This is a genomic window from Halobacillus sp. Nhm2S1, from assembly GCF_019599545.1.
GTDB lineage: Bacteria > Bacillota > Bacilli > Bacillales > Halobacillaceae > Halobacillus.
This window is the reverse complement of sequence record NZ_JAIEZV010000004.1, coordinates 56682-114352: the sequence shown is the minus strand read 5'-3', so window position 1 is coordinate 114352 and position 57671 is coordinate 56682. Positions and strand designations below refer to the sequence as shown.

Below are 57671 nucleotides of genomic sequence, written 5' to 3'. Positions count from 1 at the left end.
ATGAAGAGTTAATGAAAAATGCGAACAAAATTGGAAACGCTTTCCTTGAACAAGGATTGAAGCAAGGGGATAAAGTCCTCGTTATGATCCCTCGCTTGATTGAAGCATATCAAGTGTATATCGCGGCGCTTAAAGTAGGACTTGTCGTTATTCCAAGTTCGGAAATGCTGAGAACAAAGGATTTACAGTATAGAATTTCACACGGAGAAGTGAGTGGTGTCATCAGCTATTTCCCCTATACAGACCAATTCCATGGTGTTAATGAATTTGATGATTTGATTACTTTTTCTGTAGGCGGGGCGAAGGAAAAATGGCGGGACCTTGATTCTCTTATGGATGACCATAGTGAGGAGTTGTCGCTTGCGGACACTTCTAGAGACGATATGGCATTCCTTTCTTATACCTCTGGAACGACGGGGAATCCGAAAGGTGTGGTCCATACACATGGATGGGGATATGCCCATTTGAAGACGGCGGCTGATAAATGGCTGGCGATTCAAGATGGAGATACGGTTTGGGCGACAGCAGGGCCGGGATGGCAGAAGTGGATATGGAGTCCTTTCCTTTCTGTGCTCGGAACAGGTGCACAAGGTCTGATCTATCAAGGGAAATTCGATCCTAAAAAATATTTAAGCTTGATGGATGAGCATGACGTGAATGTTCTTTGTTGTACCCCGACTGAATATCGTTTGATGGCTAAGGTAGACAATCTATCTGAATATAAATTAGAGGGTCTGCACAGTGCCGTATCTGCAGGAGAGCCATTAAATCGCGAAGTCATCGACACGTTCCAAAAACATTATGATGTAACGGTGCGAGATGGTTACGGCCAGACAGAAAATACGCTCCTTGTTGGTATTATGAAAGATATGGAAGTGCGCCCTGGTTCTATGGGACGGCCGACGCCAGGAAATCAGGTCGAAATCATTGATGAAATGGGAACGCCTGTAGAAGCTGGTGAAGTAGGAGACATTGCCGTCCATCTGGATACCCCCGCCTTGTTTAAAGAGTATTATAAAGATCCTGAGCGTACAAAGATGTCCCGCCGAGGCAATTATTACGTGACAGGTGATCAGGCTAAAAAGGATGAAGAAGGTTATTTTTGGTTCGAAGGCAGGAGTGATGATATCATCATTAGTTCAGGTTATACAATCGGACCGTTTGAAGTAGAAGATGCTCTTGTCAAACATGAGGCTGTCCAAGAATGTGCCGTCGTTGCAAGCCCGGATGAAGTTCGCGGAAACGTTGTAAAGGCCTACATTGTCTTACAAAAAGGGTTTGAAGGAAACGAGGAGTTGGTTTCCGATCTTCAAAATCACGTGAAAGAGTTGACGGCACCGTACAAATACCCTAGAAAAGTTGAATTCATACAGGAGTTGCCGAAGACCACATCTGGAAAGATACGAAGAGTAGAGCTTCGTCAAAAAGAGAACGTTATGAAATAAGTGAAAGATGACAAACCTGAAGGTCGAGGATGGCCTTCAGGTTTGTTATGCTGAAAAGGAAATTTCAGTAAGGAAAGAAGGAGGGGCATATGATTCGGAGTGTTAAGCTTGAAGATGCGCAAGGGATGGTTCCACTAATGGAAGCCCTCGGTTATCCATCAAGTAAAAACCAGATAAAAAATAGACTGCAAAGCATAGTATCACAAAAACATTACCAAACTTATGTCTATGAGGTGAATAACGAACTGCTTGGCATGATTGGGATGATTTTCAGTGAAGCGTATCATACAGATGAACCACACGTGCGGGTCATCGCTTTTGTTGTGCTTGAAAAGGAACAGGGAAAAGGGATAGGGAAGATGCTCATGGAAAAAGCCGGGGAGTGGGCGGTCACCAATGGTGCTAAAACCATTATGTTGAATAGTGGAAACAGATCGGAACGAAAGAAGGCTCATGAAATCTATCACTCCTTTGGATTTGAGGGAAGAGCGACAGGTTTTTACAAACGACTGTAAAAAATAATCTCGTATGATTAGACCATAATAAATACATGAAAAACTTTTAGGGAGGGTGGAGTTTGGGTGAAAATCAGACTGGAAGTTACATATAAAACTCCGAAGAAAACGGAAGCATTCTTTAGGTCAGAAGAGATGACGATTGGACAGGCTTTATTAATAACAGAGGATCTGGAAAAGACAGGACGAGCCAAATCGATTACCTTCATCGACGATTATGATACAACATGGAAGCGGAAGGATTTACAAAAATATTTGGATGATCTTGAAACGGAACCTCATGATATTACTGTCTATTTTGATGGTGGATACGAAATAAAGGAGCGTAAGGCAGGTTTGGGTTGTGTCATCTATTATACTCAAAGTGGGAAAGCCAAGCGTTTTCGAATGAATGCCCTTGTTGATGAGTTGGATACAAATAATGAGGCGGAGTACGCAGCCTTACATTTAGCGATTCAAGAATTGGATTTTATGGGGGTACATCATATACCTGTCCGGTTCTTAGGAGACTCTCAAGTTGTAATCAAACAACTGAATGATGAGTGGCCGACGATGGAAGAGGTTTTGAATGATTGGGCGGACCGTATTGATGAAAAACTAAAGCAGATGGGAATTGTGCCTTCTTTCGAGGTGATTTCAAGGAAAGACAATGGAGAAGCGGACAGACTTGCTACACAAGCCTTGAAGGGAGTAGAGGTGACAAGTCGTTCGGAGTTGGAATAAAGGTGAAAAGTCGATGGATGTCCATCGACTTTTTGCTCTCATTAAGGTGTGATGGTAACAGGAGTTCCCAGAGGGATGGTTCTTGCTAACTCTTCTACATCTTTATTAAACATCCGGATACATCCTTTAGATACGGCTTTTCCGATAGAGGAAGGATTATTAGTCCCATGAATACCATAATGCTGTTTGGATAAACTCATCCACATCGTTCCATAAGGTCCTCCTGGATTTGGAGCTTTGTTGATGATGAAGAAGTTTCCTACGGGAGTTGCTGAAAGCATGCGTCCTACAGCGATCGGGTATTCTTTCTGCAATCTACCATCTTTGTATAACCGCAATCGACGTTTGGCTGTAGATACTTCAATTCGATATGGGATTGTATCTGGGTTTGGAAAACCTGGGATATTGATTCTTTGACCGGGGAAAATCATATTCGGGTTTGCTATTTGGTTTGCTGCCAGGATATCTCTCAAGGGCGTACGATAATCTTTTGAAATTTGAGCTAAGGTTTCACCTGTTTTTACGATGTGATTCATTTTATCCCCCCACATAAAATGCTTATACCCATTTTATGTGGGAAAAGAGATGATTTGCCTATCTAATATTTCCTCAGAAGAAAGGACCTGACGTAACCAGTCAGGTCCTTGTTGCTAGGCAAGCCTTTATAAGACAATGGTTTTATTTTTATGAACGATCACACGATCTTCAAGTGCCCATTTAACGGCTTTGTTCAGTACACTGCGTTCAATTAAGCGTCCTTTTTTCTTTAGATCATTCACACTGTTCCTGTGATCGACTCTAATAACATCTTGCTCAATGATCGGTCCTTCATCGAGATCGTCTGTAACATAATGGGAAGTGGCACCAATTAACTTCACCCCACGTTTGTAGGCGCGTTTGTGAGGGTTAGCACCGATGAATGCGGGCAAGAAAGAGTGGTGAATGTTAATAATCTTAGATGGATGACTGTCTACAAACTTAGGGGTGAGGATTTGCATGTATCTGGCTAAGATAATTAAATCAATATTGTACTCTTCTAACAACTCCAACTGTTTCTCTTCTACCTCTTCACGGATCTCTTTATTTGCCGGAATGTAATAAAAAGGGATACCAAACGACTCGACAATTTCTCTCGCTGATTCATGGTTACTGATCACGAGCGGAATGTCCGTCACGAGGTCACCGCTTTCCCATTCATATAAAAGTTCACGCAAGCAATGAAGTTCCTTGGATACAAAGATAGCCGTGCGTTTCAGTTCATGCAGGAAGGTCATTCGCCAGGTCATCTCAAATTGGTCTGCAAGGGCATGGAAGTCTGCTTTTATTGTTTCTTCCTTGGACTTCATATTTTCTGAAGCGAATACGATCCGCAGGAAAAAGGTCCCTTCTTCATGATCTGTCGTAAATTGATTCGATTCCACGATGTTTGCCCCGTGTTCGTAGAGGAATGTTGAGATACTGGAAACGATTCCTGGCTTATCTGGACAACTGACGAGCAAACGGGCTTTATCCTCATTCTTGGTTAAGTAATGTTGAATTTGTTGGTTGGTCGAAGTCATCAACACTCATCCTTCCTTTTTGTTCTCCCCATTATAGTCGAGTGAAAGCCGTTTGGAAAGCAGGGTCATGTTTGGAAATGGGGAAATTCGGATACATTCTCCATGTAGCAAGTAAAATAAAATTTTCTTTCTATAAAGGAGAAATGAAAATGCGTAACTATTTAAAGCATTATATAAACGGTGAGTGGGTAGAATCTACAGGTAATGAAACAGAGGATGTCATCAACCCTGCAACAGAAGAAGTCATCGGTACCATTAGTCTTGGAACGAAGGAGGATTTGGATAAGGCAGTGCAGGCGGCACGAGATGCTTTTCCATCCTTCTCTCAAACCTCTAAAGAAGAAAGAATCAAAATGCTCGAAAACATAGCTGCTGAATATGAGAACCGTAAAGAAGAAATTATTGAGACGATCACGGAAGAATTGGGTTCACCAAAATCCATTTCTGAAAACGTTCATTATATGATGGGGTATAATCATTTTTCCCAAGCGGCGGAATCGTTAAGAGATTTTTCATTTATTGAAGATCGTGGAGGCCATACGGTCATGAAGGATTCGGTAGGCGTCAGTGGCTTAATCACCCCATGGAATTTCCCGACAAACCAAATTTCAACTAAAATCGCCAGTGCATTTGCTGCAGGAAGTCCCGTGGTTGCAAAACCGGCAGAGTTGACCCCTTTTGCGGCCATCATATTAACTGAAATCTTTGACAAGGTCGGTGTTCCTAAAGGAGCTTTCAACTTAGTAAATGGCTCGGGTTCGGTTATTGGTGATGGCATCAGCTCACATCCAGATATCGATTTTGTATCATTTACGGGCTCTGGTGCTGTAGGTCAAAAAATCATGCAGAACGCGTCTGAACGCATCGCTAACGTTGCACTTGAACTGGGAGGGAAATCTCCATTAGTCGTGCTTGAAGATGCTGATGTTGAAAAAGCGGCTCGTGCTGCAGTCAGTCACATCGCTACAAATAGTGGCCAGGTTTGTTCAGCTGCCACAAGAGTGCTCGTGCCTTCCTCTATGAAAGACTCATTTGAGGAAGCTGTTAAAAAAGTGCTTCCAGAATTCCCTGTCGGCGATCCTCAAGGAGATAACCATATCGGTCCATTGGTTTCCAAAAAACAGTGGGACACCGTTCAATCATATATTGAAAAAGGACAAGAAGAAGGGGCTACACTTCTTGTAGGCGGAACAGGGAAGCCTGAAGGATTAGACAAAGGCTATTATGCCAAACCTACAGTGTTCACAGATGTGAATAATGATATGGTCATTGCCCAAGAAGAAATATTCGGTCCGGTCACATGCTTGATTACTTATGACACGATAGAAGAAGCCATCGAAATTTCCAATGATGTTAAATATGGCCTCGCAGGTTATGTGTTCGGTGAAGATGAACAGACACTAGCCAAGGTTGCATCCAGCATCCGAGCAGGTCGAGTGAAGATCAATGATGCAGAAGCAGATTTCGCTGCACCATTTGGTGGATATAAGCAATCTGGTATAGGAAGAGAATGGGGCGATTATGGTATTGAAGAATATTTAGAGGTGAAAACAGTTTTGGGCTATCCAAAATTATAAGATGAAAAAAGGCGGAGACTATATTCCGCCTTTTCTCTTTTTAAAAAGAAGGAAGTATTTTGAAAAGAATGAAACCTTCCCCTCATATTGTTCGTATAAAAGGTAGATTCATTTGTATGGAACTTGTGAAGAGGTGGAAGAATGAGAAAAAAACTAAGCATTATTGGTGGGCTTCTGATCCTTGTTTTATGTGCCTGCATATACGTCGATCAAAGGTATTTTTTTAACCCTATAGCGTTTACCCAAGATAATGTTACTCCTTATCACTGGAGTGAATATGAAAGACCTGTAACGATTACATATTACGATTTAGGAACAGAAAGAAAAGCATACATACTAGAGCAGGAAAATGCTGTCCGCAAGTTCTTGGAAGAAATGAAGAGTAGCCCGCCAATAAAGGGATCATCTACAACTTCAGAAGTGGAAGGGGCACTTAAGCTTTCATGTGAAGGAGATACCTTATTGGAAGTTTACTTCTACGAAGGTTACTGGGAAATTCTTCGTGAGAGCGACACAATGTATAAAATGACCCAGGATCTCCAAGGATTAATCGAAACACTCTAGCCGGCTGGAACTTCATTCCAACCGGTTTTTTAATTTCTCCATCCTTCCCAACAGCTTCCTATACTTGAAGACTCAGTTTCGAGGAGTTTATGTGAATTTAAGGACTCCGGGAAAAGGTTCGCTTTCCATCCGCCCTGACTCTCCACACAGCAAACGAACACCGAAACATCTCGAAAATGATTTTTCTGCAATTGTGTCATATTGTTGAAAAAAGTTAGTCAGAAGGGAGTGAAGGTGCCCTTGTACATGGATGGTTTTGTTCTTTTCCTTATGGATGAGGTTGTAATATACTTGGAAAGGATATAGATAATTGAGGATTTAAGGAGGTCTGTGATCCATGAATAAATGGTTTACGCATATTTTTAATATCATCGTCGGAATCCTGATTGTCGCCGAAGGTGCTGTATATATTTTCATGAACAATAAAGATGGAGAATTCCATTTACGAAGCATTATGATGACAGCTCTGTTATTTTTAGCTTGGGGAATGTCTTATCGTAAACAACTAACTAGTGAAAATTCAAGTGCTTGGCTAATTGTTACCATTATTATTTTGATACCTATGATCCTTCCCTGGTTGTTTTTTATCTAGAAGTTATGTGAGCCATTTGAACAGCCCAATACTTCCGAATGTTAATGCTGACAATAAATAAATGTAACCAATGGCTCTGTGTTTTCCTTCCTCACTGTTTGTTTCAATGGCTCCTGCAAAAATTAAAAAAAGCACACCAAGGATATATAAGGTTACTTCAACACCTGAAAAGGGAGAAGACTTAAGTGTAAGCCAACTTTCCACAGGAATGGCTGTAAAGAGTGGGAAATGTAAAGGATTCAGGCGATCATCCCACTTTTTCTTCTGTTCAGACATGATTTCCCAACCTCATCTCCACGATTTATTTCTTTTTACTTTCCACTTTTATTTTCTTTTTGTCAATCCACGACAAGATTTGCGTTACTTTTCTACTAGATAGGGTATTAAACATACATGCTCATTTGCCTTCTGTCTTTACACTTGTTAGAATGAAGCTCGTGTTTTTCTCCGTACATACCCCCGCTAAGTTGAATGATTTACCTCGTGCAGAACAAACTAATGAAGGAAGAAGTAGAAAGGATGTATGTCATTTGAAAACAAAATTAATTGATTGGCCGACGTTTATCGGCGCTCTCGTGTTGTTGCTCGGTGTTACGTTACCACTGATCATTTTCCCGGAAGCCGGTAAAGAGGTTGTATCACAAGCAAATACGTTCATGACGGAAAACTTTGGTGTCCTTTATATGATTATGGGCTTTGTTATTTTTGCTTTTCTTGTTTATGTTGCTTTTAGTAAAAATGGATCGATTAAACTAGGGGACGAAGGAGAAAAGCCTGAGTTCAATACATTCTCTTGGGCGGCGATGCTATTTGCTGCCGGAATCGGTTCCAGTATTTTATACTGGGCAGTTATTGAATGGGCGTATTATTACCAGGGACCCCCGTTTGGTATAGAACCGGGATCCAAAGAGGCGATTCAATGGGCATCGGCCTATGGAATGTTCCACTGGGGACCAATCGCATGGGCGATTTATACATTGCCGGCTCTGCCGATTGCTTATTTTTACTATGTTCGAAAAAAACCAGTACTTAAAGTTAGTGAGGCTGTCCGCCCAGTGTTAGGTGATTCTGTTGACGGCCCACTTGGGAACGTTATTGATGTGTTATTCATGTTCGGACTATTGGGAGGAGCAGGAACGACGCTTGCCCTCGGTACACCAATGATTGCACAAGGAATCAATAGTTTGACTGGTATACCGGCAAACTTAGGTATGAAAACAGTCATTATGTTATTGTGTACTTTGATCTTTGCGATCAGTTCATATTCAGGCCTTAAACGAGGGATTAAAGTCCTGAGTGATGTGAACTTATGGCTGTCCATCTTCCTGCTGGCCTTTATCTTCATCTTTGGACCGACGCGATTCATCAGTGAGACAACGTTCAACGCGTTGGGGATATTAGCGGATAATTTCTTTAAGATGGCCACTTGGATGGAACCGTTCGGTAATTTAGGTCAGTTTGAAAAAACAAGCTTTCCTGAGTATTGGACCATTTTCTACTGGGCTTGGTGGCTTGTATACGCTCCGTTTGTCGGGTTGTTTGTTGCACGTATTTCCAGAGGACGTACAATTCGTCAGATGGTACTTGGAACAATGGTATACGGAACACTCGGTTGTGTCCTTTTCTTCGGAATCATGGGGAACTTCGGTTTGTATATGCAGTTGACAGGACAGTTCGATGCGATCGCATTTATGGATGCGAATGGTGCACCTGCGACCATTGTTGAAATCATCAACCAACTTCCGTTAGCGAAATTCATGGTATTGATCTTTACCATCCTAGCGATTATTTTCCTTGCAACGACTTTCGATTCATCATCTTACATTCTTGCTTCCGTTGTACAGAAAAATGTGGAAGGGGAACCTTTACGTTGGAACCGTCTCTTCTGGGCATTCGCGTTGTGCTTGATGCCACTTGCGCTTATGTTCCTCGGTGGACTGGATACATTGCAGACAGCTAGTATCGTCGGTGGATTCCCACTGATCGTGATTATGTTCTTACTCGCGTGGTCATTCATGAAAGCATCCAATACAGATATTCGTGAATCTGATGATTATGAACCGAGTACGATTCATATTAGACGTTGGAAAAACCGCAAGAAGAAGAAAAAGCGTTCGGCTCTTGAAGCCCTGGAAGATAAACCGGATCAGGATTAATACAAAAAGAGGTTTTCCTAAGTTTAGGAAAACCTCTTTTTTATTTGGAATTTAATTTAGTGCGCTGAACATTATCGGGGAAGGTAAGGTTTGGCAGAGAGAACCTTAAAGTCACCATTGTCGATTAAGAATTGTTGCAGTAGGTGAAGGTGGTCCCCACCGATGAGAACGAGGATGCGGTCACCCTTCTCCGCGAGTCTTGAGATATTTGCGGCTATCGCCAGATCACGGTGATGCCACTGCTTCAGCCATTGAACCCCAACTTGATGCTGCCTGTCCCCGACACGTGCCAACTTCATATAGATCCTTTGGAGTTCTTTGCTATAGTCGGGATCATTGACATAGTGTAAGATGTTTTTGATTGTTTCATTGTTTTCCATCGACTTGAGTCTATTTTGAACGTCCATGATTTCTTTGAACAAGGAAGGTTGATGTTCTTTTGCCCATTCAAAGACTTGGTTGAGTGACGGTCTCGACATATCCACCATTTCGTCTACCGGATAAACGGATGGCAAGTCCATTTCATTGGCAAGCCGGAAAGCAAATTGTTCAACTTCATCGTAAGTGGGCGTAAGGGTGTTATTTTTAAAAGCTCTATATTTACGCTCCATTTCTTCCTCGATTAAGAAAGGTTTTTCAACAGTGATTTTCGTCGGCTTGAAATTTTTCAGTGAATGGACGATTTCCCCAATTTCCTCTTGTTGATCATTGACCATTTCAGGGTTCATAGACATGTGAAAGGTTCCTACGAGCAAAATTACCGGTTTGGTCAAATCAATCTCTCCTTCCTTTTATTATCCCTTTATTTTGAATGGAGGGAGGACTTCTTCCCCAAGTTCCTGCACCACTTCCTTTACTGGTCTTTTGTTTTTGGAAAGACCAAACATTAAATGATTAACGCCGATGGAACGATACTGCTCAATCAGATCCATCAGTCCTTTTCTCCCAACTTTATATCCAGCAGGTATTTTTTCAGTAGGAGCATCTGGGTTTTCTTCGAGTTGCAGAGGAAGTGGCATAAAGAAAGGACGGAATGCGGATTCGTCATGGAAATGCTTCACTTTCTCTCTGTACTGAGAGATGGTTTCTTTCTGCTGAGCTGGACGTTGTGGGTAAAACATCCATCCGTCTCCATGCTCCGCAACCCAATCCAGTGTCTGTTGGCAATAGCCTGTCATAAAGGTGGGGATGCGTTTTTCTGGCTTTGGAACGATGTTTGACCGATTCATCGTTCCAAAAGAAGATCGAACATCAGGAAATTCATTGTAGATGGCTTCATTGAAGAAATAGAATGCTTCCCTGAACCATTCACTCCGTTCCATAATGGGAATATTTAATCCTTCAAAGTCCTTTCTTCGATCTCCGGATGAAATCCCAAACATTAGCCGCTCAGGGAAAAGTCTTTCAATACTCGCCACTTCTTTGGCTGTCCTCAACGGGTGTCGAAGCGTCATAACAAGGGCCGCTGTACCTAAGTTGATTTGTTGTGTATGGGCCGCTACGTAGGTTAAATAAATCAAACTATCAAAAATCTGCCCTGTCGCTGGGTCTTCAAAAGTAGGGTCTTCTAATAGAACGTCCTGGAACCAAAGAGAATGAAAGTTTAATTCTTCCGCTAGTTGTGCCATTTGGATTTGGTCTTTCATTTTGGGAGCGGACTGGTCATAGTTTTCGATAGGAATGGTCAAGCCGAATGTGATTTGGTCTGGCTGCAGCATTCGCTGGTACCCGCGATGGTCTTGAAACAAAAGGAATCCTCCTCCATTTAATCGACTATTTTCTATTATAATGAGAATTTCGGAAGAAAACTAACCATAAAGGTTAATCATGAAAAGCAGGTGTTCATTTGTTGGACAGGTAATACACAAAAAATAAAAAAGCTCCCATAGGAATGGGAGCCTCATGAGTCATTATAATATATAGATGGTTAGATAGAGAAGGGTGGTGAGAAGAGCCGATCCTCCTGCGACACTTGCGATTTCAGTGGCATCGTATTGAATTCTTTTTTTCATATTTAATATCCCCTTTCGAATGACTGGTATTAAAATCGGAGCAGACTAGCTTAAAACATTCTACTTAGTAATACGATTGAATAGTCAGAAAGGTTTCATTTATATTACAATAACATATCAAAAACATTTCAACCAAATGTGACAAAATACGAGATAAGTGGAAAAGGACGATCTGAGAGATCGTTAGAAGGTTCTGATATAATGGAAAGAGATTTTATTGATGGAAGAATCTACATAAAGAGAGGGGAAATCATAATGGGAACCTATGAGTTGACTTGGGATTTAGATTCCATTTTTCATGGAGGTAGTGATTCCAATGAGTTGAAAGAGTATGTGAGGAAAACCGAACGGCTGATGGATGATCTGGAAGGATCCATTCGTACATTTACACCTCCAAAAAATACAGATCAAACAGAGGAACTCGACCAAATTGTAGAGATTATGCAAGTAGTGTCAAAACGATTGAGTGAATTTGGCGCTTTTGTAAGTTGTCTAAGTGCACAAAATGTACAGGATAGAAAAGCGAGTATGTGGCAATCGAAAAGAAGTGAATTGGGTGCACGTTTAGGGAATACATTAACTGAAATGGACCAGGTATTTGTTCAGGTCGATGATGATGTATGGAAATCCTTATTGAATCAGCCCCCTTTTCAAGCCATATCCTTTGTTTTGAATGAGAGACGTTCTCTTGCTAAGGACAAATTAGAAGTAGGGAAAGAGTCTCTCATCAATGATTTGGGTGTTGATGGATATCATGCGTGGGGGCAAATGTACGATGCTCTTGTTGCAAAGTTATCCATTGAGGTGAATGGGGAAAAGTTATCTGTAGGTCAAGCATCTAATCAATTGGATGACCCCGACCGTTCGGTTAGAAAAGAAGCCTTTGATAAACTTCAGGAAACATGGGGAGAGGCTTCCGACCTATTCACAGAAACGCTGAATCATTTATCAGGCTTCAGGCTCCAGACCTATAAACACCGCCGTTGGGATCATGTCCTGAAAGAGCCCCTCGATTATAATCGGATGAGCCAAAGAACGTTAGATACCATGTGGGAGACGATTACGAAATATAAAAAGCATTATGTTCCCTATATGAAAAAGAAAGCTGAAAAATTAGGGATTGAAAGGTTGAGCTTTTATGATGTAGAAGCACCGATCGGAGAAGCCAATCAGAAAATGAGTTTTCAAGAAGGGGCAACGTTCATTATCCAGCATTTTAGGAAGTTCAGTCCCAAAATGGCGGATTTTGCTGAAATGGCTTTTGAAAAAAGGTGGATTGAAGCAGAGGACCGGCCTGGAAAACAACCTGGTGGATTTTGTACGAGCTTCCCTGACAGCGGGGAAACGAGGATTTTTATGACTTATTCAGGTAGTCCGTCCAGTGTAGCGACCCTTGCTCATGAACTTGGTCATGCTTATCATCAGCATGTAATGGATGAATTGCCTGAGTTGAATCAAGGTTATGCGATGAACGTTGCTGAAACGGCATCGACATTTGCAGAGATGATTGTTGCGGATGCGGCCGTTAAAGAGGCAGCTACGGAGGCTGAAAAACTTGTGCTTTTGGAAGATAAAGTTCAGCGCAGTGTCGCCTTTTTTATGAATATTCATGCAAGGTTCTTGTTTGAAACGCGTTTTTATGAAGAACGCAAGCAAGGGGTCGTTTCAACGGAAAGACTGAACGAGTTGATGACAGAGGCTCAACAAGAAGCTTACGTTCAAACGTTAGACGAGTACGATCCGACATTTTGGGCTTCCAAGTTACACTTCCACATCACGGATGTCCCTTTTTATAACTTCCCTTACACTTTCGGTTATCTGTTCAGCATGGGAATTTACGCGAAAGCCATCGAAGTAGGGCCGGAATTTGAAGAGCGATATATCGCTCTGCTTCAGGATACGGGAAGGATGAGCGTGGAGGATCTTGCGAAGAAACATTTGGATGTAGATCTAGAAAAACAGGATTTTTGGGTGCATGCCTTAGATTTGTGCCTTTCTGACCTTGAGTCATTCATGGATTTGGTTTAATCAAAAGAAGGAGGAGTGAATGATGGAGGAAAAGTTAATCCCACAAGAAGAAAAGGAAGAACGAGTTTCCCAGTTAGACGGTTGGAAGCTGACGGATGAAAAATTCATTGTTAAGCGGTACCGGTTTAGTGAATTCCTGACAGGCGTCCAGTTCGTTAATCATGTCGCTGAGTATTCAGAGGATATCCAACACCATCCATTCATCAGCATTGACTATAAAATGGTGACCTTGAAGCTGACTTCTTGGAATGCGAAGGGGCTTACAGAACTTGACCTTTCCTGTGCTGTGAAATATGACGAACTTTATAATTCAATCAAATGAAGAAGAAGCCGCTCCCCGCATGGGAGCGGCTTCTTTTATGTTGAGGATGAAGGGTCTAACGACTTCACTTGTTCATTTGTAAATAATGGCGAATCACTGGCGGGCATGGCCAGACACTGAATTTCCTTTTCTGTGAATGGGTGAATCAATGTAAGTCTTGCAGCATGGAGAGCCTGTTTGTAATCGATGCTTCCTTTTCCACCGTACATTTCGTCCCCGAGGAGCGGGTGTCCGATATGACTGAGGTGTACACGAATTTGATGGGTCCTGCCGGTTTGCAACTGTAATTTCACAAGAGAGGCATCATGGGAGGCATCGTAAGAAAGAACTTCGTAATGTGTTTCCGCATGCTGGCCACCTGGTGAGACACGTCTTCTTACAGGATGATGGCGGTCTTTTCCAATCGGTTTTTCGATTTTTCCACGACGCGGTTTCAACTTTCCATGAGCCCAGGCCAAATACGTCCTTTTGATTTTCCGCTCCTGCAGCTCTTTTCCCAACATGGCAATAGCAAGATCATGCTTGGCAAAAAGGATGGCCCCTGAAGTATCGCGGTCGAGGCGATGTACGTATTTCGGGGTGGCCTCAATGCCATTCATTTGAAAGTAAAAAGCGACTCCATTGACCAGGGTGTCATGCTCGTGCGGGGTATTCGGGTGCGTGAACACGCCGGCCGGCTTATTGACGACCAATATATGATCATCCTCATAAATGACGTCAATATCCATATAAGTCGGCGTGACTTCAAGTGGTTGCGGGCGGAAAAGCCGAACACGTAAAACATCGCCACTTTTGACTGTCGCTGTCTTCCAATGAGGATTCTCATTGTTTAAAGTCACTTCTTTGTTGGAACGAAAACTATGCATCAGTTTTCGTGGTACATTCCATTTTTTCTTCAGAATTTTTTCGATTGTCAACCCATCCCATTGATCAGGGACGATGACCTCAAGCCAATCCCCCATACGTTTCGTTTTCATTTCTACACCTAATTTCCTAAATTACTGAATACCCGGTGCGTAAATCATACATATTGGTACCAGGTACGAACTGCCCTATATTGTACTCTTTCCAGTACCATTTACGCAATCACCTCTATGTTGTACCTTATGTTGTGTACCTGGCCCCCTGGGAATAAATGGGGGGTCAGGCTTGAAAAGTAGGATGATAACAGTGGAGCTGCTAGCTGTTTAAGAAGATGTACTTAGGCTACTGATGTTAACGATATGTAAAGCTGGTATCTATGGTAATAGAACTATGTTATAATAGAAGGGTTGAATAATTTGTGATACGAAAGAGGTGTGTGCTTCATGCAACACAGAGATGATATTCGTAATATAGCGATCATCGCGCACGTTGACCACGGAAAAACAACATTGGTCGACCAAATGCTTCACTATTCCGGAACTTTCCGTGATAACGAGCATGTCGATGAGCGCGCTATGGACTCTAATGATTTGGAAAAAGAACGCGGAATCACGATTTTAGCCAAAAATACCGCCATCAATTATAATGATGCGCGTATAAATATTCTAGATACCCCGGGTCACGCTGACTTCGGTGGAGAAGTAGAACGTATTCTCAAGATGGTTGACGGTGTCCTTCTTGTTGTTGATGCTTATGAAGGCTGTATGCCTCAAACACGTTTTGTGTTGAAAAAAGCATTGGAACAAAAATTGACACCGGTTGTCGTATTGAATAAAATCGACCGCCCGAATGCTCGCCCGGATGAGGTAGTCGATGAAGTTCTCGATCTGTTCATCGAGCTTGGCGCAGATGATGAGCAGTTGGAATTTCCTGTCGTTTATGCTTCCGCATTAAACGGAACTTCTGGAGATGAACCAGAGGACCAGCAGGAAACGATGGATCCAATTTTCAAGTTGATCATGAACAACATCCCAGCCCCTGTAGATACAAAAGAAGAACCATTACAATTCCAAGTGACGTTGCTTGATTACAACGATTATCTTGGCCGTATCGGAGTTGGACGTGTCTTCAATGGCTCAATCAAAGTAGGTCAGCAAGTATCCTTGATGAAGAAGGATGGATCCGTGAAGAACTTCCGTGTTTCCAAGTTGTTCGGTTTCATCGGTTTGAAACGTGTTGAAATTGAAGAAGCAAAAGCTGGAGATATTATCGCCCTGGCTGGCTTGGAAGATATTAACGTTGGAGAAACGGTCTGTCTGCCTGAACACCAGAATGCGATGGAAATTCCTCGTATTGACGAACCGACACTACAAATGACATTCCTTGTCAACAACAGTCCTTTTGCTGGCCGAGAAGGAAAATATGTAACGTCCCGTCAAATTGAAGAACGTTTGATGACTCAGCTTGAGACTGATGTCAGCTTGCGTGTCGATCCAACAGATTCTCCGGATGCCTTTACGGTTTCAGGACGTGGTGAACTACACCTTTCTATCCTAGTAGAAAATATGCGTCGTGAGGGCTATGAGCTTCAACTTTCCAAGCCGAAGGTAATCCTGAAAGAAATCGATGGACAGACGTGTGAACCGGTAGAACGTGTTCAAATTGATACACCTGCAGAATACCAAGGTGCGGTCATGGAATCCATTGGTTACCGTAAAGGTGAAATGCAGGACATGGTCAATGATGGAAATGGTCAAGTGCGTCTCGAGTTCCTAGTACCATCTCGTGGTCTGATTGGTTATTCTACAGAGTTCATGACGCAAACACGTGGTTATGGTATCTTGAACCATACCTTTGATGGCTATGCTCCACTTGTAAAAGGTCAAGTCGGCGGCCGTCGAGAAGGTGTTCTGGTTTCTCTTGATAAAGGGAAAGCGTCCACTTATGGAATTATGAACCTTGAAGACCGTGGAACCATTTTCGTTGAACCTGGTACAGAAGTGTACGAAGGAATGATCGTAGGGGAGCACAACCGTGAAAACGATCTTACCGTCAATATTACGAAAGAAAAACACTTGACTAATATTCGTTCAGCGAACAAAGATACTACAAACACCATTAAGAAAACTCGCCAAATGACGCTTGAAGAAGCCATTGAGTATCTTGATGATGATGAATATTGCGAGGTTACACCTGAAAATGTTCGTCTTCGTAAGAAATACTTGAATAAGAACGAACGTGAGAAAATGGCGAAGAAGAAAAAGCTTCAAAACACAGAAGTGTAATGATCAATAGAAAAGCCCGGGGCATATCGGTATGCTCCGGGCTTTTCGTATATTTATTGGATAACTTCAATGGTTTCTTTTTGATGGCCATGAATGTCCTCGTCTGGTTTTTCATAATGAACGTTGATCGTGTACGTTCCAGGTGAGGGAAAGGTATAGGTTGTCGTGTATTCCCCGCGTTCACTTTCTTCAGCACCAATATACACGTGTTTCTCCATCTGATCAGAGCTTATTTCATAACGCACTTTTGCTTCAGAAAATGGTTCTTCCATGTGGTTGATATGTGTGGTCAATGTAGAGGATTCTCCCGCTTTGAAACTTTGTTCAGTCATCAAGTGGACCATGAATTTACCACGATCATCTCCATGCTCGTGTCCGCTGGCTTCTGCTTGCTGTCCAACAGCCACCTCAGTTTCAGGCATTGTGTGAAGGTCATCTACCTGAGTATGGGCAATCACCTGATACGTACCTTCTTTTGCAAAGCTATGAGTGATGGTGTACACTCCGTTTTCTGTATGCTTTGCTTCGAACGTTTCAGATGAATCCTGTCCATCTTCACTATTCCAAATCTCAAATTCTACATATTCTGCATCCGGTACTGGTTCTCCACCTTGGGTGACAGATGCTTGAATGGTCGTTTCTTCATTTAAAGGCAGAGGTTGATGCTCGAATTCCACTTGTACTTCAGGGACTTCAGCAGCCTTGTTTTCTTCCTCCGCTGATGAGGAATCCTGCTCGTTATTATTTACAGAACAAGCACTCATGACGAATAACAAAATAATGGATAAGAATACTTTTTTCATAAGGCATCTCCTTTATCTGTGTATTGGAGTCGTTGATAGCCAACCTACAATTAGGATATCATTTAAAGCTTTGACATTCTTGCTTGATTTTAGACTATCTGGTGACAATACTTCATGATTTCATAAAAAAGAGGGGAGCTTTTAAAAGCTTCCCTCTAATTGACATTGTCATTATTCCAGTCATAGGTATAAAAACGTTCGTTTGTCACCCATTTCAACGCTTCGGGATCATTGACCTTTATGCCTTCTTCGAGCATCTCGAGCATTCGTGCGGTTTGTGAGATGTGGGCTCTCATCGCTGCTAGCTTTTCGTTTTGAACAGAGCGGATGTCATTGATCACATCAGGCTGCCCCAACTTCTCTTCCGTATCATTAGCAAAAGCTACCGCGTGAAACTTCGGGCGAGCTTTTTCATCAATTTCCCTCAAAGCTCGGACGACTGCGCGTGCAGTCGCTTCATGATCGGGGTGAACGGCAAAACCAGGGTAAAAACTGATGACTAATGAGGGCTGAAGTTCATCAACCAAATGGCGGACCATATCTTTCATTTCCTCATCATCTTCAAATTCAAGCGTCTTATCTCTCAAACCCATCATGCGAAGGTCTTCAATGCCCATTGCTTCTGCAGCTTTAATCAATTCTTTCCTTCTGATTTCTGGCAGGGACTCTCTCGTTGCAAACGTTGGTTTACCAAGATTGCGCCCCATCTCTCCGAGTGTGAGGCAGGCATAGGTAAGAGGGGTTCCTTGTTTTATATAGGATGTAATTGTCCCGGAAACCCCGAAAGCTTCATCGTCGGGATGAGGGAAAATAACGAGTACATGTTTTTCTTGTTCGATCATTTTCTTTCACTCCTTCAAGAGGATCACTAATCTTCATTATTGCTTAAATCAGAAAAAATGAAAAGTCATTTGTTTATAAGCTTATCTCTATCCATCACTTATTATTTTACTATCGCTCCCTTAAAGGAAGCTTGGCCTGGTTGAAATAATGAATGACACTCCTTGGCCATGGATACGGGGTCAGGGAAACGACGATTTGCAGTGTTTTGGATCAGTCAGTAGAAAAACACACACGTTCGTGTCTCCATTCGCTTTTCATGCGGACGTTTCCCAGACCCTGCTTACATGCTTATTCGTGTGGGATCTTTGGTTAAAACATCTCTATAACGGCCTGGCTGAGCAGGTCTTCCCTACAGAATTTGTCAGTCTGTTAGAGGAATTTTGAGAACCTCTTTATGGCAAAGGGGCGGAGGGAAACGGTGAGACTCCTGTGGGATGTGCGTGGTAGATGAGACCCCGCAGAGCGTCAGCTCGAGGAGGCTCATCACTCGCCCACGGAAAGCGAACCTTTTCCCGGAGCCCTAAGCTCCCATAAAAGTCTCGAAATCGAGTTTTCCACAATCCTCCCATATACATTAATAACTCCCTAGTAGAATAACCATCCTATACGAGAGTATTAGGTTTATGTTCTCCCTTTTAAAGGAAAGCAATCTTTAGATTGTAAAATGAAGGGAGTTTATGAACATGGAAGAGAGAATTGAGTATTTGACGGATTGGCTGCGTACGAAGACAGAAGAAGCAGGTGCCGATGGGCTTCTGGTTGGGATCAGCGGTGGGATTGATTCTGCTGTAGTATCGTATTTGATTAAGCGGGCATTTCCTGAAAAATCTTTAGGGGTGATTCTGCCAATTAATAAAGGTGTGGAAGACCAAACTGATGCACTGGCTGTCGTAGAAGGGGCGGAGCTTGATTATATCGGTATTGAATTGACCGATGCCTATCAGACGACTTACGACACCGTTAAGAATCAGTTGAAAGAAAAGGGCGATTGGAATGAGGATAAATCACAGCTTGGTGGTGCGAATCTTCAAGCAAGACTCCGAATGAGTACGCTTTATGCTGTAGGGAACAACTACAATTACCTTGTCGTTGGAACGGATAATGCAGCAGAAGATTATACCGGTTATTTTACGAAATACGGAGATGGTGGCGTGGATCTGGTTCCTCTGATCAACCTGAGGAAAGAAGAAGTAAAGGAAATGGCCAAAACTTTGAATGTTCCAGACTCTATCCTTCATAAAAAACCGAGCGCTGAGCTTTGGGAAGGACAAACGGATGAAGAAGAGCTTGGCATGTCTTATGATACAATTGATGCTTTTCTCAGGGGGGAGAAAATCGACTCCGAAGATGAGGAAAACTTGAAGCAACGGCACAAAAAGACCGAACATAAGCGTCAAGTTCCGGCAGGCCCCGATCGGTTCCAAGGAGCGTGATCACCTTTTATGAAGCAGGATACAGCCCTCATCATCATTGACATGATCAATAAAATGGACTTTGATGGTGGAGAAAATCTACTTAAAAACAGCCTTCCTGTCGCAAAGCGTTTGCGTGTGTTCAAAAAAGAGGTCAAACAGCAAGGTGTACCGGTCATTTATGTGAATGACAACTTTGGGCTTTGGCAGGACAATGCATCTGAGTTGTTAGAGGAGTGTAAAAAGGGGACAGGAAAACCGGTGGTTGAAGAAATGGAGCCTGATGAAGACGATTATTTTATCATAAAACCGAAGCATTCAGGCTTTTTTGGAACACAGTTAAGCATCCTCTTGGACCATCTGAAGGTCAAGAACTTAATTTTGACCGGAGTAGCTGGTGATATCTGCGTTATTTTCACAGCGAATGATGCTTATATGAGGGAATACAATCTTTGGGTGCCGGAAGATGGCATAGCCTCTGAGTACAAAGAAGATAATGAAAATGCCTTAAGAATCATAAAACGATCGTTGGCTGCCCAAACAGATTCGTTGGATTGCTCTCTTTTGGGGCGCATTTTCAGCAGTTGACAGTAACGAGTACATGTCATATATTATAAGTGAACACAGGTGATGGTTTCACGAATGTAACTTTTAACCCGTGAAGGAGAAATGATTTATGAGTGTGGTTGTTCTTAACTAATCCATGAACTGGATACGTCCTGAAAAAAAGTATGCGAAAGCATGCTTGGTTTGTTATACCCTTTTTCAGGAACAGTTAAGAACAAGCATAAGCATAGCCGGATAAAACGATCCTAAAAGCTATGACTGGCTTATTCAGTCATAGCTTTTTTTCGTACATTCGTGGAGCTACATTCTATATGTGTCTACGAAGTCCGCAGCGAGCTATCTTCAGCTTGTTGCGGACTTTTTTATTTTTATGATCACCTGTCATAATGAGGAGGAAAAACATTGAATCAGCAAACATTTGATAGTTTAGGTTTAAACAATATATTAACAAGAGTGAGTGATTTCGCTCATACCGATCAAGGGAAAGAAACGATTCTACATTTGCAACCATCCAATGACCAAAAAAGATTGGAAAGGATGCATGAGGAAGTTAAAGAAGCCAGAGCCATTATTGATAGTCAGAGTCATGTACCCATTCATACCCTGGATGACATTCAGGTCATGATTGATCAAGGGAACAAAGGTCTTTATATCCGTCCGCAGCAATTTGGCTCCCTCGTCTCTTTTTTAGAGCATTGTACAAAATTGAAACGGTTTATGAAAGATAAGCAGATCCTGGCCCCGACCATCTCTCTCTATGTAGATTCCATCGCGGATTTATCCCAGTTGGAAGAGGAGATTTACGGAAAAATACGTCATGGACAAATTGATGAATCTGCATCGAAAGAGTTAGGGAAGCTGCGAAGAAAAATGGACAAAACTCTCAGTGATATGAAAACGAGGATGGAAAGTTCAGCTAAAAAATATAGCTCTTTCCTCCAAGAGAATAGGCCGGTGGATAAAGGAGGTCGACTAACCCTTCCTGTCAAAAGAGAGAACCGGTCCAAAGTGAAAGGTGTCATCCTTGATCAATCTTCTTCTGGTGCGACGTTATTTATAGAACCAAAAGAAGTGACGTCCCTTCAAGAGGAATTCGGAGTTTTAAAAATGCAGGAAGAGCAGGAGGTGGAACGGATTCTCTATGCGTTGACTGCCTCTGTGCTGGAAAAGGAACATGAATTGAATATTGCTATGGAAACAATGCACCAGTATGATGTTCTTTTTGCAAAAGCGAAATACAGCAAATTGATTGATGCGTATTCCCCGATCTTTTCCCAAGGGGAAATTGAAATCAGGGAGGGACGCCACCCTTTATTAGGGGGGAAAGCTGTTCCACTGAATCTCCATATGGGGGAAGATGATCAAGCCCTTCTTATTACTGGGCCAAATACTGGGGGGAAAACGGTAACGTTAAAAACGGTAGGGTTGTTTTGTTTAATGGCGCAATGTGGACTGCCGATTTCTTCACAACCTGGAACCAGATTGCCTCTTTTCCAACATGTTTTTGTTGATATTGGTGACGGGCAAAGCATCGAAGAGAACTTAAGCACCTTCAGTTCAAGGCTGACGAACTTGATTCATATTTTGCAGCAGGCCAATGATCATTCCTTGCTACTCCTGGATGAAATCGGTTCTGGTACAGATCCAGGTGAAGGGATGGGATTAGCCACTGCCATTCTTGATCAACTTGCTAACAAAGGCTCGACCATTTTGGCGACCACTCACTATAGTGAAATGAAAACCTATGCCATGGAAAAAGAAGGATTTGTTAATGGAGCGATGGCTTTCGATCTGGAAACTCTCAAGCCTACGTACCAGCTGCAAATCGGAACAGCAGGGAAAAGTCAGGCATTTGATATCGCCTATAAATTAGGACTGCATCCTGAAATCCTCAATCATGCTTATGACATCACATATAAGCAAAAGGGGGGCTTTATGAAAGACGACCAGCTTTTGAAAAATCCGTCCTATGCTAAGCAAGTGGCCATCAACCGGTACAGACAAAAACGCAAGGTTCAAAAAAAAGAGAAAGCAGGTTTTCAAATGGGGGATAATGTATGGATACCTGCAGAAGAAGAAATGGGCATTGTGTATAAAGGACCGAATGCTTTCGGGAATTACGTCGTTCAAGTTAAGGGTGAAAAGAAAGAATACAATCACAAGCGCTTGAAACTCCACATCTCAGCTGATGAACTATATCCTGAGGATTATGATTTTGATATTGTATTCAAATCCAAAGAATATAGGAAGGTTAAAAAAGTGATGGACCGGAAACATGTGGATGGGTTAACTTTGGAAGACGAAGAATAAGCGTACACATCGGGGGAGTGCTAGCATTTCAATTGGAACAGAACAACGTGTTATTCTGAAGTAAACAGCCAAAAGGGGTGAAGCATGTGAAGAAGCGGACGAAATGGGTCATGATGATAGCCATACTTTCATTGGTTGCTGTTTTTGCCATCCCGGAAGCTTATGCCTATTTAACAAAGCGTAATTATGATAGTGAAGCTGTGACAGCAGATGAAATACCTGAAGGCTATGAGGTGGCTACTCTGGCAGGGGGCTGCTTTTGGTGTATGGAGCCTCCATTTGAGAAATTGAAGGGCGTCCATAGTGTCATATCCGGTTATACGGGAGGGGAAACAGAAAATCCTTCTTACGATGAAGTATCTTCCGGAGGAACGGGCCATATTGAGTCTGTTCAAATCTATTATGATCCAGGCGTCATTTCCTATGAGCAGATTCTCGATGTCTTCTGGAGACAAATCAACCCCACCGATGACGAAGGTCAGTTTGTGGATCGAGGGTATCAATATACGACCGCCATCTTTTATCATACTTCTGAACAGCGGCAAATCGCTGAACAATCCAAACAGGAACTTCAAAATTCCGATCGCTTTCAAAAAGAATTAGTCACCCCTATCCGGGAAGCGGAAGAGTTTTATAGAGCAGAGGAATACCACCAGGATTATTATAAGAAAAACAAATTGAGATACGATTTCTATCGTGGGAATTCAGGGCGCGATCAATATTTAGAAGACAAATGGGGAGAAGGATCAGAATTGGACCTTCCCAAGAAATAACCTCGATCATTGGAGGCCACCTTTTATACTAAAACAAAACCCCTTCGTGTAAACGAAGGGGTTTAAATCATTGATATTCAATAGCTTTCTGTTTCTTTAGGAATGGAAGGATTAGCATCCGTATCCATACTTGTATAGCCTACATAACTAAAACCGATGACAATAACCATAAGAATGGCAAGTAAAATTTTTCTCATAATATTTCCTCCATCACTACAAAACGACAGAAAAAAGCAGGTTTTGTCGAATATTGTAGATTGTTGCTTATTCTATTGTAATTGTTAAAAAATAAGATTACAAGCCTATCTTCGGCTAAGAAACCATTTTTAAACCGATGACTCCGGCAACGATGCAAGTGATGAACAACAGACGTTTCCGATTCGCTTTTTCTTTAAAGAAGAAGATGCCCAGCAAAACGGTCCCTGCCGATCCAATTCCTGTCCATATCCCATAAGCCGTTCCTATTGGAAGATCTTTTAAAGATAAAGAAAGGAAATAAAAGCTCGCCGCACCTGCAAGGACAGCCATGAACGCTGGTTTCCGTTTTTGGAAGCCATCCGACAGCTTCAAAAAGAACATGGCCGTCATTTCACCTACTCCAGCCATCATTAAAAATACCCATGCCATGCTTATCCCTCCTGTTGTACCTGTTCTGAATTAGTATCAGACATTTTTAAACCAATAATGCCTGTGATTAAAAGAGCAATAAAAAAGACTTTCCCAGCTCCGCCTCCGTCGCCAAGAAAGATCATACCAATTAAAGCTGTACCTGCTGCCCCAATCCCTGTAAATATCGCATACCCTGTTCCAATATCAATCACTTTCAATGCTTTGGTGAAAAAAGTGAAGCTGATAATAATACAAATGATGGTAATGGTTGAAAAGAGGGGGTCCGTGAATCCCTCCGACAGTTTCAATCCAACAGCCCATCCGATTTCGAAAAAAGCACCGAAGAACAAATAAATCCATGCCATCTTTTCATACCTCCCTAATACCCCGGGTTTTTAATGCCAAGCCAAAAAATTTGCCAGCTTGCTTTCTGTCTTTCTTCAAAAACTTCCCGGTCATAAAAATTTTCTTCCAAAAACAAACCGTCAATCAACGTATAAAATGCTGAAGTCAGCGTATTTGTAGAAAGAGGGCGGATAATTTCTTTCTCTATTCCACGTTCAAACACCGGGCGAATAATCTCAGTCATACAGTCTTCCACCATCAAGAAGACTTTTTTAATTTCAGCTGCGAAATCTTCGGGCGGAAAAAAGGTTACACGCTTGAAGAACATGCCTTCTGTGGAGTGAGCCATGTGTTCCAAATAGACACGGTAGATCTCATGGAGACGATCAGCCACGGAGTCCTGGTCGATGGATTCTGCCTGATTCATTAAATGACTCTTTTCTCTTTCTCCCACATCATAAAGAACATGAAGAAAGATATCTTCTTTATTATCAAAATGATTATAAAGAGAAGGTTTTTTGATTCCAACAGCTTCAGCAATATTGGCAAGGGTCGTATTTTCGTATCCATAATTGGCAAAGAGCTTAAGACTCTCTTCAATAATCGTTTCTTTTGTCATTCAGCTCTCTCCTTTCACTAACTAACGTTTGTTAGTTTTATTTTACCACGCTGTTCGATCGTTGTCCAGAACTCTAAATTCGACATGTTTAGTCATGATTAAGGAAGGGAATGCTTTGTAATAAGAGGACTTATACCATAATAGGAAATGGTAAGAATGAAGGCACACCATTTGGCAGGATGCCTGATACTAAAACAGAAGGGGATTGAATCGGTGAACCAATATAAACTGGATCGATACGAAGGGGCTTATGCGATTTTGGTCGAAGAATCCGAATTTAAGAATGAACTTTCTGTACTCAGAGAGAGGCTTAGCTTTGTGAAACCAGGAGATTATGTTGAAATAGAATTCGATTCCATTGGTAATCTTAAACATGTAGCTATTTTGTCCAAATGCGACAAAATGGAAAAGGCTTAAGAAGAAGTGCGTCAGCGGCTCAGCTATTGAACCGTTGACGCACTTCTTCTTTTTTATTCCACAATTCTGCCATTAAGTTGAAGATATGGAAGGGGCTTGTTATTTATTCATAATATTTAGATAATTATGTTGAATTACCTTGCATTTCTTTTGTATATCATCATAATAAAAGTAAGAGATTTGTACTGGGGGGATACTCATGCTATTACGGAATGCAATGGACCTCTTGGATGAAGGGGTACTGATTAGTAACGAAGAATACACGATCACTTACGTCAATCCTGCCTATGTAAAGATGTTTCAATTAGAGGAAGAGCGGATCGTTGGAGAAAAACTCAATCATTTGTATCCGGATGTAGCACCAGAAAATAGAGTCCTATCCAAGTCCATCCAAGAGAAAAAAGACATAGATTCTGAAGGGGTGGAATTTCAGTGGAAGGATATGGACATGGTTCTTCATATTTATACTAAACGTTTCATTCATGAAGGAGAGAACTTTGTTCTCATCCGTATTTTCAATATGACGGAACAATCAAAAAGAGAGAAAGAGTTAATTCATATGATTGAAGAAATGACAGCTAATATTGTAACCATTGCTAAAGGTTATGCCCTTTTACCATTGCAGCCAATTTTAAGAGAGGAACAGCGCCACATCTTATTAGAGAGAGTACCTGTTTTATGTCAGGAACAGAATGTGAGTCGACTGGCGATCCAATTTTCAGGAATTACTTCGATCGATGAAGAATGGGCAGTCCTTTTGAAAAACCTTATGATGAGTCTTAAATTGTTGGGCATAGAGGTTGTTCTTGCCGGCATGCGTCCACAGGTAGTGATGCAATTTGCAGAAAATCATATTCAACTGGATGGGGTGCGAACGTTTATGAACGTACAGCAAGCAACGAAGTATTTTCTGGAAACGGGGTTGAAGCCAACGTTCAAGTAAATATAAAAACCTTTTATCGATCATGCGACTGCAAATCTCATTCTGACCTCAAGAAAGAGTTTTTCATTTATTATCTATAAAGGGAGACCAGTAAGTTTACTCCGTGATAAAAGAGCCTTCTCGCACCCATCATTTGTTATGTCTTCAGCCATCACACGATGAAATCAAGGGGAGCAGCCCTCATGTGTCCTAAAGATGGTTATGAGCCAGAACCCTCCCCTTGAAGAATATGTACTCAGAAAATATTATCGGGCTCCTTTCTATACTCCTTCATAATTTCTCCTTTCACCTTCTTCCAGAAAAAATCAGTCATTCCTTTTCACTAATAAAAGAACACAGACTGTCTGTTGTTTAATGTGCTATAATACAAACAAATGTTCTTGAAAGGTGATCGATATGGAAGAACTACTGGACGGACTAAACCCATCACAACAAGAAGCGGTTGTATCTACAGAAGGATACGTCCGCGTCATTGCAGGTGCAGGTTCTGGCAAGACAAGGGCCCTGACTCATCGGTATGCCTTTATCGTAAATGAGCTCGGAATCGACCCGGCTAATATTTTATCTGTAACTTTTACAAATAAAGCGGCTCATGAAATGAGGCGAAGGGTGAAAAAATTAATTGGAGGAGAGCAGGACACAGGATTCATTACCACGTATCACGGATTTTGTGTCCGTGTCCTACGGGAAGATATCCACCGGCTTTTTTACCCGAAGAATTTTGTCATTTTGGACGTGGAAGATCAGAAGATTTTACTGAGAGAGATTTTTGAGGATATGGGGTTAAAACTGAATGATAAAACATTCAAAAGGATTCTTGATAAGATTGGTATCCTTAAAGGAAACACGCATTATGTACAACAAATGATTTTACGTGGACAAATGCCTTCCGTAGAAGAATCAGGAGACCTCGACAGTCAGATTATCCAACAGTACCTCAAGAAGCAAAAGCGTGTGTACGGGCTGGATTTCGATGATTTACTCAATTTTGTTTTCACTCTCTTCGAACAGAGTAAAGAAGTGCTTGAAAAGTGGCAGGATCGACTTTTTTACATACAGGTCGATGAATTTCAGGATAGCAGCTTAAAACAATTCGAACTTGTGAAAATGCTTGCTGAAAAACAGGGGAATCTATTCGTCGTTGGTGATCCCGATCAAACCATTTATGAATGGCGGGGAGCTGACCCTAAGTACATGGTGGACTTTGAAAATTACTTTCCTGCTGCTCAGACCATCTTTTTAAAGGAAAATTACCGTTCCACACCGGAGATTCTCTCTTTGGGAAATGCCTTGATCCGCAATAACTACTTCAGGGTGGATAAGGACATGCTTCCTGTCAATCCTTCAGGAGTGAAAGTGGTTCACTATCATGGGAAAGACGAGATACAGGAAGCGAAATGGATCGTGAATAGGATTAAACAACTCGTGGAAAAAAAGAAAGCGAATTTGAGTGAGATCGCCATTTTGTATCGAGCGAATTACTTATCCCGTTTTGTGGAACAGGAACTTATTGCTGAAAATATCGAATATACGATTTTCGGTGGATTTAAATTTTTTGATCGCCTGGAAATTAAGGATGCTCTCGCTCACTTGAGGATGATCGCTTTTCAGGATGATTTGTCTTTCAGTCGCATCATTAATGTACCAAAACGTCAAATTGGGAAGAAGCGTATGAGTTTCCTCAGGGAAAAAGCGGAAGAGGAGGGACAATCCCTCTATGAAACCCTGAAAAAATATGCGGACCATGATCGGCTGAGGCGAACAGGTGCTCAATCTTTCATTGACGCGATTGAATATTTAAAGGAAATCAGAAGCAAAAGAAAAGTTTCGGAACTGCTTCAAGAAGCTATGCAAGTGACGGGATACGAAGCTTATCGTAGAGAGGACGGAGATCAAGAGAGGTTGGATAATATGACTGAGCTCCTTCATTCGATTGTCCAGTATGAGCAAACGCTTGGGGAAGATATTGATTTGGACGAATACTTGCAAATGGTTTCTCTCTATACAGATAACGATAGGGCAGACCAGATAGATTCCATTAAACTCATGACGATTCATACAGCCAAAGGACTGGAGTACCCTTATGTATTTGTTATTGGTATGTCAGAAAGTGTACTCCCCAATGTCCGGGCAATCAGGCAGAGGAAAGAGAGGGGGCTGGAAGAGGAGCGCAGGCTTGCCTATGTAGCCGTGACGAGAGCGGAACAGGAACTCTATTTGACAGAGTCTGAAGGGTTTCAAAATGGAGGGCAAAAGAAATACCCTTCCCGTTTTATATTTGAAGTCGAAGATCGTTTCTATGACCGTATCGGAGAGTTGGATGAATCTCTCATTGAAGAAGCGAAAGAATATATTCGTGCCACCCATCGTCTGGAGAGAGAGCCTTCTGGGGATTTCTTTGAAAAAGGAACCCGGGTCAAGCATCCCGTTTTCGGTGAAGGTTCCATCGAAGAAGTCGATGAGAAGAAAAACAATTATCTGGTCTTTTTTGACCGTCTTAAAGCCCCCAGGCCAATCAGTCGTAACTTTAAAAAGCTGGAAAAACTATAAATAAATCAGAAGAGCCGTCCCAACATACGTGACGGCTCTTTTTGGAAATCTCATAGATGAAGTTTTATATAGCATTTGCAACATTCATGGCTTTTTCTGCCCGTTCTTCTTCAGGGCCATAGTATTCGAGCTGATAGATGACATCTAGATCACCATCATACCATTCTACAAAGATATGATCCTCCTTTTCCTGGACACCGGCTACAGCGCCAGAATTCAAAGGGACCTGCAGTTCTGATTCTTGGAGAATGTTCCCAGGTTCATACAACGTGCTTACCTCGGCTTTTTCTGAACCATCCGATTGATAGAGGATATCGACTCTGTCGTCTTCCACTGTTGACTCAACCTGAGTGACTTCGAATGGCATATCTTCAGGGAGACCAAGCTTCTCCTTTTTTTCATCTGATAAAGAACTCACCGGCTGAGCGAACGTCTCCGGATAAGCCGTTTTCAAATCCTCAAGGGATAAATTTTGCGAAGAACAAGCTGCGAGAAAAATCAATGTTGCGATCAGTAGGATTTTTTTCCACATATTTTCCACTCCTTGCACATAAAAAAGAAAAAGTTCCGTTCACATTTTATCATACTTTCCTCAATATGATTCTTAAAAATTCTGATTTATAGCAACCAAAGGCTGGGTTTTCGGGTAGGGTGTCCAACAAAATTATAGAAAAACGTGAAATGTTATTCAAAAAATAGTCGGATTTTCTTATATAACTTGAAACGTTTAAGGGAATCAAACGTAATAAAGAGTAGACAAATAGAATGAACAGACTGGGTGACGGGTCAAAGGGGAAAATCTTAATCATAGTGAAAGGTAGGATGACATGGAAACTATTCAAATTCGTACGTTTCTTGAAAAAGATTTTGACGCTGTCCAGCAATTAAATGAAAAAGAAGGATGGAGCGGCCTTGTAGAACGAGGCGAGGAAACATTATGCTCCTGGTTGAATTCAGAACCAGCTTTAGTTGCCGTTGTAGATGGTGAAATCGCCGGCTTTCTCCGAGGGCTCACGGATGGTTCCATCACATTGTACGTGTGTGATTTGCTTGTGAAAGAAAGTTTTAGAAATCAGGGGATTGCGGAGAAATTGATCCAAACCGCTCATGAGTGCTACCCAAGTACGCGGGTGGAAATGTTGGCTTCCACAAAGTCCGAAGGGTACTATGCAAATCAAGGGTACCGCTCCTTTTACGGATTTAGGAAATCAGCTGAAGAAATGTAAAAAAACAACTGACTCGATGATCTCGGGTCAGTTGTTTTCTTTTATATATTCGTCCTCTTCCTCAGGGGTAAGGAGGCGCTTGGCTTTTCCAATGGTGCCGCGCTGCATTTCCCAAATCGTGTTATGGTCAGCTACAGCATTTGAAAAATCCTCATCGGCCCATTTCATTAAAATTTGCTTATAGACATGCTTATGAGTTAAATCATTCGTTTCCAAATGTTCGAGCAGCCAAGAAATACGGAGGGGGTGAATTTCAAAAAACGTCCATTTCTCATCTGCTTTCACTTTCTGATGTGCCATGCCATGAATGTATTCCTGGTATTCTTTGTCTGTCAATTCTGGCCCCGAAATCTCTCCTCCAAAAGGATTTTTCCCATCTCTCTCATAGGCTCTCAGTTCTTCCGCATTCACTGTTCCTGTGACACCATGAGCTATGGTTGCCCCCTGGGTTTGTACATACAAATAGGCTCCTGTGACGGCACCGATACATAGACAGAATGAAAACCATAGGATTAATCTCTTCATGTGCAGCCCCCTTAAAAGTGTTTACCAGTAATTTCTATTATATAGGAAGGGGGAGGGGAGAAAAAGAGAATGGATACAAATAAACTTGTATGACCTCTCCTTAACTATCGACATAATGAGCTAATTTTGCTGCAAATGAGCGTGGGATGAGCTTGGATGCAAAGGCTAATCCTTGATTCATCACGCCGGGGATCACCACACGTCTGCCTTTCACAAAGCCGAGGAACCCTGACTTGGCTACCGATTCAGGCGACATCGTACTGTTTACAAGTTTCGTATGCTCTGCTTTTGCCGTTTTGAAGAAGTTTGTATCTGTTGCGCCCGGGCATAAGGTAGTGACCGTTACGCTTGTATCTTTAAGCTCTTCTACAAGTGCTTCTGAAAGGGAAAGAACGTAGGCTTTTGAAGCATAGTATACGGCCATTTTTGGACCAGGCTGGAAGGCAGCCGTGCTCGCTACATTCAACACCCCTTTAGGGATGGAGCGGAAGCGGGCGGCTTTGATTTCAGGTAAGAAAAGGTGGGTCAGTTCAGTAAGTGCATTGATGTTCACTTGCAACATTTTCTGTTGGTCCAGCAGAGGGAGGTCTTCGAAAGCTCCATTCAGCCCAAAACCAGCGTTATTTACAAGAACAGTGACATTCAGACCTAATTCTTTTACCTTGCTGTACACAACTTCTGCTGCTCCAGTTTCTGATAGATCCTGAGGAATGATTGTGATTGGATGACCATCCAGTTCCTCTTTTAATTGATGAAGCTTATCTTCGGATCGTGCAACGACAATTAAGTGATACCCTGATTTAGCGAACAGCCGGGCAAGTTCGTATCCGATACCGCCCGAAGCTCCTGTGATCAATGCAGTTGGCTTCATGTAAATCTCTCCTTTAACAACTTCGTATGCAATAGATGCTAATAGTTTATACCCTATAATCATGAAGAACAAATCACATGTTTAAAAACCATAAATAACCAGACTGGGTCATCCAGAATTTGGATGACCCGGTCTGGTATGTTTTGGGGATGTTTTGTCTAAACGATCTCTCTTCGCTTCAGTGTCTGGATAGCTCCGAATAGGAGGAAAATAATCGACAGGATGGTGATCAATCCTGCCATCCAGAGATTTTGACCGACTTCTCCGCTTCTTAGCAGTGCTGGAAGATGAGAGACAATGCTTGTAGGGCTCCATTCCAAAAGGTGAGAAAAAATACTTGTAATCAAATTTAATACAAGGATAACGCTGATTGTTAAAAACAAAACAAGGCCGGGAATTTTCGTCCATGTGTTCATGAAGAGGCTAATACTGATGACGAAAATAATATACAGGACATAGAAGGCGACTGAACTCATGACGTGAATGAAAGAAACGTCACCAAAAAGAAGTTGCACATAATACCAGCTTGCTATTAAGCCGACGAAAACAGAAAGAAGAACGAGTGAGACATGGGCCGCCCATTTGGCGGTCACATAAGCACTATAGGATACCGGCTTTACGAGAATCAGCTCCGCTACCCCTGACTTTCGTTCTCCAGCAATGGTTCCCATCGTAATCAGGGCGATGACGAGCACGCCAAGTGTGTTAATTTGTGAGATGCTCATCATGAACACATTTGGTGCCGGCGGAGTCGGGATATTAAAGGTCGCCCCATCAGGAAGTCCTCCGGTTGACTCAAGGATCTGCGGGAGATAATAAGTCGTTAAAGGATCCATGATACAAAAAAGAATAAAGACAAGAGGAACCCAAACCCACCTGTAATTCCTTGCAGATTCCAGACACTCTTTTTTATAGATGGTCAGCCATTGCATGCTCTTTCACCACCTTCATAAATAGATCTTCAAGTGTTGTTTGACCTACCTCAAAGAATAGAAGCGGCCATTGTTCCTTGTTTACAAGATCTAAGAGAACGTCACGGGCCTCAGGGACATTCTGCACATATACATGGAGCTTTTTCTTTTGGATATCTGTGTGGGTGACAAACGGGAACGCCTCTACTTTTTCCTTGTATGATTGCATGTCTCCTTCAAAACGAAGTGTGATCTTATCTAACTGGTGTCGTTCTTTGACATCTTGAAGAGAGCCAGATTCTACGATAGATCCTTTATGCATAAGGAGAATTTCATCACTTGCCTCCTCTGCATCGCTAAGAATATGGGTGGAGTAGAGCAACGTAGCTTCTTGTTTCAATTCTTCCATCAAATTCAATACGTCTCGCCGGCCGATTGGATCTAACGCAGAGACGGGTTCATCAAGCAAGAGCACGCTGGGCTTGTGAATCATGGCTTGTGCAATTCCCAATCTTTGTTTCATCCCACCGGAGTAGCTGGATATTTTACGGTTTTTGGCATCCGCGATGCCAACACGTTCCAGCAACCGTTCCGCCCGCTTTTTAGATTCCGGATAAGGAATATGAGAAAGGCGAGCGACATATTGAAGAAACTCCTTGCCAGTCATCCAATTGTGAAACTGAGGATGTTGAGGCAGGTAACCGATATATTGGCGAATATCCCCCCTCATCCCATTGGAGAGGTCCACTTGGCCAGAGGTGGGGTGCATGAGCCCTGCGATTATTTTCAAAGTTGTGGTCTTCCCTGCACCGTTGGGGCCGAGCAAAGCGGTACATTTACCTGGTGGAAGGTCGAAAGTGATGTTCTTTACCGCATATTCTTTATCAAACATTTTTGTTAAATTTTTCAAGTGAATCATCACTACTCTTGACTCCTTCCAAATATAAAATAAGCAATGGGGCCAATCGTGTTGATGAATAAGATAATGAGCGCCCACATCCATTTCGGCCCTTTTGTAGCTTCTGCACGTATCAAGCTTACAAGAGCTGTAATCATCAAAACTACTTGGATGATGAGCAGGGGAGCGATGATCGCTAAATTATCGTTGATAAATTCAATGGCGTTTTGAGTGAGTAACATGAGATCACCTCCTTATAGGTTCATTTTTTCTTATCTCTAGAAGATATTATGATTTCCCCTTCGTTTCTTTCCTCCGCCAGACCGTTTTCCATAAGATGAAAAAGATGATACTTGGCACTGGAAATTGAATCAAGCCTACGATTCCCCACAACCAGGGAGCTTTTCCGATTTTTCTAGCTTTAATAAAAAGAATGGAACTTTGTGTCATTAAAATGAGGGCGACAAGCAGCCAACCCCATACAGGCATTTCTTCAGGTCCATAATGCTTCATTGCCGCATCTCCACCATTTCGTAGCGTTCTTTATAGAAGTAGCGGATCAGAACGATAATGGAAATGACTTGTGCGAGCACAAACAAAAGAGGAACATAGAATAAGCTGAAAATAAGGAAAGATATAAAAATAAACGCACTGCCCCATAAGCAAGTCAATTCAAACCACAGCCGTCGGTACCAAAGGGCGGTCTGTTCTTCAATAAGATTCTCAAAGTAGGCGAGGGCAGGTTCCGTTGGTTCCATTTTTGTATCTGTGTGCCTGGCTGCTTCCTGAAGCTTTTCTTCCATGCTTTTCGATGTCTTTTCATCTGTCATCCATTCTCAGCTCCTTTCGTAATTTCTCCAGCCCATAATGGACCCTGGACTTCACTGTCCCTACTTTCACTTTGGTCATTTTTGCAATATCTTTATAGTCATAGCCGTAATAATGTTTCAAGACGAGGGGGATCCGATGTTCGTCCTCAAGTTTCCATAAGGCTTCCTGCACTTCATGCCAATCATTTGAAAAAGAAACAGGGGAGCGGGGGAATTCATTCCTTAGTTTCTCATCCAGTTTATCTTTCTTTTTTTGCTTTCGCTTGTAGTCCAAGTATGTGCGTGTAGCAATTTGAATCAGCCATGTAGAAAACTTCGATCGATGATGAAACTGGTTGATCTTCTGGATAGCCTTCATGAGTGTGTCCTGTGTCACATCATAAGCCAGCTGTTCATCCCCGCTCATTTTCCATACATATTTAACGATGAAGCTATAGTGTTCTTTCAAGAGTTCAGCGAGTGCCTGTTCATCTCCAGCTTGTGCCCTCCTGATGAGATCCGAATCCATATACATCCCTCATTTCGTTCCCTGACTATAAGACGTAAGCATTTGTTTAATCGTTCAAAATAAAGGTGAAAAATTTCTAATTTCCTATTTTTCATCATAAAAGTTATTAAAAGTCTCTGAAAATCACCAGAAAAAAGTTATTGAATAATCGGGAGCTTAGATGGAATTGTATTAAGATTCACGGCTTAAGAATTATTGGAACAGACTGGTTGACTTTATTATCTGAATTTTATAGACTATTGGAAAGATATTTTTAAAAAGTGGCTTTATTACAAAGTCGAAATAAGCAAGTTGAGTAGAGAATGAGTTGAGTTGAGGTATAGGATGAGCTGAGCTGAGTGAGCGAGGGATCTTCGGACACAAGGAGCCGATGGATTGCCTGGCCAATGACCACCCCTTTTCTATCCACTCGTTTTCATCCCTCAACGTCTCATTCTCCATGATAATAATGGAGAGGTGAGCCTTTATGACCACTTTTGATACATTTCAAAAAGATGCTGAAGAGCATCAGACCATTCCAATTACACAATCGTTTTATACAGATACGTTAACACCGATTCATATGTTTCATGCATTGAACCATGAAGCCGTGTACATGCTGGAGAGTCAGGACCCTGAATCCCCATGGTCGAATTATTCTTTTCTCGGTCTTGATCCTATGATGCAAATCAAAGAAGAGCAAGCACAGTTCCAAATTAAAGACTTTAATCGGAACGAGGTTACGTATTCTGAAGACTTCAAGTCTGCTTTTGAGAAGGTACTTGCAAACCTTAATGTGAAACAGCCTCCGATCGATCTTCCTTTTAAAGGAGGAGGGGTTGGATATATCAGTTATGATGCCATTTCAGATTATGAGCCCGTAGAGAGAGCTATGGAAGATGAATTGAATTTAGCTAATTACCATCTGCTTTTCTGCAAGACTTTAATTGCTTACCATCATAAGACGAAAGAAACAACGATTCTATCCTTTGCTAGAAAAGAAGCGGATCGCTCATTAAAAGAAATATACTCCGAAACGAAAAAACGGATAAAAGCCATAACAAAAGAGCTGCAGAATGCTGAGACACTTCCTGATTTAATGCTGATTGAGGATGAGACAGAGGATGAATCCTTCCAATTGAACAGCAACTATGCACCAGACAAATTCAAATCAGATGTGGAAAAAATTAAAGAGTATATCCGTGCGGGGGATATTTTTCAGGCGGTTTTATCTCAACGTTTTCATACAATTACGGACCGAAGTGGATTTGAACTCTACCGGGTGTTACGGAGAGTGAATCCTTCTCCATACATGTTTTATTTGAAAATGGATGAAGTAGAAGTCATTGGAAGTTCTCCTGAACGACTCCTTGAGGTGCGTGACCGAAACCTTGAAATCCATCCCATAGCTGGAACGAGGAAAAGAGGGAGAACCAAAGAAGAGGATGATGCTCTAGCTGAAGAACTTTTGCAAGATGAGAAAGAGTTGGCGGAACATCGGATGCTTGTCGATTTAGCACGAAACGATATTGGCCGCGTAGCTGAATATGGAACAGTGCAGGTAAGGGAGTATATGACGATCGGACGTTTTTCAAAAGTGATGCACATCATCAGCAAAGTAACCGGTCGATTAAACGAGAGCGTTTCTCCCATTGACGCCCTGATTTCTTCCTTCCCGGCTGGAACATTATCAGGGGCACCAAAAGTCCGAGCCATGCAGATTTTGAGAGAGCTTGAACCTACTCCTCGAAACCTCTACGGTGGTGGCATATTATATTTAGGCTTTGATGGAAACATTGATTCCTGCATTACCATCCGAACAATGACAAGAACAGGGAAAGACCTCTATATACAGGCTGGGGCTGGGATTGTTGCTGATTCCGATCCCGAAGCGGAGTATCAGGAAACATTGAGCAAAGCGAGTGCTTTGAAGAAGACGATTCAATTAGCTGAGAAGATATTTGAGAAGAGTGGAGAAGGAGTGGAGACGAGATGAAAGATACATTGAGTAGAGTTGTCGCAGGAGAGGAAATGACAGAACAGGAAGCGTTTGAAACGATGGATAGTATCATGAATGGAGAAGCGACGACCGGCCAGTTGATGAGTATGCTCAGCGTGATGCGTTATCGAGGAGAAACGGTGGAAGAAATGACCGGTTTCGTTCGAGCGATGCGTGAAAACATGACGAAAATGGATGTTGATGATCCTTCAATTGTAGATACATGTGGCACAGGTGGCGATGGGGCTTCTACATTTAATATTTCCACAGCTGTTTCCATTGTTCTCGCAAGTATGGGCGTGAAAGTCGCGAAGCACGGCAATCGGAAAGTATCATCCAAAAGTGGGAGTGCTGATGTCCTTGAGAAGCTTGGTGTGCCGATTGACACAACTCCAGAACAAGGGGCCCAGGCCATTTCGCAAAAAGGAATGACTTTCATGTACGCACCTCTCTATCACAAAGCAATGAAGCACGCGGGGCCTGCCAGGCAGGAACTTGGTTTTCGTACCATCTTTAATTTACTAGGACCTATGTCCAATCCTGCCAATGCTAAGCGACAACTAATTGGCATATACGATACAAATTATGCAGAGAAAATGGCAGAAACTTTGAAGAAACTGGGATCCACACACGTCCTTTTAGCAACAGGAAGAGATGGTCTGGATGAAATTACAATTACAGGAGAAAGTGATCTCGTCGAATTGAAAGATGGGGAGATTACTCGTTTCACTGTTTCACCGGAAGATTTCGGTCTCCCTTTAGGGAACCTTACTGATATTCGTATTTCTGAAACGGAAGAAAGTGCCCGGATCATTAAAGATGTCTTGTATGGTCGTGCAAATGAAAGTGCGACTTCTATTGTCACATTGAACGCAGCGGCTGGACTTTATGTGGCAGGAAAAGCAGAAGACCTCAAAGATGGAGTTCAGCAAGTACAAGCAGCGATCCGTGAAGGCACCTCAAGCAGGTACTATGAATCGATTGTTAATGAAAAGGAGAATCGTCAATATGCTTGAAACCATCTTAGCTGTAAAACAACAGGAAATCGAAAATTTATATTTACCAGAAGAGCAATCATTTCCTCATCACTCTCTCTATGACTCTCTTAAAGCTACATCTTATGCAGCTGGGTTGATTGCAGAGGTGAAAAAAGCATCTCCATCCAAGGGCATCATACGTGAGGATTTTAATCCTGTTCGAATCGCCCATGACTATGCCACAGCAGGTGCGCAAGCCATTTCGGTCCTTACGGATCAACATTTTTTCCAAGGACACCGTGATTACTTGACGGACATCAAAAAAGTGGTGGATGTTCCTGTGTTACGGAAGGACTTCATTATCGACTCCATGCAAGTAGCGGAGAGTGCCTATATCGGTGCTGATGCTATTCTGCTGATCGGGGAAGCGCTGGAAGCGGAGAAGTTACATGAACTTTATCTCCAAGCCTACGAGCTTGGATTAGAGGTACTTGTCGAAGTACACAGTGAAGAAACATTAGCGAAAGTACTGGATGAGTTTACACCAAAGATTCTTGGGATCAACAATCGAAACCTTCATACGTTTGAAACAAAACTTTCTCAAACCGAGCGCATGGCGACACTTGCACCGGCGGAGTCCTTGTTGGTTTCAGAGAGTGGAATTTCTTCCTATGATGATTTACAAAAAGTAGCTGGTTATGGAGCTGAGGGTGTGCTGGTTGGGGAATCTCTTATGCGTCAGAAGGACATCAAAGAAGCAGTCCGTCAGTTGTTGGAAGGAGTGAATGTTCGATGAAAGAACCGATTGTAAAATTATGCGGGAACCGATCTCTAGCAGATGTAGCTAAAACGTCTTCCTCCGAAGCATCCCACCTTGGTTTCATTTTTGTTAGGAGAACTAAACGGTATGTCCGACCTGAATATGTCGGACGCTGGGTGAAAAAAATCCGACCAAAACAAAAAATCGTCGGGGTTTTCATCGAGCCGACGATTGAGGAAATCGAAGAGATTCTTCATTTTGTCCCATTGGATGTCATTCAACTTCACGGGAATGAAACGGTATCTCAGTTGCTGAGGATCAAAGAAGCATTTGGTCTGCCTGTATGGAAGGTGGTTCATCACCAAGAGGTTGGCATTAAACAAATGGAGGTCTTCCGAGGTGTGGCGGATGGGTACATTGTGGACAGTAAAGTAGATGGAGTTTCAGGTGGTACTGGAGTCCGTTTCGACTGGGAGGCTGTGCCGACCTATCAGAGTGAAGCGTATGACCAGGGGGTTCCGTGCTTGATCGCAGGCGGAATTAACCCAGAGAACGTCACAGAGCTGTTGCATTACCGTCCGGACGGCATCGACCTTTCCAGTGGCATTGAGATTGGGGACGGTAAGGACATCGGTAAAATTCAAGCAATCACGAAAGAGGTGGAGCAAAATGTTGCAAGTATTTCCTGATTTAAAAGGACGCTACGGTGATTTTGGTGGTAAATATGTGCCGGAAACCCTCATGGGACCTTTGCAAGAGTTGGAAGAAGCCCTTGATCAGGCCATGGCTGATCCGGCCTTTATGAAAGAGTATCATCATGTATTAAAAGAGTATGCAGGACGCCCCACTTCATTGTCTTATGCAGATAAATTGACCGGTCACCTTGGTGGAGCAAAAATTTATTTAAAACGCGAAGATTTGAACCATACAGGTGCACACAAGCTTAACAATGCCATTGGACAAGCTCTGTTGGCCAAGAGGATGGGGAAAGAGAAAATTATTGCGGAAACAGGAGCGGGACAGCATGGGGTCGCGTCTGCAACCGTCGCCGCTAAGTTTGGACTTCAGTGCATCGTATTCATGGGTGAAGAAGATATACGGAGGCAGGAGTTGAACGTTTTTCGGATGAAGCTGCTCGGAGCGGAAGTTGTTTCAGTTTCTAGTGGAAATGGAACGCTAAAGGATGCCACAAATGAAGCGATCCGCTATTGGGTTGCCAATTGTGAAGACCATTTCTATCTGATAGGTTCTGTCGTCGGACCCCATCCTTATCCACGTATGGTGCGGGATTTTCAGCGGATTATTGGCGATGAATCTAAACGCCAGTTCTTAGAGGTAGAAGAAGAGCTTCCAGATCGCATTTTTGCCTGTGTAGGTGGTGGAAGCAACGCGATGGGAATCTTTTACCCATTCCTTGAGGACAGCAGTGAATTAATAGGGGTAGAAGCTGCCGGGAAAGGAACGGACACACTTGAACATGCAGCGACACTATCAAAAGGAACTCCTGGTGTGATACACGGATCGATGACCTATCTCATGCAGGATGAGAATGGACAAATTACCGAGCCTTATTCTATATCGGCAGGACTTGACTATCCAGGAATCGGTCCAGAGCATGCTCACTTATTCCAGACGAAACAAGTACGCTATGAAGCCATCACAGATAAAGAAGCACTTGATGCATTGAAGCTTTTGACACAGACAGAGGGGATTATTCCGGCGATTGAGAGTGCCCATGCTCTTGCTCAGGCATTTAAAGAAGCGCCTCAAATGAGCGAAGAGGAAACGATCTTGATTAACCTTTCCGGACGTGGAGATAAAGACATGGCCACATTAATGGAACATTTCCAGGAGGAGGTTTGACATGCTGACGAAGACATCATTTCAAGGGAAACTAACAAAAACGGATAACCTGTTCATTCCATTCCTTGTGGCAGGTGATCCAAGTCCGGAATTGACTATTCAATTCGCTTTGCGTCTGCAGGAGGAAGGTGCGGACGTTTTAGAATTGGGTGTCCCATATTCGGATCCACTCGCGGACGGACCTACTATACAACGTGCAGCTCAACGTGCGTTGAAGTCAGGGATGTCTTTACGTAAAGCCATTGAACTTGTACCGAAATTAAGAGAGAGTGGACTCGAGATTCCTGTTGTGATTTTCACTTATTACAACCCTGTCCTTCAAATCGGACATGACGAATTCTTTCAACTCTTAGAACAAAATGGAGTCGAAGGGCTGCTGATCCCTGATTTACCATTCGAAGAGAGTATGGAAATTCGTAGCCAGGCAGAAGAAAAAGGTATTGAATTCATTTCACTTGTAGCACCGAACTCAGATCAAAGAATTAAGCAAATTGCAGAACATGCCAAAGGTTTTCTTTATTGTGTTTCTTCTCTGGGTGTTACAGGGGAGCGAAAAGAAATGTCTGCTGAAGCTTTGTCATTTATTGAAAAAGTAAGAGAACACAGTCAAGTCCCGGTGGCTGTTGGATTCGGCATATCAACCAATGATCATGTCCAACTGGTAAGAAACTACGCAGATGGGGTGATCATTGGAAGTAAAATCATTCGTTTGATAGAAGCAGAACTTGAGAATATTGAAGAAGGTAGAATGGACGAAGCACTCGAACATTTCACCAAAGAAATTAGAGAACTCGTTCAGTGAGTTGAGAGAGCTGAGAGGAGTGGAGCAGAGTGATTTATATGATCGACCACTATGACTCTTTCACCTACAATCTCGTCCAGTACCTTGGAGAGCTTGGAGAAGAAGTCATCGTGAAGAGAAATGATGAAGTAGTAGTAGAGGAGATCATGGAGCTGAACCCGGATTTGATTTTTCTTTCCCCGGGTCCGTGTTCCCCGGATGAAACACCACTGACCCTGGAAGTCATCAACCGATACAAAGGAAGTATTCCTATTTTCGGTGTTTGCCTTGGTCATCAGGCCATTGCTCAAGTGTTTGGCGGGAGTGTGGTGCGCTCAGAGAGATTGATGCACGGAAAAACATCCCGTATTTTCCATGATGGGAAAGGGGTTTATGAAGGGTTAAGCAACCCGATGGTAGCAATGCGCTATCATTCCCTGATTGTAGAGCTCTCGGATTTACCGGAGTGTTTTGAAGTGACGGCTTCAACAGTAGAAGGAGAATTGATGGGCATCCGACACCTCGAATTTCCTATTGAAGGGGTTCAATTCCACCCGGAGTCTATTGGTACAGGGGAAGGAAAACAATTATTGAAGAATGTCATCCAAAATCGTGTGAAGGCTTTTATTCCTTAACATAACTGCTATATAAAAAGCTGGGACCTTCAGAGGGGTGCCAGCTTTTTTTAAATCTCTTTTTCTGCAAGCACCAGATTTGGATCTTTCATCTTAAATCTGCATTTTCGTGTGTATTTCAGGGAGAAGAGGGGGGGCATTCTCCATTCGATCACTTCTTTATTTTGATTTATTTATAGGTATTTAGAACTAATTTGAACGCAGCATTCTGGCGGTGATTTGCTTATTTAACAGAAATTTCGTAAGAATAAAGCAATTCTTGGAAAGGTTGTGGTTATCGCTTTCATAAAGGTATGTGAAAAAATGGAATCCTTAAAAATCGCGCGAAATAGCCCTTTTTCACCTCGCCATATGCTATTTTCACAAAATTAAAATCTATGTTAGTTTAATTATCGTTGTGTTCAAAGAGCGATTTCACATCGGCCGATGTTTTTAATAGAACAGCTCAACAAGAACCAGCCAACAAAAAACATCAGGAGATGATTCAGTAGTTATGGAACTGCAACAAGATCCAACTTTGTTATGGTTTATAGCAATCTATGGAATATTAATGGTCGGCATCGGTGTATTCATGTCGAAAAAAGTAGCCGGCAGTGAGGACTTCGTATTAGCCGGTAAAAGTCTAGGACCTTTTGTATTGATGGGAACGCTTCTGGCCACATGGACAGGAAGCGGAAGTATTTCAGGTGGAGAAACGTCTATGGCTTTCTCTTACGGGATTCTTCCTTCTTTGATGATGATGCTCCCAACGTTAGTCGGTATTATCATTCTTTATGTCGTCGCACCTAAAATCCGCGAACACGGCAAATTCACCGTTGCTGGTATTTTAGAGTCGAAATATGGGCGTACATCCCGTAACATTGCGAGTGTTATTATCATTCTTGCTTATGTCGGTATCGTTTCTTATCAAATGAAAGGCTTTGGATTCATCCTTAATTTGACTACTGGGATGACAGTCCAGACAGGTACGATGATTGGTGCTGCCATGATCATCTTCCTTGCGATGATTGGGGGACTTCGTTCTGTATCTCAAACAGACGCCATCAGTGGATTTTTGATGGTGGGAGGTTTGATCATTACGGTTCCTACAATTATTATGGTCGCAGGTGGATGGAGCGAAATCGTCGCTAATGTACCTGAGTCCCACATGAGTGCTACGGGTGGTTTGACAACGATTCAAATGATTGGTTATTTGCTGCCTTCTTTGTTCTTATTGCTTGGTGACCAAAACATGTATCAGCGTCTTGCTTCTTCTAAAGGAGATAAATCTGCGAAGCGCGCACAAATGGGGTGGCTGATTGCGATGATCGTCATTTCACCATCCATTTCACTGATCGCCTTCGCATCCCGTTCCTTATTCCCAGATATCGATCCAGGAATGGCATTGATGGCTACTACAGTAGCAATGCCAGTTGCTATCGGTGGTATTTTACTTGCAGCAGCGGCTTCCTTTATCATTACAACAGGTAACTCATACTTGCTGTCTGCAGCTACGAACCTGACTTATGACCTTTATGGTAAATATGTAAATAAAGATGCATCTGACAAGAAGCTTCTGGCTATGACAAGAATCTTCATCGTGGCCCTTGGTGTCTTCGCTTTTGTCATCATCAGTTATTTCCCAACCGTATTAAGTGTGCAAATGTATGCTTACACGGTTTATGGAGCAGGATTGACTCCAGCTGTACTTGCGGTATTCTTCTGGAAACGCGTCAATGCAATTGGTGGTGTATCTTCCATGATCGCTGGTGTGCTGGCAACATTGACATGGGAAATTGTCCTAGGACAGCCTTTTGAAGTGAACAGTGTAGTCGTTGCTGTACCTGTTGCGGTTATTGTCTTGATTGTCGCAACGTTATTGACGACATCTGGATCTCAGGCTAAAAAGGCAAAAGCTTCATAATTCAAAAAAAGCCTCCCGTTCTTCGGGAGGCTTTTCCTATTTTTGTAGTATTAAGTTTATTCTTCTTTCTTGTAGGTCTTGTATATATGATACCCAGAAGAGGTCTCTGATTTTATACAAGTGAAAGGGTGGTTAAACAACATAGGTCCATTAGGAATAAAAAAGCCACCATTTCAATTAGTAGAAATGGTGGCTCATCGTAGTGGAGCATAGCGGGCTCGAACCGCTGACCTCTTCGCTGCCAGAGTAAATTACGAGATTAATCTCTTTTTTATTTCATGCAGGTAAGTCCTGAACACCCTTTATAAACACTGGTATGACAGTAATTAGGCAAATCATAAATCTTATAGGTAGTTCCTGATATATCGAGGGGCACCATTTAGGGCACCAAAATAGGCACCACGTTGATTCAAAATATAAATCCTCTAAAAGGGTATAGGCAAGCTCACATTAACTAAACCATTTTGGGGGGATAATGATGGATAATCTTAAAGGAGAAGCTGTAGAATACCTGGCTGATATGCTTCATGAGTATAAAGAATCCAAAGATAAGGACTTTCTAGAGGTGAATGTAGCATCTCTAAGGCTAATTTCTATGTTAGAGGAGGTAATATATTTTTCTAAGCGTACATCGGCTCTAGAAAGCTTTGAGCCCAATTACGAACAGTTGGGTCATGTTGTAATCAATAAATTTAAGGAAGGGAATATGAAGAAGCGAGTGATGTTAGATATTAATGGCAGGGGAAAAGAGATATTAAGGACAATAGATGAATAATGAATCGGCAATAATAAAAAGCCTATCCAGATTAAAGGATAGGCTTTTATACATTCGGGATTACGAAAAAGTAATCCACCCTGCCTCCAAGCATAATCATTATACAATAAAAACCATTTTATTTGAAGTGTCTTTAATTGCAGGGTATTGGATAGTATTTGCCCCCAGCAATTATGCCATATTTTAATTTGACTTTGTTAGTTGAAGTGCCCCGTGATTTTTGTTGTTAGTAGGGTCATTAAAATAACGTCCATCTAATTTATCGTTGGTTATTTCCAATCGACCATAACCACGGTGGTTACTCATTCCTTTTTTATAATGTTCAGGGTCTTTATCATTAAAATATGAGTAGAACAGCTTTGTTCCTCCGCCGTCATTAACTTTTATTGATGTGGTATAACTCGATGACTTTGAATGGTTGAATTTTCCTCTAATACATATCTTTGACCACGTTTGTTCAATAATTAGAACTGCAGGCAAACTCTCCTCAAAGTCATAATATGAAGATTGAAATTCACCTCTCCAAGTTCCGTTCAAGTTTGGAGTTTGTACGATCCCTAACTGATGAAGTAATTTAGTCTTCCAAATAAATTTATTAAATAAGCTGTACAGTAAACCAAATATACCCATAGATGCTATAGATACAGAGAAACCAATAAAAGGAATACTATCAATCACATTATTTAAGAATGAAGTAGCTAAACCAGATATTAAGATGGATAAAGCTGCAAGTACAAACAATATCTTATTGCGATCTACATCAATGCTATATTCATGCATATTACCACTCATTCCAAAGATTAATAGCTTGAGATATAAACTCTCTAGCATCATATTCGTTCCATTGTTCTTGGCTATAGCCAAAGACGTAAACTTGTTCATTTTGACATACAAAGTCAGACATATCGTACTTGTTATCTTGTAACCATTTTAAGACATTATACACTCTTGTAGAAATGCTTATCTCATCATAATGCTCATCTGGTGCGTTATATAATAAGTTTTCTATAAAATATGATGGAACTTGTTCTTTTGTAATCATTTCTTTCTCTATTAATTTCTTCTTAATGTTTTTGAATACTCTGATGGCGGGCTTGTACCTATTGTTAACTCGTTGATTTTTCGCCGCCCCTTTTGTATAATGTACTTTGGGAAAATTAACTACTTCGCGTCTTTCATTCGTGGTATAGAACTTTATACCTTTAATATATTCTCTGTCCGCATAGCTTTCACCAAAAGATGTGTACTTTCGATATTCAAAACATGGCACTACATCAGCTTCATAATTCCCATCATCTATCTTTATTGATTTATTCCCTACATCAACCTTATCAGACCCAAAAGAATCCTTAAGTGTCTCAATTACTTCGCTTTTAAAATCGTCCCAGGTATATGTCGCATCGTTAAATGCTCTATTATAGATAGCAGTTTCATGCGGATCTAGAGCTGTAACATCACTAGAAAAAGTAGCATCACACTGAACTACAACATCTACATCGCTATTCCCATATATATTTGTGCTATTCCTGTAAGAACCTTGAAGGTAAATCTCAAGTTGATTTTTCTTCTCAATCTTAGAATCAGATGCTTTCAGCTTTCTTTCGATCTTTTCTCTTAAAGATTTTGGCGTCTGTGTAGCCCCTTGATTAGACCATGTTTCTAAAGTTGATGTAGGTATAGTCATATATATCCTCCGTCCATTTGGAATTTTCCAAAAAATTCAACAAAAAGATTATAACATAAACAATCTTTCCTATGAAACATAAAAGGAAAAGGGGACAATTTAAGTAGTCACTGTTAAAGTTTAGTGTTAAAAGTAGTAGCGAAATTAATTTTTAATTTTTATGGAGGCTACTCTTTGTATTGTGGGCATATTAACAACCCTCTGTTTCTATAAGTCTTAGTATTGGGATAAATGTTCTAAAAATTAATGTCCGTACCTATTTCCGCAACATAGGTGATAGGGGAGGTGTATGGGTGGCGATTAACTGTGACAAACTGACACTTATTAGAGGTAAGGGAGGGGGTGTATGTAATCTCAGTTTGACTACATAGAAAATCCTTCCAAAATGGTAGTGAGAAGCGATACAATGAGCTTAACAAACGGTTAAAGGAGCCATTGTATGACTATAGAATTAATGGACAAAAATTTTGGTGTGAAATTTAATGAAGAATTGATTATGACAAGAGACACCCTCCGCATTGTGTCTCCTTTTATAAGTTACAAAACTGCTAATCATCTAGCCGACTGGCTAGAGAGAACAGACAATGACATAAATTGCACCATTATTACCCGTTTTAACCGTGAAGAATTCCTCCAAGGTGCTAATAGCTTAGAGGGTTTAGAAGCATTATACAAATCTGGAGCTTCTATATATGCTCTTCAACATCTTCATAGCAAACTTTATATCTTTGACAATAAGAGCGCAATCTTAGGTTCTGCAAACTTCTCGATTAGTGGGTTTTTCAAGAACCACGAACTAGGAATTTTTGTTAAAGATGAAATAGACTTCGTTGGAAATACTATTGACTATGTCAATGATCTTCTCTCTTCCATAAAAGAAGCTGGTAACTTCAAAGTAACTCAAGGTGTTATCGACAAAGAGAAAAAACAGGTGATTGAGCGACTTTCAGAGAGAACATCAAGAAGCACTAAATATAAAAACCAACATAGATGGGGAGCCATCATTGATAAGGAGGAAAACGAGAAAGAAATAAAGGACATTTATGTAGATGACAACCATTTCGACATTATCGAGAAAGTTATAGAGGATGAACCTACACCACCGACGAAAGGGACTGGAATTTGGCTAAAATTCGAAGGCACCAGCGAAGATAGAATACCGAACAAAAATCATTACAAAGAACGAAAAGTTCTATTGCACGAAATAGTCAATCGAACTTATTATCCACGTCCCCCTAGAAGTGTTCAAAGTGGGGATATTATATTTATGGCCACTTTGAGCTATGATAAAAACGGTGTTGAAACCCCAATGATCGTAGGTTATGCAACGGCAGGGGGGTATGACGACTCCAACGTTGTTGATAAAAGCGATAAGGAGTATTTGCGCTTTAACAATCGTTATCCGTATTTTATTGAGCTCTATAATGCAAGGTTTCTAAAGACCACGATTTCAGAAGGGATTTCCCTCATCGAGCTTTGCAATACTCTAAAGCACAATGTATATCCTAAAACCCAGATGAATCCGAATACCCCTATGAAAAGCATTTTAAAACGCCATCACCAAAAGGCCCACATCCAGATTACTACCGAAGCTAGAGACTACTTAATTAGACGGCTGGAAAGTTTATTTCAGGTAAGTGGTTATGATGATTTAGAAGAAGTTAATCGCTAATTAAAGCAGTTTTTTATTTGAGTGCCAGCCCCCTGTTAAAGTTTCTACATTAGATACTATTAAGGTTGGAGTTTTGTTTTTCTATCATTTACAGGTCCTTAAATAAAACAACCGCTCATAATTAACGTTATGAGCGGTTACTTCTACCTTTCTTAGAATGTTTCTTCTATTAATTTGATATTGCTTTCTTCATCTGAATAGTTTGTACCAAGAACTCCACGGAAAGCTTTAGATAGTATTGCATCATTCAAGTTATTCAGAGTGATATCCAGTTCTAATTTTTCATATATATTAGCTTCTTTCTTTAAAATGGTATTTACTACGTTTACTATCTCCTCCTGCTTCTTTTTTGGGGGGACAGGGACAGGGATCTCTCCCAATTCTTTCTGATTAATCTTTGGTAATACTGATCTAGAACCTGCTGTTGATGCTTTTTCTAAAAAGGTGGGGGATAGCATATACCAGTATAAATATTCTGTTTTCAGCTCTGTTTCGATGGGGTACATATCCGCACTGCATAATCCATCAGATTCGGCTACAATAACTTTTGAGAGATAGGGTCGAATTTTTGAATAAAGTATCTGGCCTTTGTAAAAATGATGCTTTGAGCTTTTCACTCCTGAATCTTTTACAAGATTATAATCTATCAATTGTCCCGTTTTACTTTTAATGTTATTGGGAGCAATTAAAGGTAAGTTTTGATATTCATCAGGGTTTACTAAATTAGACCTAACTTTTGCAACATCTTTGAATTTTTTCCATCCCCAAGAACTCGGTATACTATAGACTCTTCCAACTTCAGATTCTTTCTCAAAGGTCAAATCGGTATTATCGCTTTCACCCACGATTCCTTCTGTCAATTCACCTCGGAATGCCTTATCCAGTATTGCAGCACGTCGAAGTTCAAATGTTTCAATTGCTTTTTCATTTAATTGTTTTGCATTCTTTATTTTCACCACTAAGTTATTAACTTTATTCACTATTCTTAACTGTTCCTTATAAGGGGGCAAAGCGAAAGCTATATCCTCCATAGTACTTTTTCTGATAGAAGGAACAGCAGTTGCTTGAGAATATTGGTAAAAATCTTTACTGAGTGCCCAAAAAAATAAAAACTCATTATTCAGTACTTTTTCTTTAGCTCGAATGCCCATTAAGTTGTTATCAATACAACTCTCTTTTTTTAATTTTGCCCTTCTGTTTAACTTAACAGCCTCTCCTATTTTGGCAAATACAATTGTTTCTTTAGGTATTAATTTGGCTTTTATATTAACTCTCTCATTTTCTGTAATAGTATTCGGGCTTTTTTTTAAATAATGGTCATCCTCTTTATTAACAAGATTTCCTACTTTATAAAAGGAGATTTGATTATCATTATTACCTTGGTGTTTTTTCGGGAAAGCATTGCCACTAAAAAAATCAACAACAGTTTTTAACTTAACCCACATCCAATTATCAGGAATTTTATAAGGTTGCTCTTCTACTGGAACTAATGCCTCTTCTAACATTTTGTTCGATGTTTTTTTTACTTTCTTAGTCATCCTTACCTTCCTCCATTGCTCGTAATTCTTCGATGACTTCATTAAGCAGTGATACAGCCTCGTTTAACTTGCTTACTGCTTCTTCTGCTGAATCAATAGGATCAGGTAGGTTTTTATACACGGATAACGATTCATCTGCAATTAATCCAATGTCTAAATTTTCATCTTTTTTACTAATGTCTTCACGATTAAAGACATTCCAACGCTCATCATTCACCTTTGATCGATCTTCTGCTTGATAGGCTTTGATAAACTCATCAAAGTGCTTTTCTATCAATGGATTACGTTTTCCGAAAGTTTGCATGTTGGTACGCATATCATAAATCCAAACATCTTTCGTATTTTCTTTATCCTTCTCGCCACGTGTAAAGAAAAGTACATTGGTTTTTACGCCTTGAGCATAGAAGATTCCTGTTGGCAAACGTAAGATAGTATGAAGATTACATTTATCCATTAGATCTGCACGAACTTTAGCTCCTACTCCTCCTTCAAACAATACGTTATCTGGTAGGACTACAGCTGCTCTAGCTTTTCCATCTGATTTAAGAGAACGGTAGATGTGTTGTAAGAAATTCAACTGCTTGTTAGTTGTTGTAAATGTTAGGTCATCACGAGTAGGTCGCTCTCCACCTTTTTTGGTTCCAAAGGGTGGATTCGTTAATACAACATCATAGTTTTTCATATCCGTTCCAATATCTGATAAAGTATCACCTAACTTTATTTCTCCATACATATCATGAAGCATAGCGTTCATCAATGCTAAACGGTGTGTATCTTTTACTAGTTCCCCTCCTGTAAATGCCTCAGTACGTTGAAACTCTGCTTCCTTTTCTCCTAAATCAAAATAATCGTCAGTCTTAGAGCGAATATGTGTATCAGCAGCAATCATAAAGCCGAATGTTCCTGCAGCAGGGTCGTTACAGCGCTCTCCAGGTAGGGGGTTAATTAATTTAACTAGGACATCTATCAGAGGGCGAGGGGTAAAGTATTGCCCTGCACCTGATTTTGTTTCACTCGCGTTCTTTTCTAATAATCCCTCGTATAAATCACCTAGGCCTTCTTCTCTTGCACTGTACCAATCTAGGTCATCTATAGACCTAATAATCTTTTCTAGGTTTTTGGGTTCGTCAATATTAGTTGTTGCATTAGCATATATTTGTTGGATTATTTCATTCTCTACACTCCCCAGATCAATCAGTAATTGACGGTAGTGATTATACAGTTCTAAACCATGTTTATTGACCAATGAATTCCACCTATAATGCTCTGGAATATGCTTCTCGTTATCTTTTTCTTTCATCATTTTCAAGAATAGAATGTAGGTCAATTCTGTAACGTATTGGTGGTAAGTGATTCCATCATCTCTTAATACATTACATAGGTTCCATAGTTTCTGTACGATTTCCTGATTTCCCATTATGCTTGCTCCCTTTTGTCATACAATGCTGTATTAATTTTTTCTACAATGCTATCTAATTCCCCATTGAAAATTATGTTCAGTTGTTTATAACCACCACGACTCTTGAACGGTTCTACATTGAACGCTCTCTCTGGATCAGGGTCCAAAATACTTTCTTTAAGAAGCTGCTTTTCAATTCTTTGCAACCAATCTTTTTGAGCCTTTGGCCATACTTTCATACTATAAACTTTCTTCATTGCATTCTTAATCCGCTCTTCGTGACTCACTAATGGATCACCGATAGCCTGTTGACGAATAAAGCTAATGATGTCTGCAGCGATATCCTCATTCTTTGCATCCCGCCACGCTGCCTGAAGGTTGGTTTCGTTATAACCCATTTGATCTAGAGCTATTCTAAGTTGTCGAAGATTCTCCCTAGTCAAATCCCTAGGCCGAGTAACAACTAACTTAAGAGCAGGTATCTGGTTCATATTTTCTTCTATAAACTGATTAAAGCTTTCAAGGTAGTCTTCAGGCTTGTCCGCTTCTCCGTAGCCCCTAGATATCGATAACAGTTTATCTTCATGATCAGAAATGTATTGTTTTGAGTGTTTATTTCGATTCTCATCAATAAACTGAATTGCAGAGGGGGTCTTTTTGATTTCTTTAACAGTATTTTCGTGGTTAGAATGCTTTATCACGTTAATGAAGTCATCAACCGATTTCCCACCTGAGAGAGATTTGAAATCTTCATGTTCTTTATTATCCCACTTTTGCTTTTTCCTTTGGATTTTGGCTATCATCTCTTCCTTATGTTGCTTCTGCTGCTTCTCATCTTCTAATTGCTCGTACTCTTTGAAAAGCTGATCAAGTGTTACCTTAGAACTCTTAACCACAGGTTTCATACTCGTGTATGGCTTTAAGGACTCATATAGGCCGACGGCATCAAATATATCAAAATGATCCTTACCTATCTCGTCGTGTCGTCTAGTAGCCCTCCCCAGCATTTGTTCATAAAGTATCCTGGACCGAACTCTTCTTAAGAAGACTAAGTTAGATATACTCGGAACATCAATACCTGTTGTTAAAAGGTCTACAGTGACGGCTATTTTAGGGAGCCTCTCGTTTTTGAAATGTTTGATTGTACCCAAAGGGTCTTTAATTGAACCTGTGATTTTCATGACAAGATTATCATCTATTGCACCATATTTTTCTTCAAGTTCTTGTTTAAATAGGCGTACTACCATATCAGCATGATCGTCAGAAGCAGCGAATATTAGTGTTTTACCTTCTTGGTCTGGGTGGATGTAGTTTGCTAAGGCATTCAAGATTACTTTATTAAAATTCTCAGTTATTACTGATTTATTGAACTGAGTTACTTCTATATTGACTTCATCTTCCATTACTTCAGTCTCTACTTGACCTGATGCACTGTCATAGACTGATACTTCCTCTCCTACCTGCCACCCAATGCCTTTTTGCTTGAGTTCAGTGTCAAATTGGTATGGAGGTTCGTGATCAATCAGGTAGCCATCAATAACAGCTTCACGGTATGAGTAATTGTAAACAGGATCTCCAAAAATCTCCACAGTGTGAAGGGCAGGTGTAGCTGTTAGACCTATGCGAACAGCATCAAAGTAATCTAAAACCTGGCGATACTTACTTACATAGTCATTGTGGTCACGAAATGTAAGTTCAACATCTGTCATTTCTTTATCGAGTGTATAACCACGGTGAGCTTCATCTACCACTATACAGTCATACTTATCCACTGTAGGTACATTCTCTTCCACTTCGCTATAAAACAACCGCTTTACCATCCCTTGTACCGTGGCAATATGAACTTTAGTCTCCGAATCAGCGTCCTTATCTTCTAAAGACTGTAAATTGAATATCTGTGTAAAGGATTGCAAGTTTTCAAGCTTGGAATCCTTAAAAGCCGCTTCTGCCTGCCTTCCTAGAGCACTTCGATCCACAAGGAATAGTATTCTTTTAAAACGCTTTGTTTTAATTAAACGATAAATTAACCCTATTGCCATTCTTGTTTTGCCAGTCCCCGTAGCCATAGCAAGGAGGATTTCACGTTGGTCTTTTCTCAACGCCTTCTCAACAGACATGATTGCGTCTTGCTGATAATGACGTAAACCTAAGTAGTTCATGGTTTCATCTTCCAGGTCTTTAGTGGACTGTTGGACATCTTGTTTTAGTAGATCTCTCAAACCTTCTGGTGAATACCATGCTTTTAGTGGGCGGGGATGGTTTGTGCTTTTACGAGCATCAAGGAACCAAATCCCTGACTTTTCTTCGAGTTGCTGTAAGTACGGTCTTCCATTTGTAGCAAATAAGAAAGGTACCTGATAGTCACCCCACGGCTCATGTATGACTTCATCCGCTTTTTGCACCACTTGCTTTGCGTATGACTTTGCTTGTTGAAGGTCAGAGGGAATATCTTTACTGCCTCTCTTTGCTTCAATAATTCCTACAAATTCTAAGCCTGCAAAGAGAGCATAGTCGGCATACCCTCTTTTTAAAGGCCACTCGGCTATAGCCAAATTCCTACCTTTTTCAGGACGTACTCCTTTACTGTATCGAAGGTTCTCAGAGTCAACCTCCCACCCGGCCTGCTGTAGCTTATCATCAATAATCATTCTTGTCTCGGCCTCAGTAAAATCAACTAATAATCCGTAACGCTTTGCCATTTGTTTTCGTTGGTCTTTTTCTTGATCGGTTTTGTAAAGTTGTTGTTTTTGGAGTTTTGTTAACTCCTCTTGCAAAGTACGCGTTTTTTCTTCATAAGATTGAGCCAGTTTGACTAATTCTTCGTCATATTCTTTACTAGGCTGAGGTTCTATGTATTTTGGGGCAGAAAAATCCCACTCTCCATACACTTGCATAAACCATACACTTAATTGGTATGCCATGTGCAACAAGCTTTTTGCCTCTTCTGTTGTACCATAGCCCGCCTCATGTACTGCCTTGTTTCCTTTGCGGCGTATAGTATTTAAAATTTCATACAACTCACTAGTTAATAAATCATCTGATCTAAGGAAGGCTAGTCTATCGGTTTGTCTCGTGTCATAGCTTTCTTTAATCTCTTCATATGCATATATATATTTAGTTAGAGTTTCTCCCAACATACGTAACTTAATTAAAGACGTATTAGGGTCGTTTTCTACGTTTCGTTCTGCTGTTTCTCCGAGGTTAGCTAAAATTGACCAGTTATTATTAAGAAACTCAAAATTACTTTTTTGCAAATAATCACCTCAAAAGAAGTACTTTATATTCATTATAGTACATTCTGAAGGATGTGAGAATTGAACTATTTTCCTGCTTGGTATAATTCCATTTGCGTTAAACCTCTATTATGTATTACCTAGTGTTTTTCCTCAGTAGCAATTCACAATAGTGGGAGGGGGAGGGAGGTGTGTTAAGGTGCATGTGACTGGACCGCACCACACATCGCCTATGAGAACAAATAGAGACAACAAGCCTAGGGTAAAGTGCTGCAGACAAAAAGGACAACAATCGAAAGCCTGTATATCAACAGTACTTTGTTAACTAGTTTATAAATAATTAATCTACACACTAATAATATGTCCTTCTTGTCTTAATCTCTTCTTATAAAGGTATTACCTTCTCTTAAAGAAATTTCGTTCTGTACTTTCGATGTCTAAGTGTGGACCATTAGTACAAAAAAAGACGCGACATGATGTCGCATCTCTTCTATCGTTCCCATGTATCAACAGGAATACCTAATTCTTTCTCCAATTGATAGGGGTCAATGATTGAACAACGTTGTTGCTTGGAATCTAATGTCCGTTTAGCGCTGTAACGTTCTTTGATGTAGCCACTGTTATTCTTATTCTCGGAGAGGAAGTTTCTAAATTGTTTGTCTGATAACACGTCTTCATGATAGTTATATTCTTTACAGAATTTCCGAAGTTCTGCAAACCATCTTTTTGTTACAAACACTAACTCTCCGCTGTGTCTATTAAATGTATAATCTATACCATAGATGAAATTATTTGAGCTCCCCACCATGGTTGCAGTGTGTTCTAGTGCTTGGTCTAGAGAACTTTTAGCCTCTTCACCAGTAAGTTGGATTACTTGCTCTTGTATTATCGTGGGGAACGGTATAGATAGCTCTACTGCAAGCTCCCCCGCCAGGGTTTCAAATAAGCTCAATCCAGTTAGGGTTATTGCTATATTAATAGAAATGCGCTCAGGCAATTCGTAATAATCATCTAAGTATTCTTTGTGACTATTGAAAGTATCTTCAAGGTTTACTTGGCCATTATGAATCTTATTAAGTATCCATTGTACATACCCTCCCAAAAAAACACTCGAGTCTGTTTTGTTGAGCTGACGAAAAACAGTTTTGTACTCTTTGTTATTAGATAATGTATTAGGTGACAGTTTTGCAAGTACAATTCTTTCAATTAAGTTTGGTTGGTCAAAGGGCGTTTCCCCAATCCAAACAATAGGCGAAGTGTACTGGTAATCTATTGTGGATTGTGATTGGTGACCGCGTGAGTCATAAGTTGCTTTATAAGCATTTAAAGCAAGCCCTTTAATTTCACTTAAATAGTTTCTATTCATCTGCAAAGGACGGTACTCGTCAAGATATAGGGGCACCGCATTCAACGTATCCATTTCACGTATAATGGAGAACGGTGGGCGGGAACAAGACCTAATTTCATCGTTTCCGAATAGCTTTCCAAATAATTGAGCTGTACTTGTTTTTCCTGAACCTTTAGTACCCCACATCATTAACTGTGGAAATCCTCCATCAGCAATTTTTCGTATTAGTGGTGCCAATGGTGAGGCAAAGTGCCACCCTATAATTGGATAGATTACTTCAGCCTCATTTATTGAAGGGAGGAGGCGTAATATCTCGCTTGCGTGGTGTTCCCACTCATTAATCATTTTTAATGAGGTAGATCGTTCCAATGGAATTGGACTATTTATGAACTTTGAAATGAAGACAAGGTTAGGTTTTTTAACTATACCTTCGTGATTAATGCACTCATTATTTGTGATAAACATTCCATCATGTAGACCAATCTTGTTCACACCTGTTTTTTCAGTTACTTTAATCGTAAGCAAGTATTCTCTTAAATATTGAATATCTTTGTCCCCACCGAGCCAACTAACTTTACTACTATTAATGGCTGTAAGAAGCTCTTTCTTAGTTATTAGGGCTTTGTAATCCAGGGTTGTAGGTATTGGGGTACCATCGTTTACCACAATATCTCCTTTCAGAACTTCAGTTTCATCCGTTAAAATACGTTCTGTAGGTTTGAAAATGAAATTCGAAAGTCTTTTTTTATCTCTAAAGTAACAACCGCTCTGAACAATTATTTCTGTAGGTGTATAGTTGGTACCTTCACCCGAAGAAAGATTCTTTTTATCTTGTACCTTCTGCCATGCATTGGTTATGGTATTTTCCAGGTAAGGTCGTTGATGTTGGATTGGCCGCTCAAGAACCTTTTCACTAATTCTCCAATCTGGATTTGTTAAAGTGAAGGCGATTTCGCTTGGACTATGCCCATTTTCAAGCATTGAGCATATAACAGCAAATACCTTATCTGAGCGTGTACCGTACTCGCCGCCCTCAAGTATAAGGTTACGAATACCCATATGAACCCTTATGTCATCAAGGTCTATCTGTGAGTAACTATCAACTTTAATTCTTTCTACAACCTTAGGGTTCTTGGTTTCCACACTAGAAAGGTAATCAAAGTCCTTTAAGCTATAAACAGCCCCCGTGAATTCAATGATTTCACAACGTTTAGCATTTGTTTCCTCTTTATAATTCCAGCTTCCAGGCATTCTTAAAAGCCTAGGGAGGTCGCTAGTATCATCAGCATTGGTATATTTGTGGATGCGTTGAGTCAATTCCTTTATTTGTTCTCTATCCTTCTCTGAAGAAATGATAAACGGTGTATCAAACTTAAAGTAAGCATGAATACCATTTCCACTCGAAATGATTACTGAAGGAGGGGTGGGTAAGTTGTTTACTTTCTGTATAGCATCTTCTTTGTTGGAATGTTTAGGGTCAATATCTACCCATAAACCAGGTACATCTTTAATGTTTTTCTCCTTTCCTTCTTTCTGGCCACGAGTAGTAACACCAAAGTACACGTTTGTGTTACTTACTGATCCCGTTTCAATTAGACGGTGGACCAGATGTTCCTCTAAATCTTCGACTTCGATAAACCTCCGATCATTCATTTGGCTCCCTTTCATAATCCTGACTTCTATAAAGCCAGTTGTTCCTTGAAACCAGAAATTCAAAAAGCTGTAATTGGACATATTACTAGACATATTACTATCTCCTCTATTTTTTAAGATAGGCATATAGCGCCTTCACCCTCTATATACTTTGTTCTTTAAAGGTAGTTAAGGCGATATTTAAAAATAGTAGTCTTGGGATTAGTTTCTTCATCTATTGTCGTTTGGTTTCATAGTTATGTGGTGTGCAACACTAATCACAGGATTTTTCAGTTATATAAATTCGGCCCCCCTTCTCGATTAATATAGAAGTGCTTTTCCCTAGGCACTGGGGGGGTTAGATAATGCATTGAGCGCTTTTCGAGTCAACTTGGATCATATTTTAAGGTGACTTAACTTCCTGCCTTCACTGACGTATAGAGTTCACAGAGAAAAAATCTTTTTAAGAGGTGAAGGTAAATGATCATTATTGATGACTTTTTTGGACTTTGCTACATTCTAGAGGAGCTTGTCATACCTTTAGAGGACATCTTTACAGAGGAGGATGTTCATAATGGGTTATGTTAAAAAGGAAGGTTCAAGTTGGATGTATGTTACAGAATTAGGAAAGGACCCTGGTACAGGTAAAAGGAAAAGAAAGAGAAAGAGAGGTTTCAAGACGAAAAGAGACGCAGAGAAGGCGTTGTCTGTAATTGAAGCACAAATTTACGAGGGGACCTATCTAGAACCAAGTAAGAAGTTATACAAGGATTACTTACTCAATGATTGGTTTAGGATGAAGAGGGCGAGTATAGGTGAACAGACTATTGGAACCTATATGACCGTAGTTCATAAGCATATCATTCCAAACTTAGGACACATGCCTATGTC

At 41.0% G+C, this 57671-nt stretch carries 55 protein-coding genes (2 of these 55 cut by a window edge); 29 read left to right on the top strand and 26 right to left on the bottom strand.

Annotated features, from left to right (window positions below):
* From mbcS to K2225_RS16065, 3 genes are all read left to right on the top strand, one after another.
* Positions 1-1445, top strand: the 3' portion of a protein-coding gene (gene mbcS / locus K2225_RS16075; RefSeq protein ID WP_220585671.1) for an acyl-CoA synthetase MbcS. It extends 130 nt beyond the left edge of the window; only the last 1445 of its 1575 coding nucleotides appear in the window; the start codon falls outside the window, past its left edge; its stop codon occupies positions 1443-1445.
* 89 nt (positions 1446-1534) lie between these two features.
* Entirely contained in the window at positions 1535-1960 is a 426-nt protein-coding gene (locus K2225_RS16070) for a GNAT family N-acetyltransferase (RefSeq protein ID WP_220585670.1), read from the top strand.
* A gap of 66 nt (positions 1961-2026) precedes the next feature.
* Positions 2027-2683 carry a reverse transcriptase-like protein gene (locus tag K2225_RS16065; RefSeq protein WP_220585669.1) on the top strand — a complete coding sequence of 219 codons (657 nt, stop codon included), beginning with the start codon at positions 2027-2029 and terminating at the stop codon, positions 2681-2683.
* Between the two features lie 41 nt (positions 2684-2724).
* On the opposite strand, the gene K2225_RS16060 is transcribed toward K2225_RS16065, so the two are convergent.
* Both K2225_RS16060 and purU read right to left on the bottom strand, forming a co-directional pair.
* Positions 2725-3219, bottom strand: a complete 495-nt coding sequence (locus K2225_RS16060) for a L,D-transpeptidase family protein (protein ID WP_220585668.1) — start codon at positions 3217-3219, stop codon at positions 2725-2727.
* Positions 3220-3345: 126 nt separating this feature from the next.
* On the bottom strand, positions 3346-4245 hold the full coding sequence (gene purU, locus K2225_RS16055; RefSeq protein ID WP_370632769.1) for a formyltetrahydrofolate deformylase: 900 nt from the start codon (positions 4243-4245) through the stop codon (positions 3346-3348).
* A 146-nt stretch (positions 4246-4391) separates the two neighbouring features.
* Between purU and K2225_RS16050 the strand changes: the two genes are divergently transcribed.
* The 3 genes from K2225_RS16050 to K2225_RS16040 all read left to right on the top strand — a co-directional run bounded on the left by K2225_RS16050 (position 4392) and on the right by K2225_RS16040 (position 6975).
* Positions 4392-5819, top strand: a complete 1428-nt coding sequence (locus K2225_RS16050; RefSeq protein ID WP_220585666.1) for an aldehyde dehydrogenase family protein — start codon at positions 4392-4394, stop codon at positions 5817-5819.
* A gap of 141 nt (positions 5820-5960) precedes the next feature.
* Positions 5961-6383 carry a hypothetical protein gene (locus K2225_RS16045; protein ID WP_220585665.1) on the top strand — a complete coding sequence of 141 codons (423 nt, stop codon included), beginning with the start codon at positions 5961-5963 and terminating at the stop codon, positions 6381-6383.
* A 337-nt stretch (positions 6384-6720) separates the two neighbouring features.
* On the top strand, positions 6721-6975 hold the full coding sequence (locus K2225_RS16040; RefSeq protein ID WP_146815281.1) for a hypothetical protein: 255 nt from the start codon (positions 6721-6723) through the stop codon (positions 6973-6975).
* 3 nt (positions 6976-6978) lie between these two features.
* On the opposite strand, the gene K2225_RS16035 is transcribed toward K2225_RS16040, so the two are convergent.
* Positions 6979-7251 carry a hypothetical protein gene (locus K2225_RS16035; protein ID WP_220585664.1) on the bottom strand — a complete coding sequence of 91 codons (273 nt, stop codon included), beginning with the start codon at positions 7249-7251 and terminating at the stop codon, positions 6979-6981.
* A 254-nt stretch (positions 7252-7505) separates the two neighbouring features.
* Here K2225_RS16035 and K2225_RS16030 point away from each other — a divergent pair, with 254 nt between their 5' ends.
* The gene (locus K2225_RS16030; protein WP_220585663.1) at positions 7506-9131 is read left to right on the top strand and encodes a BCCT family transporter; all 1626 of its coding nucleotides are present in this window, start codon (positions 7506-7508) and stop codon (positions 9129-9131) included.
* Between the two features lie 71 nt (positions 9132-9202).
* Here K2225_RS16030 and K2225_RS16025 read toward each other — a convergent pair whose 3' ends face one another.
* Together K2225_RS16025 and K2225_RS16020 are read right to left on the bottom strand one after the other, a co-directional pair.
* A complete protein-coding gene (locus K2225_RS16025) occupies positions 9203-9904 on the bottom strand; it encodes a DUF5694 domain-containing protein (RefSeq protein ID WP_220585662.1) in 702 nt (233 codons plus the stop codon).
* Between the two features lie 21 nt (positions 9905-9925).
* Positions 9926-10849, bottom strand: coding sequence for a TIGR03571 family LLM class oxidoreductase (locus tag K2225_RS16020; protein WP_220586004.1), 924 nt, complete (start codon positions 10847-10849; stop codon positions 9926-9928).
* 549 nt (positions 10850-11398) lie between these two features.
* Here K2225_RS16020 and K2225_RS16015 point away from each other — a divergent pair.
* On the top strand, positions 11399-13171 hold the full coding sequence (locus K2225_RS16015) for a M3 family oligoendopeptidase (protein ID WP_220585661.1): 1773 nt from the start codon (positions 11399-11401) through the stop codon (positions 13169-13171).
* A gap of 22 nt (positions 13172-13193) precedes the next feature.
* Positions 13194-13493 carry a 4a-hydroxytetrahydrobiopterin dehydratase gene (locus K2225_RS16010; protein WP_220585660.1) on the top strand — a complete coding sequence of 100 codons (300 nt, stop codon included), beginning with the start codon at positions 13194-13196 and terminating at the stop codon, positions 13491-13493.
* A gap of 35 nt (positions 13494-13528) precedes the next feature.
* On the opposite strand, the gene K2225_RS16005 is transcribed toward K2225_RS16010, so the two are convergent.
* Positions 13529-14470, bottom strand: coding sequence for an RluA family pseudouridine synthase (locus K2225_RS16005; RefSeq protein WP_220585659.1), 942 nt, complete (start codon positions 14468-14470; stop codon positions 13529-13531).
* A gap of 330 nt (positions 14471-14800) precedes the next feature.
* Here K2225_RS16005 and typA point away from each other — a divergent pair, with 330 nt between their 5' ends.
* Positions 14801-16642 (top strand): translational GTPase TypA, encoded by a 1842-nt coding sequence (gene typA / locus K2225_RS16000; RefSeq protein WP_146815258.1) that lies wholly within the window; start codon positions 14801-14803, stop codon positions 16640-16642.
* Positions 16643-16695: 53 nt separating this feature from the next.
* On the opposite strand, the gene K2225_RS15995 is transcribed toward typA, so the two are convergent.
* Together K2225_RS15995 and bshB2 are read right to left on the bottom strand one after the other, a co-directional pair.
* Complete coding sequence (locus K2225_RS15995) at positions 16696-17445, bottom strand: FixH family protein (protein WP_220585658.1); 750 nt, start codon at positions 17443-17445, stop codon at positions 16696-16698.
* 155 nt (positions 17446-17600) lie between these two features.
* Positions 17601-18287 (bottom strand): bacillithiol biosynthesis deacetylase BshB2, encoded by a 687-nt coding sequence (gene bshB2 / locus K2225_RS15990; RefSeq protein ID WP_220585657.1) that lies wholly within the window; start codon positions 18285-18287, stop codon positions 17601-17603.
* A gap of 684 nt (positions 18288-18971) precedes the next feature.
* Between bshB2 and nadE the strand changes: the two genes are divergently transcribed.
* The 4 genes from nadE (at position 18972) to msrA (ending at position 23350) form a co-directional block, all read left to right on the top strand.
* On the top strand, positions 18972-19721 hold the full coding sequence (nadE, locus tag K2225_RS15985) for an NAD(+) synthase (protein WP_220585656.1): 750 nt from the start codon (positions 18972-18974) through the stop codon (positions 19719-19721).
* A 9-nt stretch (positions 19722-19730) separates the two neighbouring features.
* Positions 19731-20288, top strand: a complete 558-nt coding sequence (locus K2225_RS15980; RefSeq protein WP_220585655.1) for a cysteine hydrolase family protein — start codon at positions 19731-19733, stop codon at positions 20286-20288.
* A gap of 381 nt (positions 20289-20669) precedes the next feature.
* Entirely contained in the window at positions 20670-22577 is a 1908-nt protein-coding gene (locus K2225_RS15975; RefSeq protein ID WP_220585654.1) for an endonuclease MutS2, read from the top strand.
* 86 nt (positions 22578-22663) lie between these two features.
* Positions 22664-23350 carry a peptide-methionine (S)-S-oxide reductase MsrA gene (gene msrA / locus K2225_RS15970; RefSeq protein WP_370632768.1) on the top strand — a complete coding sequence of 229 codons (687 nt, stop codon included), beginning with the start codon at positions 22664-22666 and terminating at the stop codon, positions 23348-23350.
* A 312-nt stretch (positions 23351-23662) separates the two neighbouring features.
* On the opposite strand, the gene K2225_RS15965 is transcribed toward msrA, so the two are convergent.
* Genes K2225_RS15965 through K2225_RS15955 form a run of 3 tightly spaced genes read right to left on the bottom strand, consistent with a single transcriptional unit; the run spans position 23663 to position 24923 of the window.
* Positions 23663-23977, bottom strand: a complete 315-nt coding sequence (locus K2225_RS15965; protein ID WP_220585653.1) for a DMT family transporter — start codon at positions 23975-23977, stop codon at positions 23663-23665.
* Between the two features lie 2 nt (positions 23978-23979).
* Positions 23980-24324, bottom strand: coding sequence for a DMT family transporter (locus K2225_RS15960; protein ID WP_220585652.1), 345 nt, complete (start codon positions 24322-24324; stop codon positions 23980-23982).
* A 14-nt stretch (positions 24325-24338) separates the two neighbouring features.
* Entirely contained in the window at positions 24339-24923 is a 585-nt protein-coding gene (locus K2225_RS15955; protein WP_220585651.1) for a TetR/AcrR family transcriptional regulator, read from the bottom strand.
* 213 nt (positions 24924-25136) lie between these two features.
* Here K2225_RS15955 and K2225_RS15950 point away from each other — a divergent pair, with 213 nt between their 5' ends.
* The 3 genes from K2225_RS15950 to K2225_RS15940 all read left to right on the top strand — a co-directional run bounded on the left by K2225_RS15950 (position 25137) and on the right by K2225_RS15940 (position 28833).
* Complete coding sequence (locus tag K2225_RS15950; RefSeq protein ID WP_089653914.1) at positions 25137-25340, top strand: hypothetical protein; 204 nt, start codon at positions 25137-25139, stop codon at positions 25338-25340.
* A gap of 199 nt (positions 25341-25539) precedes the next feature.
* Positions 25540-26283 (top strand): PAS domain-containing protein, encoded by a 744-nt coding sequence (locus tag K2225_RS15945; protein ID WP_220585650.1) that lies wholly within the window; start codon positions 25540-25542, stop codon positions 26281-26283.
* Between the two features lie 396 nt (positions 26284-26679).
* Entirely contained in the window at positions 26680-28833 is a 2154-nt protein-coding gene (locus K2225_RS15940; protein ID WP_220585649.1) for an ATP-dependent helicase, read from the top strand.
* Positions 28834-28897: 64 nt separating this feature from the next.
* Here K2225_RS15940 and K2225_RS15935 read toward each other — a convergent pair whose 3' ends face one another.
* The gene (locus tag K2225_RS15935; RefSeq protein ID WP_220585648.1) at positions 28898-29365 is read right to left on the bottom strand and encodes a hypothetical protein; all 468 of its coding nucleotides are present in this window, start codon (positions 29363-29365) and stop codon (positions 28898-28900) included.
* Positions 29366-29660: 295 nt separating this feature from the next.
* Here K2225_RS15935 and K2225_RS15930 point away from each other — a divergent pair, with 295 nt between their 5' ends.
* Entirely contained in the window at positions 29661-30059 is a 399-nt protein-coding gene (locus K2225_RS15930) for a GNAT family N-acetyltransferase (RefSeq protein ID WP_220585647.1), read from the top strand.
* Positions 30060-30086: 27 nt separating this feature from the next.
* Here the strand turns inward: K2225_RS15930 and K2225_RS15925 are convergent, their stop codons facing one another.
* From K2225_RS15925 to sigY, 8 genes are all read right to left on the bottom strand, one after another.
* Positions 30087-30584: a DUF6241 domain-containing protein gene (locus K2225_RS15925; protein ID WP_146815234.1), complete on the bottom strand. Its 498-nt coding sequence runs from the start codon at positions 30582-30584 to the stop codon at positions 30087-30089.
* A gap of 100 nt (positions 30585-30684) precedes the next feature.
* Positions 30685-31455: an SDR family NAD(P)-dependent oxidoreductase gene (locus K2225_RS15920; protein ID WP_220585646.1), complete on the bottom strand. Its 771-nt coding sequence runs from the start codon at positions 31453-31455 to the stop codon at positions 30685-30687.
* Positions 31456-31613: 158 nt separating this feature from the next.
* On the bottom strand, positions 31614-32387 hold the full coding sequence (locus tag K2225_RS15915) for an ABC transporter permease (protein WP_220585645.1): 774 nt from the start codon (positions 32385-32387) through the stop codon (positions 31614-31616).
* Entirely contained in the window at positions 32365-33285 is a 921-nt protein-coding gene (locus K2225_RS15910) for an ABC transporter ATP-binding protein (protein WP_220585644.1), read from the bottom strand. The genes K2225_RS15915 and K2225_RS15910 overlap by 23 nt, the downstream gene beginning before the upstream one ends.
* Before the next feature lie 2 nt (positions 33286-33287).
* The gene (locus K2225_RS15905) at positions 33288-33506 is read right to left on the bottom strand and encodes a PLD nuclease N-terminal domain-containing protein (RefSeq protein ID WP_174787816.1); all 219 of its coding nucleotides are present in this window, start codon (positions 33504-33506) and stop codon (positions 33288-33290) included.
* Between the two features lie 46 nt (positions 33507-33552).
* Positions 33553-33777, bottom strand: coding sequence for a sigma-Y antisigma factor component (locus K2225_RS15900; protein ID WP_255574616.1), 225 nt, complete (start codon positions 33775-33777; stop codon positions 33553-33555).
* The gene (locus K2225_RS15895; RefSeq protein WP_220585643.1) at positions 33774-34094 is read right to left on the bottom strand and encodes a YxlC family protein; all 321 of its coding nucleotides are present in this window, start codon (positions 34092-34094) and stop codon (positions 33774-33776) included. The genes K2225_RS15900 and K2225_RS15895 overlap by 4 nt, the downstream gene beginning before the upstream one ends.
* Complete coding sequence (gene sigY, locus K2225_RS15890; RefSeq protein WP_220585642.1) at positions 34084-34602, bottom strand: RNA polymerase sigma factor SigY; 519 nt, start codon at positions 34600-34602, stop codon at positions 34084-34086. Before sigY ends, K2225_RS15895 begins: the two co-directional genes overlap by 11 nt.
* Before the next feature lie 466 nt (positions 34603-35068).
* On the opposite strand from sigY, the gene trpE reads away from it, so the two are divergent.
* The 9 genes from trpE (at position 35069) to K2225_RS15845 (ending at position 44274) form a co-directional block, all read left to right on the top strand.
* The gene (trpE, locus tag K2225_RS15885) at positions 35069-36577 is read left to right on the top strand and encodes an anthranilate synthase component I (RefSeq protein ID WP_220585641.1); all 1509 of its coding nucleotides are present in this window, start codon (positions 35069-35071) and stop codon (positions 36575-36577) included.
* A complete protein-coding gene (gene trpD, locus K2225_RS15880; RefSeq protein ID WP_220585640.1) occupies positions 36574-37596 on the top strand; it encodes an anthranilate phosphoribosyltransferase in 1023 nt (340 codons plus the stop codon). The genes trpE and trpD overlap by 4 nt, the downstream gene beginning before the upstream one ends.
* On the top strand, positions 37589-38353 hold the full coding sequence (gene trpC / locus K2225_RS15875; RefSeq protein ID WP_220585639.1) for an indole-3-glycerol phosphate synthase TrpC: 765 nt from the start codon (positions 37589-37591) through the stop codon (positions 38351-38353). The genes trpD and trpC overlap by 8 nt, the downstream gene beginning before the upstream one ends.
* Positions 38350-39006 carry a phosphoribosylanthranilate isomerase gene (locus tag K2225_RS15870; protein WP_220585638.1) on the top strand — a complete coding sequence of 219 codons (657 nt, stop codon included), beginning with the start codon at positions 38350-38352 and terminating at the stop codon, positions 39004-39006. The genes trpC and K2225_RS15870 overlap by 4 nt, the downstream gene beginning before the upstream one ends.
* Positions 38987-40180, top strand: coding sequence for a tryptophan synthase subunit beta (gene trpB, locus K2225_RS15865; RefSeq protein WP_370632767.1), 1194 nt, complete (start codon positions 38987-38989; stop codon positions 40178-40180). The genes K2225_RS15870 and trpB overlap by 20 nt, the downstream gene beginning before the upstream one ends.
* 1 nt (position 40181) lies before the next feature.
* Positions 40182-40982 carry a tryptophan synthase subunit alpha gene (gene trpA / locus K2225_RS15860; RefSeq protein ID WP_220585637.1) on the top strand — a complete coding sequence of 267 codons (801 nt, stop codon included), beginning with the start codon at positions 40182-40184 and terminating at the stop codon, positions 40980-40982.
* A gap of 29 nt (positions 40983-41011) precedes the next feature.
* Positions 41012-41596 carry an anthranilate synthase component II gene (locus K2225_RS15855; protein ID WP_220585636.1) on the top strand — a complete coding sequence of 195 codons (585 nt, stop codon included), beginning with the start codon at positions 41012-41014 and terminating at the stop codon, positions 41594-41596.
* Positions 41597-42089: 493 nt separating this feature from the next.
* Complete coding sequence (locus K2225_RS15850) at positions 42090-43499, top strand: sodium:solute symporter family protein (protein ID WP_220585635.1); 1410 nt, start codon at positions 42090-42092, stop codon at positions 43497-43499.
* Between the two features lie 478 nt (positions 43500-43977).
* Positions 43978-44274: a hypothetical protein gene (locus tag K2225_RS15845; protein ID WP_220585634.1), complete on the top strand. Its 297-nt coding sequence runs from the start codon at positions 43978-43980 to the stop codon at positions 44272-44274.
* 183 nt (positions 44275-44457) lie between these two features.
* On the opposite strand, the gene K2225_RS15840 is transcribed toward K2225_RS15845, so the two are convergent.
* Positions 44458-45054, bottom strand: a complete 597-nt coding sequence (locus K2225_RS15840; protein WP_220585633.1) for a Cap15 family cyclic dinucleotide receptor domain-containing protein — start codon at positions 45052-45054, stop codon at positions 44458-44460.
* A gap of 1 nt (position 45055) precedes the next feature.
* Positions 45056-45958 (bottom strand): nucleotidyltransferase domain-containing protein, encoded by a 903-nt coding sequence (locus tag K2225_RS15835; RefSeq protein ID WP_220585632.1) that lies wholly within the window; start codon positions 45956-45958, stop codon positions 45056-45058.
* A 439-nt stretch (positions 45959-46397) separates the two neighbouring features.
* Here K2225_RS15835 and K2225_RS15830 point away from each other — a divergent pair, with 439 nt between their 5' ends.
* Complete coding sequence (locus K2225_RS15830) at positions 46398-47630, top strand: phospholipase D family protein (protein ID WP_220585631.1); 1233 nt, start codon at positions 46398-46400, stop codon at positions 47628-47630.
* A 152-nt stretch (positions 47631-47782) separates the two neighbouring features.
* Here the strand turns inward: K2225_RS15830 and K2225_RS15825 are convergent, their stop codons facing one another.
* The 4 genes from K2225_RS15825 to K2225_RS15810 form a co-directional block, all read right to left on the bottom strand.
* A complete protein-coding gene (locus K2225_RS15825; protein ID WP_220585630.1) occupies positions 47783-49168 on the bottom strand; it encodes a restriction endonuclease subunit S in 1386 nt (461 codons plus the stop codon).
* Positions 49161-50585, bottom strand: a complete 1425-nt coding sequence (locus tag K2225_RS15820; RefSeq protein ID WP_220585629.1) for a class I SAM-dependent DNA methyltransferase — start codon at positions 50583-50585, stop codon at positions 49161-49163. The genes K2225_RS15825 and K2225_RS15820 overlap by 8 nt, the downstream gene beginning before the upstream one ends.
* Positions 50585-53821 carry a type I restriction-modification system endonuclease gene (gene hsdR, locus K2225_RS15815; RefSeq protein ID WP_220585628.1) on the bottom strand — a complete coding sequence of 1079 codons (3237 nt, stop codon included), beginning with the start codon at positions 53819-53821 and terminating at the stop codon, positions 50585-50587. The genes K2225_RS15820 and hsdR overlap by 1 nt, the downstream gene beginning before the upstream one ends.
* Positions 53822-54290: 469 nt before the next feature.
* Complete coding sequence (locus K2225_RS15810) at positions 54291-56894, bottom strand: hypothetical protein (RefSeq protein ID WP_220585627.1); 2604 nt, start codon at positions 56892-56894, stop codon at positions 54291-54293.
* Positions 56895-57354: 460 nt separating this feature from the next.
* Between K2225_RS15810 and K2225_RS15805 the strand changes: the two genes are divergently transcribed.
* Positions 57355-57671: the start of a tyrosine-type recombinase/integrase gene (locus tag K2225_RS15805; RefSeq protein WP_255574612.1), read on the top strand. Its footprint extends 799 nt past the window's final position; the window shows 317 of its 1116 coding nt (coding positions 1-317); the start codon lies at positions 57355-57357; its stop codon lies off the right edge, out of view.

Coding starts and splice junctions, on each gene's coding strand:
- bshB2 (WP_220585657.1), bottom strand. CDS start 18,287: ATGATCGAACAAGAAAAACATGTACTCGTTATTTTCCCTCATCCCGAC.
- K2225_RS15905 (WP_174787816.1), bottom strand. CDS start 33,506: ATGTTACTCACTCAAAACGCCATTGAATTTATCAACGATAATTTAGCG.
- K2225_RS15965 (WP_220585653.1), bottom strand. CDS start 23,977: ATGGCATGGGTATTTTTAATGATGGCTGGAGTAGGTGAAATGACGGCC.
- K2225_RS15925 (WP_146815234.1), bottom strand. CDS start 30,584: ATGAAGAGATTAATCCTATGGTTTTCATTCTGTCTATGTATCGGTGCC.
- K2225_RS15980 (WP_220585655.1), top strand. CDS start 19,731: ATGAAGCAGGATACAGCCCTCATCATCATTGACATGATCAATAAAATG.
- K2225_RS15920 (WP_220585646.1), bottom strand. CDS start 31,455: ATGAAGCCAACTGCATTGATCACAGGAGCTTCGGGCGGTATCGGATAC.
- sigY (WP_220585642.1), bottom strand. CDS start 34,602: ATGGATTCGGATCTCATCAGGAGGGCACAAGCTGGAGATGAACAGGCA.
- nadE (WP_220585656.1), top strand. CDS start 18,972: ATGGAAGAGAGAATTGAGTATTTGACGGATTGGCTGCGTACGAAGACA.
- trpA (WP_220585637.1), top strand. CDS start 40,182: ATGCTGACGAAGACATCATTTCAAGGGAAACTAACAAAAACGGATAAC.
- K2225_RS15955 (WP_220585651.1), bottom strand. CDS start 24,923: ATGACAAAAGAAACGATTATTGAAGAGAGTCTTAAGCTCTTTGCCAAT.
- K2225_RS15945 (WP_220585650.1), top strand. CDS start 25,540: ATGCTATTACGGAATGCAATGGACCTCTTGGATGAAGGGGTACTGATT.
- K2225_RS15940 (WP_220585649.1), top strand. CDS start 26,680: ATGGAAGAACTACTGGACGGACTAAACCCATCACAACAAGAAGCGGTT.
- K2225_RS15845 (WP_220585634.1), top strand. CDS start 43,978: ATGGATAATCTTAAAGGAGAAGCTGTAGAATACCTGGCTGATATGCTT.
- K2225_RS15835 (WP_220585632.1), bottom strand. CDS start 45,958: ATGACTATACCTACATCAACTTTAGAAACATGGTCTAATCAAGGGGCT.
- K2225_RS16045 (WP_220585665.1), top strand. CDS start 5,961: ATGAGAAAAAAACTAAGCATTATTGGTGGGCTTCTGATCCTTGTTTTA.
- trpB (WP_370632767.1), top strand. CDS start 38,987: ATGTTGCAAGTATTTCCTGATTTAAAAGGACGCTACGGTGATTTTGGT.
- K2225_RS15830 (WP_220585631.1), top strand. CDS start 46,398: ATGACTATAGAATTAATGGACAAAAATTTTGGTGTGAAATTTAATGAA.
- K2225_RS16035 (WP_220585664.1), bottom strand. CDS start 7,251: ATGTCTGAACAGAAGAAAAAGTGGGATGATCGCCTGAATCCTTTACAT.
- K2225_RS15910 (WP_220585644.1), bottom strand. CDS start 33,285: ATGATTCACTTGAAAAATTTAACAAAAATGTTTGATAAAGAATATGCG.
- K2225_RS15850 (WP_220585635.1), top strand. CDS start 42,090: ATGGAACTGCAACAAGATCCAACTTTGTTATGGTTTATAGCAATCTAT.
- K2225_RS15900 (WP_255574616.1), bottom strand. CDS start 33,777: ATGAAGCATTATGGACCTGAAGAAATGCCTGTATGGGGTTGGCTGCTT.
- K2225_RS15895 (WP_220585643.1), bottom strand. CDS start 34,094: ATGACAGATGAAAAGACATCGAAAAGCATGGAAGAAAAGCTTCAGGAA.
- K2225_RS15915 (WP_220585645.1), bottom strand. CDS start 32,387: ATGCAATGGCTGACCATCTATAAAAAAGAGTGTCTGGAATCTGCAAGG.
- K2225_RS15930 (WP_220585647.1), top strand. CDS start 29,661: ATGGAAACTATTCAAATTCGTACGTTTCTTGAAAAAGATTTTGACGCT.
- K2225_RS16040 (WP_146815281.1), top strand. CDS start 6,721: ATGAATAAATGGTTTACGCATATTTTTAATATCATCGTCGGAATCCTG.
- trpC (WP_220585639.1), top strand. CDS start 37,589: ATGCTTGAAACCATCTTAGCTGTAAAACAACAGGAAATCGAAAATTTA.
- K2225_RS15935 (WP_220585648.1), bottom strand. CDS start 29,365: ATGTGGAAAAAAATCCTACTGATCGCAACATTGATTTTTCTCGCAGCT.
- K2225_RS15870 (WP_220585638.1), top strand. CDS start 38,350: ATGAAAGAACCGATTGTAAAATTATGCGGGAACCGATCTCTAGCAGAT.
- K2225_RS15820 (WP_220585629.1), bottom strand. CDS start 50,585: ATGGGAAATCAGGAAATCGTACAGAAACTATGGAACCTATGTAATGTA.
- K2225_RS15960 (WP_220585652.1), bottom strand. CDS start 24,324: ATGGCATGGATTTATTTGTTCTTCGGTGCTTTTTTCGAAATCGGATGG.
- K2225_RS16015 (WP_220585661.1), top strand. CDS start 11,399: ATGGGAACCTATGAGTTGACTTGGGATTTAGATTCCATTTTTCATGGA.
- K2225_RS15825 (WP_220585630.1), bottom strand. CDS start 49,168: ATGACTAAGAAAGTAAAAAAAACATCGAACAAAATGTTAGAAGAGGCA.
- K2225_RS16005 (WP_220585659.1), bottom strand. CDS start 14,470: ATGAAAACGAAACGTATGGGGGATTGGCTTGAGGTCATCGTCCCTGAT.
- typA (WP_146815258.1), top strand. CDS start 14,801: ATGCAACACAGAGATGATATTCGTAATATAGCGATCATCGCGCACGTT.
- trpE (WP_220585641.1), top strand. CDS start 35,069: ATGACCACTTTTGATACATTTCAAAAAGATGCTGAAGAGCATCAGACC.
- K2225_RS15995 (WP_220585658.1), bottom strand. CDS start 17,445: ATGAAAAAAGTATTCTTATCCATTATTTTGTTATTCGTCATGAGTGCT.
- K2225_RS16020 (WP_220586004.1), bottom strand. CDS start 10,849: ATGCTGCAGCCAGACCAAATCACATTCGGCTTGACCATTCCTATCGAA.
- K2225_RS16050 (WP_220585666.1), top strand. CDS start 4,392: ATGCGTAACTATTTAAAGCATTATATAAACGGTGAGTGGGTAGAATCT.
- K2225_RS15810 (WP_220585627.1), bottom strand. CDS start 56,894: ATGTCTAGTAATATGTCCAATTACAGCTTTTTGAATTTCTGGTTTCAA.
- K2225_RS16060 (WP_220585668.1), bottom strand. CDS start 3,219: ATGAATCACATCGTAAAAACAGGTGAAACCTTAGCTCAAATTTCAAAA.
- trpD (WP_220585640.1), top strand. CDS start 36,574: ATGAAAGATACATTGAGTAGAGTTGTCGCAGGAGAGGAAATGACAGAA.
- K2225_RS15840 (WP_220585633.1), bottom strand. CDS start 45,054: ATGCATGAATATAGCATTGATGTAGATCGCAATAAGATATTGTTTGTA.
- K2225_RS16010 (WP_220585660.1), top strand. CDS start 13,194: ATGGAGGAAAAGTTAATCCCACAAGAAGAAAAGGAAGAACGAGTTTCC.
- K2225_RS16070 (WP_220585670.1), top strand. CDS start 1,535: ATGATTCGGAGTGTTAAGCTTGAAGATGCGCAAGGGATGGTTCCACTA.